We start from the raw sequence: 57,671 nt of genomic DNA, 5'->3' as shown, positions 1-57,671 counted from the left end.
AAGGAAAATAACTCGTCCGATAATTCATAAACAACTCGTTCATCCATCATGCCACCTTCAATATTGACGATATAATACTGATTATTATGTTTCCAAACTTCTTTTCCGTATCCTTTGACTTCTTCGAACTGAATAACGTCTTCCCAGCCTAGTTTTGTTGGTTTCATTTCAAACCTCTTTTACTTAAGTGGTGATACATAATCGTCTGGAAGTTCACCCATTGATTCTATCCATTGTTGTTCGGCTTGAGGAATAAGTATTTCAAGTTCTTTATTACTAAAAAGCAACTGATTTTTACGGTTTGATATCAGCACAATTGGCTTTTCTCTAGCTCTTTTTTTTCTTATTTCGTTCTTTTCTTCTTCCGTCGGTGGCCAACAATTGTTCTTTACTCTATAAGATACTTCTCGTATCGTTCTCTCCCCACTCTCTAGTAAGGCAAATAACTCATTTGGTAATTCATAAACCACACGCTGAGGGGCAATTCCTCCCTCCTCAGTAACGTAATAAAGAGTATTACCATCTCTCCATATATGCTGACCGTAGCCTATTACCTCTTCAAACTGGATAACATCTTCCCAGCCTAATTTACTATGTTCCATGTATGTTCTCCTCTCTTGGTACTAATATCTTCCATGACACCTTCTGGAATATCTCCTGGGAAAGTTCGTCCAGCTGGTCTCCACCAGTCATTGGCTCCAACTTCATTTCCACTTGGTATGGAAATCCCTTTTTCCGCTACTACTTCTGGAGTAACATCCAAACGATAAAGTGGACCATCTCCTAAATAACCTTCATCAAGTCCTAATATGATTTCATAAAGACGATTATCTCCATTGGCAACCTTTTCAATGATATCTGCATGTTCTTTGCTCAGCCAGAAACTTGTTCCATCACCACTCCCAACAATACCCTCATTCCAATTCTCGCTAGGCTGAAATTTTTGGAATCGGGATGCTCCATTTTTAAATAGTTGTCTGTGTGCTTCTATATACTTAGGGGTGAGATATTCCTCAACATCAGGGCGAAAGATTCCTTTCTGAGAATCGGGCTTGATATCAAGTATATCCTTCTTAGTATATGCACCTCTAATATACTTCACTTTAGGTGAGTCCTTAGAAATATTAAAAATTAATTCCCTTTCTTCAGGAGTTAATTTGTTAAAGACCTTCTCTAGATATCTTTCGCGAGTTGAAAAGTCTTTAAACCCTGAACTCTCCCTCGCAAGTTTGCTTTCCTCTATATTCTTCAGGATTTGTTCTTTGTTATACTTCGGTGTTTCAACATCGTGCACCCCCTTCACCTTCGGAAGTTCCCGACTAACTAATGGGGATTTGTTTAAGTTTCGTTGGAGTTTCTCCTTCGCCAGATACTGGTCAAAGTTACTGGATTCCCTCGCAAGTTTACTTTCTTCCAGATTCTTCAGAATCTGTTCGCGGTTATACTTCGGTGCTTCGACATCGTGCACCCCCTTCACCTTCGGAAGTTCCCGACTAACTAATGGGGATTTGTTTAAGCCTCGTTGGAGTTTCTCCTTCGCCAGATACTGGTCAAAGTTACTGGATTCCCTCGCAAGTTTACTTTCTTTCAGATTCTTCAGAATCTGCTCGCGGTTATACTTCGGTGCTTCGACATCTACTTTCACCTTATTGAGACTAAACTTGCTGGCTGCTGAGGAGGTCACATAGCCTCCTACCAGGTTTCCGATAAAGTTTGCGGTTTGAGCGTCTTCCTCACTTCCACCTAGGAGCTTAGTTCCATGATAGGCAACCTGACCCGCTGTATAGGCTCCTGCTTCCCCTATCGCAAACTGAGTCAAGCCCTTGACAACGCTCTGAGTCTGCCCTATGGGAATCATGATGGCACTCGCCGTCACAAAGACATTCCCAACATCATGATACAGCTTGTCATTCCCCATGAAAAGCGTATCTCGGATGAGATTATAGGATTTCGTATGGGCATCCCCTGCATTTCCAAGTTGGATGTTATGAATCCCTTCCGCTGCATTAGAGGCCCCATAAGCAAACGACCCCAGTCCTGCGGTTAAGCCAGCCCCAACAACCAAGGGTGTCGCAAAACCCATGCTTCCTACAATCGCAAGAATACTAAACGCAACGGTCACCACACCAATTGCCAGGTCTTTCCAACCGTTCTTGGCTCGATCCTCCGCAGCCAAGGCCTCAAAACGAGCCTTGTCTCTCTCCTGAGCAGCTTGTACGCGTTCAACACGACTCTCCATCTGCTTGGTCGCCTGTTGGTAGGCCATCGCAAAGCGTTGGACAGACTGGAGTTTGGCGAAATCACCCGACTGATAAGTCCCTACAGTCCGTGTCTTCCCTGCATGCTCTGCGATCAAGGCCTTGGTCGCCGACAAGAGTTCCTTAAAGGCGACCAAATCCTGACTCGCATGATTACTTTCATACTGGATGATCGAGTTGTCCAAGTTCTTGACCTGATTCATGAGAAAGTTATAGTTCATGACCGTACTGGTATGACTGCTTCCTGAATAGCTCACCAAGTCTGAAACCTTGTCCTTGGTCGTGTTCAAGACCTCAATCTCACTCTTTAGATTGTCACGTGAACTCTTCAAATCACTATGTAATCGTGTAAACACCTGACCTGGTAACTTTGCATGATTGCTTGAATCAATTTGATAGTAGCCATCCTTGTACAGTAGGAGATTAGTTGAGTAGTCATTCATCAGGTTGACCAGAGTTTGAAGAAGAGTCCCATGCACCTCTACTAGGTAATTGCGCATACTCGAGATGGCCTGACCTTGGAGATTTTGATTGTTGATGAAGTCGCTCATAGCCTTATTTAGATTAGCGATGGCCTCTTCCCAAGCATTCATCGTCTTTTGACTTTCCACTTGAACAGAGGTAATATCATCAAATTTTATCTTGTAACTCATAGAACCTCCCTACTGCAAGCCAGACAACATTGTTTGTCCCAATACAGTATCTGTACGGGCCAACTCTTTTCCTGTAGCGGACATCAAGGCGATGTCTGTTCCCAATAAGGACGTATAGCTCGTCATCAACTGATAGAGCTCATTGAATTGTTCCTGATACAAATCGAGCACCTTGGATTCCGATGTCGTGTTAAAGTTTGGCTTACTCACTCCAACCAAACTAGCCTGAGCCTTGGTCAAACTACTGATGTGCGCGTTAAACAGAACCTCAGATAATTGAATCGTTCCATACATGACCTTACCCCTCCCTTGTATGTAGTAGCTTCTCGATGAAATTTCCCAGATTGTTCATCTGACTTTGGCACCAACCAATAATGCCATGTTCTTCGTTCTTTTGATTTTCCAACCTAGTGATTTCATCACAGATGGCATCATAGAAGGTATTCATCTCCGTTTGAAAACTCGTGTAGTCACTGGAGAAGGTCTCCCACTGCTTGGTGAAATCATCCTTTTGTTTGCCTTGCCATTCTGGCTGAATATTTCGGTGCATGATGGGATACTTGATATTGTGAACATTTTGTTGGATTTGAAGAGAATTCTATTTAAAGTAAGAGTTTACCAATAAAATATTAGTAAACTCTTGCTTCATTCAATTTTAACATCGATGGAAAGAGCTATTTTAATCTTTGCTCGCTAGAATTTCAGCCCCTTCAGGTAATATTTCTTCCAGTTCAGCCTTTGTGAATAAACCTTGCGCTTCAGGATTTCCTCTTAAAGCTTCAGGATATTGCCTCAAGAAATTTCTATCAGCTTCTTCTTGTGTCACGTTCGGTGGCCAACAATCATTCTGAGCTTTAAATAATAAATCATTTCCTGAGCGCTTCCCAGATAGATATACTTCAAAATCTGTAGCGTTTATCTCAAATACTCGTCTCACAGATGCAATACCAAGTTCAAAAAACGTATAGTATCTTCCATTGTGCTCCCGAATATACAGATTGTCTGGCGTATGAACCGCCTTAAACTTCTCATATTCTTCCCATGTTATTTTAGTCAAACTCATTTTAATCGCCTCCTAATTTTCTAATTGTAAATTCTCCCCACGGAACTTCGTCAATGACTGCTTCTGGCATATTTCCTGGATAAGTACGGCCACCTGGTTTCCAATATCCTTTAAAAGCTGAAGCTTCATTACCACTCGGAACTTTCAAATTTTTAATTGAATCATAAGGGATATCTATTGCCACAGGTGCATCACCGAAATCGCCAGGATGTAATCCTAGCAAATCCTCAAGAAGTCTAGGATTGCCTTTACTTATGTCAATTAATGTTTCGCCTACATCTTTAGGCATAACAAAAGCGACATGATCCTTAGGACTACCTATTGCACCATTATTAAAACCACCCTCTTGAGGCATGAATCTTTGAATTTTAATAGCTCCATTGTCAAATTGATGTTTATGTGCTTCTAGGTAGTCAGGGTGTAAGTATCTTTCTGGTTTAGGTCGAGGATTAATTTCCTTGTCAATTGCTTCAATATTTTTAAAAACAGACTGCTGATTCATGCCATCTATCATTTTTATTTTGGGCGCTGTTTCAGAAATTTCCAACACTCTTACGCGGTCTGAAGGACTGATACCTGCCTCCGCATATTTGTGCCATTGAAGATATCTCTGACGGTCCATCGGTTCCATACTCATCAAGGTTTTCTGGAATTTCTCCTTCGCCAGATATTGGTCAAAGTTACTGGATTCCCTCGCAAGCCTACTTTCTTCTATATTTTTTAGAATTTGTTCGCGGTTATACTTCGGTGTTTCGACATTGTGGACACCTTTCACCCTCGGAAGTTCCCGACTAACTAATGGGGATTTGTTTAAGCCTTGTTGGAGTTTCTCCTTCGCCAGATATTGGTCAAAGTTACTGGATTCCCTCGCAAGTTTACTTTCTTCCAGATTCTTCAGAATCTGCTCGCGGTTATACTTCGGTGCTTCGACATCGTGGACACCTTTCAACTTCGGAAGTTCCCGACTAACTAATGGGGATTTGTTTAAGTTTCGTTGGAGTTTCTCCTTCGCCAGATATTGGTCAAAGTTACTGGATTCCCTCGCAAGTTTACTTTCTTTCAGATTCTTCAGAATCTGCTCGCGGTTATACTTCGGTGCTTCGACATCTACTTTCACCTTATTGAGACTAAACTTGCTGGCTGCTGAGGAGACCACATAACCTCCTACGATATTCCCGATAAAGTTTGCGGTTTGGGCATCTTCCTCACTTCCACCTAGGAGCTTGGTCCCATGATAGGCTACCTGACCCGCTGTATAGGCTCCTGCTTCCCCTATCGCAAACTGGGTCAAGCCCTTGACAACGCTCTGAGTCTGCCCTATGGGAATCATGATGGCACTCGCTGTCACAAAGACATTCCCAACATCATGATACAGCTTGTCATTCCCCATGAAAAGCGTATCTCGGATGAGATTATAGGATTTCGTATGGGCATCCCCTGCATTTCCAAGTTGGATGTTATGAATCCCTTCCACTGCATTAGACGCCCCATAAGCAAACGACCCCAGTCCTGCGGTTAAGCCAGCCCCAACAACCAAGGGTGTCGCAAAACCCATGCTTCCTACAATCGCAAGAATACTAAACGCAACAGTCACCACACCAATTGCCAGGTCTTTCCAACCGTTCTTGGCTCGATCCTCTGCAGCCAAGGCTTCAAAACGAGCCTTGTCTCTCTCCTGGGCAGCTTGTACGCGTTCAACACGACTCTCCATCTGCTTGGTTGCCTGTTGGTAGGCTATCGCAAAGCGTTGGACAGACTGGAGTTTAGCGAAATCACCCGACTGATAAGTCCCTACAGTCCGTGTCTTCCCTGCATGCTCTGCGATCAAGGCCTTGGTCGCCGACAAGAGTTCCTTAAAGGCAACCAAATCCTGACTCGCATGATTACTTTCATACTGGATGATCGAGTTGTCCAAGTTCTTGACCTGATTCATGAGAAAGTTATAGTTCATGACCGTACTGGTATGACTGCTTCCTGAATAGCTCACCAAGTCTGAAATCTTGTCCTTGGTCGTGTTCAAGAGCTCAATCTCACTCTTTAGATTGTCACGTGAACTCTTTAAATCACTATGAAGGGTTGTAAACACCTGACCCGGTAACTTTGCATGATTGCTTGAATCAATCTGGTAGTAACCATCCTTGTACAGTAGGAGGTTAGTTGAGTAGTCATTCATCAGGTTGACCAGAGTTTGAAGAAGAGTCCCATGCACCTCTACTAGGTAATTGCGCATACTCGAGATGGCCTGACCTTGGAGATTTTGATTGTTGATGAAGTCGCTCATAGCCTTATTTAGATTAGCGATGGCCTCTTCCCAAGCATTCATCGTCTTTTGACTTTCCACTTGAACAGAGGTAATATCATCAAATTTTATCTTGTAACTCATAGAACCTCCCTACTGCAAGCCAGAAAACATTGTTTGTCCCAACACAGTATCTGTACGGGCCAATTCTTTTCCTGTAGCGGACATCAAGGCGATGTCTGTTCCCAATAAGGACGTATAGCTCGTCATCAACTGATAGAGCTCATTGAATTGTTCCTGATACAAATCGAGCACCTTGGATTCCGATGTCGTGTTAAAGTTTGGCTTACTCACTCCAGCCAAACTAGCCTGAGCCTTGGTCAAACTACTGATGTGCGCGTTAAACAGAACCTCAGATAATTGAATCGTTCCATACATGACCTTACCCCTCCTTCGTATGTAGTAGCTTCTCGATGAAATTCCCCAGATTGTTAATCTGACTTTGGCACCAACCAATAATGCCATGTTCTTCGTTCTTTTGATTTTCCAACCTAGTGATTTCATCACAGATGGCATCATAGAAGGTATTCATCTCCGTTTGAAAACTCGTGTAGTCACTGGAGAAGGTTTCCCACTGCTTGGTGAAATCATCCTTTTGTTTGCCTTGCCATTCTGGCTGAATATTTCGGTGCATGATGGGATACTTGATATTGTGAACATTTTGTTGGATTTTCCCTACAGACTTCTTGGCCGTACGAAGACGTTCCAATTTTTCATCGATGGAAGTAATCCGTGATTGGGCAGAGGAGATGCTGGCGGAGTAGGCATTCACTCTACCTTGAAGATAATTCTATTTAAAGCAAGAGCTTACCAATGGTTTATCGATAAACTCTTGCTTCATTTATTCTATCATAAAAGGGGGAGTTATTTATTATTCTGTGATATCATCCCAGAGGGGGGATAGATAGTTAACGGGCATTCCTTCCTTGACATAGTATCGATTAATAATAACTATGTCTGCTAAAAAATCTAAAAATTTTGTTTTTGCTTCTTGGAATGTATTATAAACATGTTTTCCATTAAAACTTCCTCTATCCATTGTTCCGTATACAAAATATAAATTTTCTACTTGATTATATTCAATGACGACTTCCCATTCTCCAGGTTTTTCCTCTGAAAATATTGAATATCTTAAACTTGAGTAACCTAATTTCTCAATTTCCTTTAGAAGATCCTTTTTATGTAATTCTAATTTACTCATTATTTCACCTCTCTTATAAGACCAAGTTTCTCATACCAACTGATGGATGTACCAAATTTCAATTGAGTTCCACCACCTTGACCGAAAACAATATCTATCATTCCTTCTTTAGGTTCTGCTATATCTTTTAGTGAGAATTTATACTCTCCCATCAATTTATCAAGTATCATTTTATCAGATTTAGATAATCCTTCGTAACCCATTGTTACATTTTTTAAATTAATTTCCTTCACAATTTCATACTGATGATATGTTTGATATCCCTCTGGATATGGTAGACCCCGTTTATTAAAAGGTATTATCTTCCCTTCTTTCACTGGACTTGTGAATGTACCTCCAGATTCACCAAATCTATCTATGATATCTCCAACTTTTAAATTAGCTGGTTTTGTAATAGCGTTACCAGCACTATCTAAAACAAAGCCATCTTTAAGAGGCCAATCGATAGAACCGTCAGCTTTTAGATAAGAACGATATCTGACTGGTGTTGGTTTTCCTGTTGCCTTATCAATATCCTTAGAGAGGTACGCATATTTGCCATCTCCCCATGAAATCCTTTCTGCAAAGTATTTTCCTTGTTGTGCGTACTCTTTGCGAAGGTAGTTATCAAACTTCGAACTCTCCCTCGCAAGCCTGCTTTCTTCCAGATTCCTTAGAATCTGTTCGCGGTTATACTTCGGTGTTTCGACATTGTGGACACCCTTCACCTTCGGAAGTTCCCGACTAACTAATGGGGATTTGTTTAAGCCTCGTTGGAGTTTCTCCTTCGCCAGATACTGGTCAAAGTTACTGGATTCCCTCGCAAGTTTGCTTTCCTCTATATTCTTCAGAATCTGCTCTCGGTTATACTTCGGTGCTTCGACATTGTGGACACCCTTCACCTTCGGAAGTTCCCGACTAACTAATGGGGATTTGTTTAAGTTTCGTTGGAGTTTCTCCTTCGCCAGATACTGGTCAAAGTTACTGGATTCCCTCGCAAGTTTACTTTCTTTCAGATTCTTCAGAATCTGCTCGCGGTTATACTTCGGTGCTTCGACATCTACTTTCACCTTATTGAGACTAAACTTGCTGGCTGCTGAGGAGACCACATAACCTCCTACGATATTCCCGATAAAGTTTGCGGTTTGGGCGTCTTCCTCACTACCACCTAGGAGCTTGGTCCCATGATAGGCAACCTGACCTGCTGTATAGGCACCGGCTTCCCCTATCGCAAACTGGGTCAAGCCCTTGACAGCGCTCTGAGTCTGCCCTATGGGAATCATGATGGCACTCGCTGTCACAAAGACATTCCCAACATCATGATACAGCTTGTCATTCCCCATGAAAAGCGTATCTCGGATGAGATTATAGGATTTCGTATGGGCATCCCCTGCATTCCCAAGTTGGATGTTATGAATCCCTTCCGCTGCATTAGACGCCCCATAAGCCGCTGTTCCAATTCCTGCGGTTAAGCCAGCCCCAACAACCAAGGGTGTCGCTGCCCCCATAGTTGCCCAAATCGCTAAAGCACCAATCGCAACGGTCACCACACCAATAGCTAGGTCTTTCCAACCGTTCTTGGCTCGATCCTCTGCAGCCAAGGCTTCAAAACGGACCTTGTCTCTCTCCTGGGCAGCTTGTACACGCTCAACACGACTCTCCATCTGCTTGGTCGCCTGTTGGTAGGCCATCGCAAAGCGTTGGACAGACTGGAGTTTAGCGAAATCACCCGACTGATAAGTCCCTACAGTCCGTGTCTTCCCTGCATGTTCTGCGATCAAGGCCTTGGTCGCAGACAAGAGTTCCTTAAAGGCAACCAAATCCTGACTCGCATGATTACTTTCATACTGGATGATCGAGTTGTCCAAGTTCTTGACCTGATTCATGAGAAAGTTATAGTTCATGACCGTACTGGTATGACTGCTTCCTGAATAGCTCACCAAGTCTGAAATCTTGTCCTTGGTCGTGTTCAAGAGCTCAATCTCACTCTTTAGATTGTCACGTGAACTCTTTAAATCACTATGAAGGGTTGTAAACACCTGACCCGGTAACTTTGCATGATTGCTTGAATCAATCTGGTAGTAACCATCCTTGTACAGTAGGAGGTTAGTTGAGTAGTCATTCATCAGGTTGACCAGAGTTTGAAGAAGAGTCCCATGCACCTCTACTAGGTAATTGCGCATACTCGAGATGGCCTGACCTTGGAGATTTTGATTGTTGATGAAGTCGCTCATAGCCTTATTTAGATTAGCGATGGCCTCTTCCCAAGCATTCATCGTCTTTTGACTTTCCACTTGAACAGAGGTAATATCATCAAATTTTATCTTGTAACTCATAGAACCTCCCTACTGCAAGCCAGAAAACATTGTTTGTCCCAATACAGTATCTGTACGGGCCAACTCTTTTCCTGTAGCGGACATCAAGGCGACGTCTGTTCCCAATAAGGACGTATAGCTCGTCATCAACTGATAGAGCTCATTGAATTGTTCCTGATACAAATCGAGCACCTTGGATTCCGATGTCGTGTTAAAGTTTGGCTTACTCACTCCAGCCAAACTAGCCTGAGCCTTGGTCAAACTACTGATGTGCGCGTTAAACAGAACCTCAGATAATTGAATCGTTCCATACATGACCTTACCCCTCCTTCGTATGTAGTAGCTTCTCGATGAAATTCCCCAGATTGTTAATCTGACTTTGGCACCAACCAATAATGCCATGTTCTTCGTTCTTTTGATTTTCCAACCTAGTGATTTCATCACAGATGGCATCATAGAAGGTATTCATCTCCGTTTGAAAACTCGTGTAGTCACTGGAGAAGGTTTCCCACTGCTTGGTGAAATCATCCTTTTGTTTGCCTTGCCATTCAGGCTGAATATTTCGGTGCATGATGGGATACTTGATATTGTGAACATTTTGTTGGATTTCCCCTACAGACTTCTTGGCCGTACGAAGACGTTCCAATTTTTCATCAATGGAAGTAATCCGTGATTGGGCGGAGGAGATGCTGGCGGAGTAGGCATTCACTCTACCTTGAAGATAATAGATTTGATCATAGTCTATTTGCCCCATGTATTAGCCTCCTAGTTCATTTACTTCATTCAACTCAGCAACATTCCCTTTAGGAATATCTGTTGTAGAGACAACCGAAGCAATATGTTCTAACATAAGCTCATTATCATCATCGCTATAGCCCTCTTGAACAACCTTAAAAACATCTTCATGATTAAAGTAGATAAGGCTATCTCCTACCATTCCTTCTGGATAGAGACAGGCTCCGTAATCAAAACGGTAGAGATCTCCTTTGACGGGTGCTGCAATCACACGAGCAATGATGAGCATCTTTTTAGTACTTCCCTTTAAAACAATAACACTGCCTAGTGGTAATAATTTAGTATCTGACATAAATAACCTCTCTAAATTTCTAATAATTGAACGGATTCATAATGATCTGGATAAAGAATGTAACCTTGGTTCGGTTTCAGTGCCGGCTCATTTGTGATGTAAGGATAGCGAGTATGATCTTGATCACTGATACGTACACCAAGAAAGACTTGATCCACTAACTGATTCGCCAATTTTACAAAAGTGTCGTAATTGTTCGCTACTAGATCTTGGTAGGCGCCTATAAAGAGCAAGGTTACTCCATACTGAGCTCCTTCACTAAGGAGTTGCTTGAAGTCCAGTTCACTCACTCCAGCCGCCATAGCCGTCGCAGCAATGTCAGGTATCAAAATTAACCATTTTGGATAGTCCTGATTTGGAGACGCAACCCGTTTCTTAAAGTCTTCTAATATCGTCTTCATGACATTATCAACCTCTAAAGAAGTATCAAATCGTTGAATACCATCAAAGAACTGACTGTTAATACGCTGACTAGGATCTAAAATAACAGTATTATACACTCCTGATAAACGGTTTAGGTGATATTCTAGTAATTTATAGTAATTCGTTACAAAAGCAGGACTGTCTGAGGCTATAAGCATAGGTCGCTCGAAACTAAAGGATGCTGGAACAACGGCTTCTCTTTCGAGTCCCAAGATAAAGTCTTGACTGCTTTCTAAGATTTCTGACATCACCTCTTTGGTTACCTTTTCTGGTAACATTGGGATACCTGCAGGAAGTGGGCCATCGTATGCCATAGCCATTGCTTCTTGTTCTGCACGAACTTCCTTTATGTAGTCCGTATAATGTTCACTGCTATATGGCAACATCACTTGGAATTGGACGATATCATCCAATTTAGCTATGGCACGGCCTTTGATTTCATCGAGTGGAATATTTGAACGTCCTACTACACCTGATAAGTCACTGGTATCAAACAAGAAGAGAGAAATCTTGGTCTTAAAGTTCGATTGTAGCTGTAGACGCATCGCATTGAGACGAGAAAGTGTCACAACCAGATAGATTCCTAGAGAGGCACCATCTCGAGAAATGACATTTAAAGTATCATAAAAAGCATCGACAAATGGGGCATCCATTACACTATCAAAACCATCTATCTCTATGAAAATAGTTGGAAAACTCTCATCTGACAACTGATTGTATTGCCTTAGATTTGTGGCTCTTGCTTGCGAAAGAGCATGTTTCCGAGTTTTTATCTCTCTATTCAAGAATCGAAGAGATTTCATGATTTTCTCAGTTTCATCCAAGGTGAAATAATCTGCAACATGAGGAAAATCTGAAATAGAGATTAAGCCACTGGTACCAAAATCATAGAGGTAGAAATGGACCTGGTCTGGTGTGTGCTTACGAATCACATCCATCGCAAAGTTCTGTAGAAAAGTGGACTTACCGAATCCCGGACTCGAAACCAATAAAATATGACCTCTTTGTTCCATATTGAAGTAAAGAGGAGATTGTTCCTGTCTTTCTGGAATATCTTGATACCCAATTAAAATAGGTTGCAACGCCTCTGAACGTCCCCAATAATCCTTGTAGTTAGTCGATTGTGTATCTTTAGCATATATCTTCTCTTCAAGTGGTGGCAACCAAGGACTGGCTACCTGATGAATACGAAGACCATCAAAGACTTCACGGGCTTTTTCTACAATGGCGTCTAATTCTGTTGGAACAGCCTTTGCTTCTTTTTTATTGACTAAACCACTCAAATCTTTATTAATGGCATTGTATTGACCATTACTTGTAATCTCATACACAGTTGTGTTTTTTTGAACATGATTTCGTCCTTCTGGATTATAATCCGCACCTGACCAAGCGCTTTGGAATAACTCATAGATTTCATTGTTTCCGACTTGAAGATAGGCTCTACCTGTCTGGGTAATTTCTGCGGCATCAGGTGTTTTGATTACTTCTCTAGAATCTGCAGCATCCTGTACTTTAAGAGCTATTTTAAACTTAGAGTTCGACCAAATTTGATCGTTGACAACCCCACTAGGTTTTTGGGTTGCTAAAATTAATTTAACCCCCAATGATCGACCAATACGAGCTGTAGAGACTAATTCATCCATGAAATCAGGTTGATTCGCCTTCAACTCTGCAAACTCATCACTAATGATTAATAGATGTGGTAATGGTTCTTTGACCTTCCCTTCCTTGAAGAGTTTCATATACTGGTTGATATGATTAACATCATTTTCTGCAAAAATACGCTGACGCTTCTTAAGTTCAGCTTTGATAGATACCAGAGCTCGATTGGCCTGGTTGCCATCCAAGTTTGTAATCGTACCAACAACATGAGGTAGGTCTGCAAAGAGATTAGCCATCCCTCCACCTTTATAGTCAATCAAGAGGAAAGCAACCTCATACGGATGGTAGTTCACAGCTAAAGATAGAATGTAGGACTGAATAAGCTCAGACTTCCCTGACCCCGTAGTACCAGCAATCAATCCATGAGGCCCATGCGCCTTCTCATGGATGTTTAGATAAAGAATATCATCTCTACCTCGAACTCCTAGAGGAACAGCCATTGTTTGGAAAGTTTCATTGTCTTGCCATCGTTTTAAAAGTTCTAGTTCCTCTACCTTATTGACTCCATACATCTCTAGGAAGGTAATACTATTCGGAATCGAATTACGCAAAGTCTGAACATGATGAATACCCGCAAGATTTCTCGCAAAATTTTCCTTTTCCGATAAACTTACAGGAGGAAGAGGCGTAATTTCTTTATTTGTATAATTGCCATCCTGAAGTAATACTGTACCTTTTTTATCTCCTCGATAGTCAACAACTGTCTTAACGTGTTCTGGTAGACTCTCAAGTACTTCTTCTACGAAAACATAATGAATCCCTAAATGGGATAAATCTTCATTGATGTACTCCATAATGTTGTGATCCAACATCAGGCTTAAATCTGTAAGAAAGAGAATATAATGAGGGCTGTATTGCTTTTCTTTCCCTTTATCCTGCTCACTATCTAACTTTCTATCTTTAATAACTTGATAGAGCGACGTTAATAGTTGATCTCGAGTACGTTGATTGTAAACAAAACCACGGCTATTTAGTGCTTTTATTTTCGTATGAGGTAGCCATCGGCTCCAATTCCATAACTCAAACTCTTCCTCTCGGAAAATTGGAATAAACTGTAAATCATGGTAACTTTGAAAAGTCGCTAATTGCATCATCATCTGTTGAACTTGTTCAATCACTATTTGCCGTGTTCCGATATAGCCCGTAGGATTTGTTAATGTATGTGTAATAGGTACCTGCTTAGTCACACGATAGTAGGAAAGTAGTTCTTGAATTTTTTGGTTAGCAGCTACATTATATTTTGTTAATTCAGAATCTGAATACTCAATAGAAAAACTAGAATTAACTTCACCCAAACCCAAACGATAAGACAGAAAATCAAAATGATAAAGTGTCTTTTCGTAAATACGTCTATCCGTTTTTTCTACCATTTCTAAAATCTGATCCATGCCAGGGAAATGATACACCAAAGCCTTAACTTGTTCTTTACGTAGGTTAGCTAATTGTGAATACTTGGTTTCCAAGTATTTCATATACTCAACAATTTTCTGTTCTTGAAGTTCCTTATGTGATTTTTTATCAGAAAAATAAGTATGAATGGAAGTCCCAATAGTAATGACAGACATCCCCATCATCATGAACATCATGCCACCACTACGTGTGAAGTAAACCGTTAGCATCGTAAAGACAATCATCGCCAAAGGGGTAATAATCAATCTTAGTAACGATTGTTTGTTGCCTTCATCATCTGTTGGTGCCGAAGCAATCGTTACTTTATCCTCGGGTTCTCTCAGAATAATCCGTGGAGAGCGATGAAATTCTTTTGAACGATCTTCGACCATTACTTCAGAAAAAGGCAGTAAGCTCGTCTCAATAGAAAATAGTGAATGAATCGATAAGATTTGTTTTTGAACGGATAAAGCTAGACCTTGTTCAAAAACAAGTTGGTCCATATCTTGAATATTTTGCGTCCCTGTTCTTCTTTCACCATTAAGATAATATGGACTAGCACTATAAATCGTCTTATTTGTCCCATCAAAGCTCAAAATGATTTCTATAGGAAAATCAACTAAGCGAATAGTCGCTTCTTTCTTATCTGATAAATATAGTATTTTTTCGGGAAGAAGGTAATACTCGGTGTTTTTAATAATCAATAAGGATACACTTATATCTTCAGCTATAGAAACCAAATGATACCCATAAGAATAAGTCTCTCCGAGCAGTTCAACTCCCGTTTCCTTGACTTCCAACACCACATTTTCAAGAATAGGAAGATAGATATTAGAAGCTATAGAAGGCCCCAGTTGATAGGTATTCCCTGTATAGAGTGGATAAACATTGTCTTCAAAAAATAAATAATTCATAGACCACTCCTATCTTGACTCTGTTGAAGTTGAAGTCGTATTCGACTTATTCGTCTCTGGTGTTAGGTAGTTTTTCTTCAATTCTTCCAATTTACTCTTATAATTGTTTAGTTGCTCAGTACGTTGTTCAGATGTGAGGTTAGGGTTTCTCTGAACTTCATCAACCTTTTTGGTAAGACCATACATCAATAATTGTGGGTCATCTAAGTAACTTGCAATATCTATTGCTTCATCAACTTTCGACTGTCCAATTAAAACCCAGTAACGAAGATAGTCTGTACTTGATTGAGTTGATATTTTGGATAGCTCTGTCTTTTGCGTTTCTGTTAAAGGCTCTGTTTTAATGACGGAATAAGCCACCATATAAGCATCATCTTGACTAAGTGATTTAGAATCTGTATTTTTAACAGTAGATACAACCGAAGAATAATCTTGGTTTACAAAAGCCAAACGTAAACCTGAAATCATTTGTTGATTAGGCATAGCGAACAATGCAAAGTAAAACACTCCAACAATTGATAGCACTCCAATAAATGATGCAATAATGGTAGTCCACTTCAACCGCGAAACAAGTTTATTAGGAACACGTGAAAATTTTTCTTTATTTTGTTCCTTTTCTTCTAAGTATTTTTCTAGTAGTAAGGCTAAGATTTCATCCAAATTTTCAGACTTCATGATGGTCTCACAAAACAGTTTTCCTTTATAAAATGGCGACTGTCCCTCCACTAATTTTTCATAACTTACCTTTTTATCTAATAGAGATACTATCATAGCTTTAAAGTTAACTGTAAACGCCTCTAGCTTCAATGCATCATAGGGAGGCACTTGCCCTTTAACACCACGAAAAATGAATAGAGGGTTCCCATTTCGTGAAAACACTAAATTACTAGGTGATAATTCATAAGTATAAATTGAATCCTTCAGCGAGTTAAATAATTGACCAACATTGATCAGATGACGTAATTTTTCTTCCTCAATCATCGTAGTCAGCTTATCCCAAGAATAATATTCATCAGTCAATAGACTTTCAATCGTTAGTTTACCTTCTTCCTCAATAACATTTTGATTCACAAAATAAGGTTGTATTGCTGTTAATAAAGCATAAGCTATTTCACGATTTCCCTTGATATCTCCAACTACTAATTCAATTTTTTGAACTTCCATACCTGACTCCCTTACTATATTCTTTCCAGGTTTAATAAAACTCCGTCTTTCACTAATACTAGACTGCTCGTACTAGCAAGAATTTCTCCTGACTGTTGATTTCTTACACTTGGATTCATTACCTTAATTCCAATACCATAAGCATCTGAGACGATTTGTATCAATTCTTTAATCGTTAACTCAGTAGGGACCCTTAAATCTAATATTTTAGATAAAAAAGGCGAACAATCCAGACTAATATTAATGTACTCTTCCATATAAAACTCCTAAATCTATTATGCTATGCCTATTATATCACGCAAAACATGAATATTAAAGAACTTTCTATTTATAAAAAGAGATACATTTTGTATCTCCCTTTATGTATTTTTCTATCGACTTTATTGTTTAGCTATATGTAACTTTTTATAAAAGAGCGAGTAAATTGTGACAATCATCCCTAGTATAAACAATAAAATTGCAGTCCAAGAAACAGGAGACTTTACATTTTTAAGTGAAACAGTCTTTTTATCACTGTGGTTGATTTGAATCTGATTGGTAAATAAAGCAGACTGATACTCATTAACGATATTCTCCGATTCCACTTTAGTGCTAAATAAGTTTGTTTTAACTAATTGATACTTTTCTTTATCCAATTTTTTAGTTGTATCAATCAATTTATATGTCTCAGGATGAAATAACTTTGTCAAATTACTCTCCTGTTCAAAGTACTGAATCTCTGTTTTCTTGGTATTCTTATCTAAAGACGTATCTATTTGCAAAGATCCATCGTTTGCAAAAGCAACACTACCTTTTGTAAAAATTGAAAACAATAGAAAGATAAAGACAATATTTTTTTTCATATTACTTGCTATCCTTAACTTGGCGATACAAGAAAATATTTACAAGTCCCAAAGCAATTGTTAGAACAACAATTACCATTACTGACTGAACAACTCCGTTTTGCTGATTAATGAATAATCTCACTACACCTTCAAGATATGTTAACGGAGAAAGAGTTGTTAAAATAGGAGCTGGATTCACATAATATTCATCAAATAATTGAGTTGCTGAAATGATATAAAGCAGTAATAGACTTATGCTTATCAAAAATCCAAGACTTTTTAGTTTATCAAGAAGGATATTCAGACTATATGTCATCATTAGACTCACCAAGACAAGAAGCATTACAAACCAGCTCAATTGACCTACAGAGAAAGCAAGTTTAACTCCAGAAACAATCGCAATTATAGAACCAACAGCTACTGAAATCACACTTAGGAAGAACATTGGTCCAGAAGAATTTCTCCATGACAAACGGTCCTTCAAACTGATTAATCTTTGCAATTCTTCTTTATCTGCATGTTGGAAAAGATAGGCAACAACCAAGCTAACAAGATAGCTGATTAAGATAACAAGGAGTCCTGATCTCTCATCTTGACGATTCGTCTGTGACGGTCTATTGGTCGCAGCTGATACAACATTCCCAATTTTAGAAGCATCAACAGGATTTGACAAATATTCATAGACTGCATCATTTTTCGTATTACCCGTTCTAGTATTGCTCAAAACAGTAGAAAAGTTTTTAAGGAATTCTTCGTTTGAACCATATTCACTAGACATGATATTTTTCAATTCAGAAACGCGTGCACTTAATGATTTTCCGTCTTTTTCCAATGTATTAACATCATTCGTCAACTGAGTCATAGTAGCTTGTATCGTCTCAGAAACAGCTTGGTTTGCTTTTGTATTGTCCATCAAGGTTTTACTAGCTGAAATCAGTGTACCTAGGTCCCTGTTCATATCCATACTAACATTAACCATACTAGTATTATCTACTTTTTCTGTTGCAACAAAACTAGGTTTACCTTTAATCGTTGTATCCACTAATTTGGTCTGTTCAATTAACTGTCTTAACTGAGTTATTAGATCATTGGTTGTTGTTCTCAGCTGTTCGATGTTAGATGTTAATTTCTCAGCATTGGCTAATCGTGACTGAATATCCGTCAATTTTTTATCAGAAATCTTCAAATCTGATTTTAGAGCTTCTACTGTAGTTGCTTTGATTAGATTGGTCACAATGGTCTTGAGGTCATCATTATTTGCTAAGGCAGCAAGAGAACCTTCTGCTGGAACAAACGTAGTGTCTGTGTACGTATTTTTAGATAAATCTAAGCCGTAATACGCAGTAACAAGTCCTGATAACTGTAGATACGCCTCAACATCTTTATAAACCGCTTGAGTTAGCTTGGTAGGATTGTACTCCCAGTTAGAAATAATGTCTTGCATCTCATAATGACGATTCAAAACTTTTTTTTCTGTTTGATTTATCTTAGTAGTCGTGATGGTCTTCGTAATTGTAATAATTTCTGTTGGTTTCTGCACATCAGGCGTAGAGGAACCTGAAGCTACAGAAGTAGCTGGACTAACAGGCGCAGCATGAACTGTCTCATTCTCTATTTTATCTTTTTCTACATAAGGGGCATCTTCCTTTATAACTTTTACATCTTCTGTCGTATCTAATTGATACTTAACAAGCACAGGTGACAAGACATTGAGATCATTTTCATTCTTGATTCCTAGTGTGTATGAAATAGTCATACCTGGAGATACTTCACCAGGGAAAGATACCTGATAACTACCTCCTCCAAGATCAGAAAATCCAAAATTTGATTCTTTAAGATAGTATCCGCTTGGTACTGTTATCTTTAATTTTGAAATTTTTCCTTCAAACGAAGGTAAAGTTAGCTCACGTTTTGTTGTGCTCTTAGACTTAATGTCATTCTTTAACTGAGAGAATTCTTCATTTTCAAGTGTTGTAGATTGCAAAGTTGGCAAATCTTTCCCTATCTTCTTACTATACCACCGTATAAAAGCACTAATATTTTTCAAATGTTGTTTATCAGTATCTGACAAAGAGAGATTATTTATAGTTGTATCATCGTAGTATACACTTGGCCATTTACTAGTAATTTGATTTTGCATACTAGTATTTAACGACTTGATATAACTTCCAAGAGTTTTATTAGCTCCATCTACCGCTGATGGGTTTTTAGCCAAGGAAGACTCTACTGCTTCTCTAATCTTTGTATCATAATTTGATAAGGTATCATCAATTTCCTTATTATTCTTCTTCAAACTTTCTAGAAGTTTTGCGATATCTTTGTTATAGGAAGAAGCCTTATCAGTGGTTTCTTTCCAAATAGCTGGCTCTGAAAAATTATTATTAAATTGAGTGTTTATAGCAGCCAATTGAGATAATTGTTTCTCAACTGATAATTTGGAAAAGTCTTTATCATAGTTGGACAAAGCCTGTTCTCTAGTATTCAAGGAATTATCCCATTTTTTTTGTTGCTTATCTATTCCATTTATTGTTTCCTCATATGTCTTATTAACAGAATCAATTGATTTAAAGGCATCATTTGTATTTAACAGGGTCTTGTTAAATGACGAATACGATGATAAGAGATTATTCGGTGATGAACCCAACCCATTAAACTGTTGACCATATTGAGCAAGAGGATCCACTAACTTATTATTAAAAGAAGTCAGTGACTCATGTTCATTTGTAACTACATCTGCAACCTGGCCTTGTGCTGTTTTCAAATTCCCGATAATACTAGTGAAATAAATATTAATCAAATCCTTATTAAAGAGCTCTTTGAAAGCTACTACAGCTTGTTCAGCCTGTTTGACAGTCAGTTGGTCACTTGATTGAATTTGATATTGAAACTTCGCCTGAACAGGGGAAGTTGATTCGATTGCTAAAGCTTCTTCTGAAAATTTACTTGGCAAGACTATCATCAACTGATAAGTCTCATTTTTTAGACCGCTTTCAGCGATTGACCTAGAAACAACTTCCACTTTGTAATTATTTTTAGCTATGAACGAATTTACTAAAGTATTCGCAATGTTAATCGGTTGTCCATTATATACCTTACCCGTATCTTCATTAACAATAGCTACTTTAATAGGGGCTTGTTGCACCGAGGAATCTGAGTTCGTTCGGCTGATAGGTGTTGGTTTTACAATTGCAAAGAAGGATACTATCATTGTCACAAATAACAGTAGCATCCCTAAGCTAAATAAAACTTTCTTTCTCACATTTTCTCCTTAATTAAATATAGTAAAAAAGTTGAGGATTTCTCCTCAACCTCAACTTTAGATTATTGAAGACCAAAGTTTCTAGATAAGTCTTGGTCATTTTGTTGCATCGCTTGAGCAGTCTTATCAAGTTGTGTATTGATTTGTTGCATTAAATCAGCAAAGTTTTCAACCTTTGGTTTCAATTCAGAGAATTGTTGATCAAAGCCTTGGAACGCAGCACCTTCCCATTCCGAACGCAAGGTATCTTGCAAGCGTTGAAGATTGCTCAAAATAACTCTGATATCGTTTGCAGCTTTTCCATATTCACGTGCACGTGATTGGAGGGTTTCTGGAGATACACGAATTTGTCCTGACATATTTTTACTCCTATGTTTTTTGTTTTATTATAACATTATTTCATATATGAATCAAGGATTTTTGGAAAAAAATTTATAGTATTAATCCATAATTAAAGTCATATAGAATACAATAAATAGTTACTTATAAAATACAGCATAATTTTTTCGATTTATTACTTCTGTCAATATTTAGAAAATTTAAAAATCTTTAAATTTTAAATTACCTTTACTCTAAATCAAAAGGTAATATTTCAGATTTTCATTCATTTCTTTCCATCTTTTGCTCTAATCCCTTATTACACGTAAAAAGAAGCCTTTCGGCTTCCTTTCTTACAAGACTTTTGCTGAAGTACGAGTAATTTCTTCTACTTGAATATTCTCTGATTCAAATTTTTCTTTCAAGGCTGGTAAATCAATTGATCCATCGATTTGAACTTCTATAATCACCTTACCATCTTTACGCGGAATATTGACTGTATGCGAGATATTCAACTTTTCTTCTACAATCAAAGAAATAATTTTTCCAAGAACGCCAATTTCGTTTTCCGTAACAAAGCGCACACGAATTCCTTCCTCACCATAACCAGCAATTTCAAGAAAGGCTTGGAAAACATCACGGTCCGTAATAACCCCATAGACTTGATGGTTATCTACTACAGGAAGAATACCAATCTTATTTTTCAACATCAGATAAGTTGCATCCTCTAGACTCGCATAGCCTGAAACAGTGACAACTTCGCGAATCATCACATCTTTTACTTTTGTCTTATTTAGAAGATAGTTCATCTCATAGATAGAAAGACTGGTTGCTTTGGATGGACTAGCTTGCGCAATGGTTCCTTCAGTTACCAAACCAACTAATTGATCATTTTCGATAACAGGCAAGCGATGCAACCCTTGCTCTCTCATCAAATCTGCTGCATGAGATACTGTTGTATCTGGACTAATATACACTACCTTACGGGTCATAAAATCTTTAACTGCCATGAGACTTCTCCTTTTCTGTTCTTATCCCTATTATACAATCTTTTTGTAAATCTATCAAACGCTTACATTTCTTTTTCAAAATTCAGAAAAGTATGAATAAGCTAGCAAAAAGAGCTCTGAAATCGAACTCTGTGAATGAAGAGTAGGTGTACGCTTCATTCGATTTTATTTTAATTATCAGAAGCTAACCTTCCAGTGCAGATGAAAATTGCTTCTCAATCTCTATTCACCGACTAAAAAGGTCCCCCGGACCTTTTTAGTCACCTAGATATGCTTTTCTGACTTCTTCTGATGAGGCGAGTTCTTTTCCTGTTCCTGATAGGACGATTTTCCCTGTTTCCAATACATATCCTCGGTCAGAGATTACGAGTGCTTTATTGGCATTTTGTTCAATCAAGAGGACGGTTGTTCCTTGTTTCTGGATATCTTGAATGATATCAAAAATCTCTTGGATAAAGATTGGTGCAAGTCCCATTGATGGTTCATCTAAAAGAAGAAGTTTTGGTGTTGACATAAGAGCGCATCCCATGGCAAGCATTTGTTGTTCCCCCCCCTGAAAGAGTGGCTGCATCCTGGTTCTTCCGTTCTTCAAGACGTGGGAAACGTGAGAAAACCTTCTTCAAGTTAGCTTGATTTTCTTCATGGTTTTTCTTTAAGAAAGCTCCCATTTCAAGGTTTTCCATAACAGTCAAGCCAGGAAAGACGTGGCTTCCTTCTTCGGCATTTTGAAATCGGAAATATTTTATGGCTATAAGAAGACGTTTACGTCTCTTAAGCAATTAGAACAAGCTATTGTAGACTACATTGATTCCTACAATAATAAACGAATTAATGTAAAACTAAAAGGACTTAGTCCTGTGCAATACAGAACTAAATCCTTTCAATAATTATTTTTCCAACTTTTTGGGGTAGTACACAACGTTCTCTCTTAACCTTAAATCTTAACGGAATCTTTATCCTTGAGCATATAGCGTTTTAAACGAGTTAAGCTAGCTAACCAGTACAATAGACCTCCAAAAATTGCAGTGAAGCCACTACCAGTTGTGAGCAGGAACATAGGACTCTGGATGTGCTTTGTTACAGGGTTATAAACAAATAGTACCGCAACTAACAAGGAAATGATTACACAAGATAATCCTACCAGATTAAAGCCATTTGTAAACTCATAAGCTTTATGTCTCTCAAGGAAATAGGCTGAACGCAAATCGAGTTTTCGTTTTCTCAAGATAAAGTAGTCGACAACGATCATTCCGATAATGGGTCCTTGAATATAAGCGGCTAGTGAGATGAAGGAACCGAAGTACTCTTCCACTCCTCCCCAAATTGTAAGTAGGCTCACGTATACCATGGCAATCCAAACCATTAGTTTATAGCTTACTTTGGGCATCCCACTTTTTACAATCATACAGTTCACGTATGATCCTGTCCCTTGGGTTCCAATATTTGCAAAGGCTACTAGTAGTAAACTTAAAAGGGCAAAGGTAGGTGTGCTTAGAGTTGATAGCATGGTTGTTGGATCACTTTCATAAACACCTGTTTTGACAAACATGGCTAGAGCCATGACTCCACCTGTCGCAGCAAAGAATGGAGCAACAACCCCATATGACAAGGCTGTAGCCCAATAGCCACTGCGTTCTGATTTTGCCAAACGTGGTAAGACAAAGGCTTGTGTAGACCAAGAAAAGGCTACGGCCACATTTCCTTCCCCTGACATCATAAAACGTTCAATCGGTGTCAAATTTTCTTGGATGGCAGGTTGGACATTCATAATATCGCTAATCGGAACCGCAACAAAACAGATTCCAACGATGATTAGCCCAACAAATAACAAGGCAACCACCAGAAAGCGATTAGTACCTTTAATCACATCTGGGCCCCCAAGAGCAATCAGCGTTCCAAGGAGAACACAGAGGGTGCCTAGAATCGGTGCCCATACTCCCTTGTCTAAACCAAGCCCAAAATTATTTGCCAAATGAATCATGGAGCTGGCAAAAAGATCAGCGGTAACGGCGTACCAACCAAAATTCGCCAGACTAATCACGGTTGATAGAATGGCCACCCCTTTTTTACCTAGAACGGCTCTCAACCAAATCCATAAATCAATTCCATATTTAACAGCAAACAAAATAGGGAGACATTCAATAAAGACCCAGATAATGTTAAAACTAAAAATATTAATCAACATTTGATTAAAGGTTAAATATTGAGCCACATAGGCTCCTTGGGTATAACACCAGGTTGCGATGGCAAAACCACTTGTCGATAGGAAGAGATCCCAGAAAGAATACTGACGATCCTTGTTGGTCATGGGAACGATTCCCGTTATGGTCTCCTGTTGAATGAAGTCATTCATCTTGGACATTTTATTGAATACCTCCTGTCATGGCTAAGATAATCAGAATATGATTGACTATCATATCAATTACTTATGTAAAATAAACTTTTAAGAAAGGGGAGATAAATACACATAGATTAAGGCTTTCATTTTTATAGTCATTTTTTAGTTTCTCCTACAACTAATTGTTCAAGTTCAATACCAATTCTTATTTTGTCATTCCTCCGACTAAAAATTAATTTTAGTTGACCATACTGCCCACTATAATGGTACCAAATACAGAGAAACTTTCCTAATGGATTCACTTAAAATAATCCTCACAAAAGAGTGATAGTATGATGTTCCAAACACCTGAGCTAGATAGCTGTATTTCGTTTTCACGTTTGGAATTTCTTCTACAGAAATTTCAAATACCTGTTCAGCCTATTCTACCGTATCAATAAAGATTTTCTAAATTCTCTAGTAAGAGGGACGTTTCTAATCAATCCTCTATTCTTAAATCGTAACGGAATCTCGATCCTTGATCATATAGCGTTTTAAAGGAGTTAAGCTAGCTAACCAGTACAATAGACCTCCAAAAATCGCAGTAAAGCCACTACCCGTTGTGATTAAAAAGATTGGGCTTTGAATCTGTGCTGTTACAGGGTTATAAACAAATAGTACTGCAACCAACAAGGAGATAAATACGCAAGATAAGCCAACTAAGTTAAATCCTTTGGTAAACTCGTAAGCATCGTGTCCCTCAAGGAAATAAGCTGAACGCAAGTCAAGTTTTCGTTTTCTTAAGATAAAGTAGTCGACAACAATCATACCAATAATTGGCCCCTGAATATAGGCGGCTAGGGAGATGAAGGAACCGAAGTACTCTTCTACTCCTCCCCAGATGGTGAGTAGGCTCACGTAAACCATGGCAATCCAAACCATTAGTTTATAGCTTACTTTGGGCATCCCACTTTTTACAATCATACAGTTCACATAAGATCCTGTACCTTGGGTTCCAATATTGGCAAAGGCTACTAATAGTAAACTTAAAAGGGCAAAAGCAGGTGTGCTTAGAGTGGAAAGCATCGTCGTTGGATCACTTTCATAAACACCTGTTTTGACAAACATGGCTAGAGCCATGACTCCACCTGTCGCAACGAAGAATGGAGCGACAACCCCGTATGATAAAGCTGTAGCCCAATAGCCACTACGTTCTGATTTTGCCAAACGTGGCAAGACCAATGCTTGTGTAGACCAAGAGAAGGCAAAAGCAACATTTCCTTCCCCAGAAAGCATGAAGCGTTCTAATGGCGTTAAATCTCCTTGGGTAGCTGGTTGAATATTCATAATGTCAGTGATAGGCACAGCTACAAAACAGATTCCAACGATAATGAGACCGACAATCAACAAGGCAATGACCAAGAATCTATTGGTCCATTTGATCACTTCTGGACCTCCAAGGGCAATCAGCGTTCCAAGGAGAACACAGAGAGTACCTAAAATCGGTGCCCATACTCCCTTGTCTAAACCAAGGCCAAAATTATTTCCCAAGTGGATCATAGAATTGGCAAAAAGATTAGCCGCAACGGCGTACCAGCCAAAGTTAGCTAAGCTAATAATGGTTGATAGCAAGGCTACCCCTTTTTTTCCTAAGACAGCCCTCAACCAAATCCACAAATCAATTCCATATTTAACCGCAAACAAGATTGGGAGACATTCGATAAAAACCCAAATAATGTTAAAGCTAAAAATATTAATCAACATTTGATTAAAGGTCAAATATTGAGCCACATAAGCTCCTTGGGTATAACACCAAGTTGCAATAGCAAAACCACTTGTCGATAAGAAGAGATCCCAGAAAGAATACTGACGATCCTTGTTGGTCATGGGAACAATTCCCGTTATCGTCTCCTGTTGAATAAAGTCATTCATCCTAGACATTTTATTGAATACCTCCTGTCATGGCTAGGATAATCAAAATGAGGTTGACTATGACTAGGGCGATGACTATAGTAAAATCACTTTTTAAAAATGGCTGAGCAAACACATAGTTTGGTGATTCCATTTCTTCTAGCCTTCTTTTCGTTTCATTTGCTACTAATTCTTCAATTTCAGATGTCGGTTTCATCTCAATTCTCCTCTAAGTATAAATCTAATGCAAGTTTTCCATACTGCTTGGTATAACGATACCAGATATAAAGAAATTCACCTACTGGTTTTCCAACGCTTTCTTGGAACAGGGCCCACAAAAACCAATAATATGAAGTCACTGATACATAGGCAAAATAGTGTCGTTTGGTTCTCTTGTCTGGAACTTCTTTTAAATAGATTTCAAGTACCTTTTCAGCTTCTTCTACTGTATAATTTGAACACCCGATAAAGGTTCCTAAATCTCCTGCTGGATCTCCCATACCAGAATATTCCCAATCAATCAAGCTCATTTCGCCAGCTTCATTCAACAAGAAATTCGGGCTATAAGAATCTCCGTGGCAGAGAACCTTTTTCGCTTGATCTTCTTGTAAAAGCTTCTCGAGAACTGAGACATTCTTATCCAACTCTTCAAGTCCATCAAATTCAAAACGATTGCTAGCTTTTAATTTTTGTCTAAAATCATCAATTCCCTCAAATTGATCAAAAGAATGATCTGTTTTTTCTCCAGATTGGTGCAAGCGTCTCAAGAGCTCCATTGCTTTTGCTACATCATCCCAATTATCATAATCTAGTTGCTTGGCATTAGGGATAAATTCTGAAATTTTCCAGCCCTCATTCTTGTTCATGGCAACAAAAGTACGGTCAATCTTTAATTTTGCAGCAATTTCCATGGAAGCCGCTTCACTAGCACGATCGATATAATTCTCCGTTCCTCTACCCGGATGACGGTAAACATATTTCTTCTCTAGGCAGTCAAATGAAAACGAAGTGTTGGTTAGACCATCTTTTAGAGGTTTGATATTGACAATATCTGAAGCTATACATCCTAATGTCTTACAGATGTTATCAATGATTTCCGAATTCGTATTCACCAAATAGTGTTCATCAAACTGACGCAACTCATCTAGTGAATCAAACTCCTTAACAATTTCTGCTGAATAATGCCGAGCTTCTAAAGGAAGCTCCTTGACGTGACGACTATAATAATCTTCCCAGAGTTGTTCGCGATATGGTTCGTGCTTAAATTCAGTTTCTAAAATATCTACAAACTTTTCACTAAATGCACGATCAAAATAAACGTGCCCCACCATAGCCCAAGTATTCGTCCCACCGATTTGAATATCGATAATCGTGTGATTGGAGTCTTCCTTAGAGCAGTATTCGTCTGTGTCTCCTTCTGCAAATATAGTCGAATAATAACCCCTGTAAATGTATCGTTCAAACGGATTTTCTACAAAATAATTATCCGATGAACAGATATAAGTGTTGGAAAGTTGATCTCTGACTAGCATGAGAGAAGAACAGTTATTGTATTTGTAGTAATCATTATTCACAACGATTTTAACGCCAAACTTTTCTGCCAGATAGAACATTTTTTCTTGCAGATAACCTACAATGACTGTAATATCCTCTATCCCAGCTTCTTGCAATTGCTTGATTTCTCTCTCAATCAAACGCTCACCTTTGACTTGAAGCAATCCTTTAGGTAGCTCATAAGACAAAGGGGCAAAGCGGCTACTCATACCTGCAGCCATGATAATGGCATTCTTCACCTGATACGGAGCCAAAGCATCCTCACCTAAGTCAGTTAAGTGATTTTCCTCACTGATCCACTTCTCTTCTTTACATTCCTTGAGAAGATTATTTACCGTCCCCAAAGCGATATCTAGCTGTTCAGCCAATTGTCTCTGCGTAAAGTTTTCGTCTTTGTGAGTCAACAAAAAATGTAAAAGTTTAAATTGTTTTTTTGATAGCATATCCTCAACCTCTTTTGTTCAATGTTTTTATCTATTCGATTATACAATGAACATTTGCTTTTGTCAAGTTAGATTCTATAGTAAGAAAACAGGGAACTATAATATTTGTAGTGGGTAAATTCCCTATAGATATTATGAAGCCTATTTTGTTGTAGAAAAAGTTCCGTAATATCTAGAATGAAAAATGACCAAACCATCATTAGAAAGAATCGTATGGAACAATTAAATTAACAGGAATATCCACAGGAAATCATCGCTAAACTGGATTATGATGCTCTATCTCGTCCTGATTACGCTAGCCAAATGAAGAAATATGATTTTCAAAAATTGTCTAAAATTCCTTACCTTGAAACAATTGGTATCCCCAATAGAACCCCTTCTTAGAAAAGCTGTTTCAAGTGCTATCATTTCTCGAAAATGACTCTCTCCAAAACTTCTCTCATCAATAAAAATTGAGCAAAAGTTGATTGAAAAGACTTCTATGACCGATATTGCCCACCAGCAGGCCATTTCAACTTCAACTGTCATTCGCAAGCTCAATGACTTTCACTTTAAGCATGATTTTTCTCGGCTTCCAAAGACTATGTCTTGGGATGAGTACTCCTTTACCAAGGGAAAGATGAGTTTCATTACGCAAGATTTTGACAATCTCAATATCATAACTGTTCTTGAGGGAAGAACACAGCCTATCATCCGAAATCATTTTCTGCGCTACGATAGAGCAGTCCTATGTCAGGTAAAAATCATTACTATGGATATGTTTAGTCCCTACTATGCCTTAGCTAAACAGATTCGATTTCTAATTTCTAGGCTCAGGCTGAAACAGTCTCCCAGACTGTTTCACTCCCAAACGCTAAAATCGTGTTGGATCGCTTTCAAATTGTACAACATCTTAGCCGTGCTATGAGTCGTGTCCGTGTTCAAATCATGAATCAGTTTCATCAAAAATCTCATGAATACAAGGTTATCAAGCGTTACTGGAAACTCATTCAACAAGATAGTCGAAAACTCAGCGATAAACGTTTTTATCGCCCTACTTTTCGTATGTACTTGACCAATAAAGAGATTCTAGATAAGCTTTTGAGCTATTCGGAAGACTTGAAACACCACTATCATCTCTACCAACTCCTGCTTTTTCACTTTCAGAACAAGGAGGCAGACAAATTTTTCGGACTCATTGAGGACAATCTAAAGCAGGTTCATCCTCTTTTTCAGACTGTCTTTAAAACCTTCCTCAAGGATAAAGAGAAAATTGCCAACGCCCTTCAACTACCCTATTCCAACGCCAAACTGGAAGCAACGAATAATCTCATCAAACTTATCAAGCGCAATGCCTTTGGTTTTCGGAACTTTGAAAACTTCAAAAAAAGGATTTTTATCGCTCTGAACATCAAAAAAGAAAGGACGAAACGTGTCCTTTCTAGATCTTAGCTTTTCTTCAAACCACTACAGTTGACAATGAGCTCTGAAATCGAGCTCTGTGAATGAAGGGTAGACACACTTCATTCTGTTCCATTTCAATGATTAGAAGCTAACCTTCCAGTGCAGATGAGAATTGCTTTGCAATCTCAATATGCAGACTAAAATAATCCCCTGGATTTGATGACTGCTTCGCAATCTCTATTCACCGACTAAAAAGGTCCCCCGGACTATAATGATGATTGCTTCGCAATCTTCATTTGCAACCTAAACTAGTCTCCCAGACTAGTTTAGCCACCCAGATATGCTTTTCTGACTTCTTCTGATGAAGCAAGTTCTTTTCCTGTTCCTGATAGGACGATTTTTCCTGTTTCCAGTACATAGCCTCGGTCAGAGATAGCGAGTGCTTTATTAGCATTTTGTTCAATCAAGAGGACGGTTGTTCCTTGCTTCTGGATATCTTGAATGATATCAAAAATCTCTTGGATAAAGATTGGGGCAAGTCCCATTGATGGTTCATCTAAAAGAAGAAGTTTTGGTGTTGACATAAGAGCGCGTCCCATGGCAAGCATTTGTTGTTCTCCTCCTGAAAGAGTGGCTGCGTCCTGGTTCTTGCGTTCTTCAAGACGTGGGAAGCGTGAAAAGACCTTCTTCAAGTTAGCTTGATTTTCTTCACGATTTTTCTTTAAGAAAGCTCCCATTTCAAGATTTTCTATAACAGTCAAGCCAGGGAAGACGTGGCGTCCTTCTGGTACTTGTGAAAGACCACCTGCCACGATTTTCTGAGCTGGCATTTTTTGGATTTCTTGACCTAAAAATTCAATTTTTCCTGAGCTTGGTCTAACTAGACCAGACAAGGTACGAAGAATGGTTGTCTTACCTGCACCATTAGCACCGATAAGGGAAACTACTTCTCCTTCATTTACTTCAAAGCTTACATCACGGACTGCTTGGATCATACCGTAATGCACAGAAAGATTATCAACTTTTAACATAGACATTAGGCTTCACCTCCTAGATAAGCTTCGATAACACGTTTATTGGTCTTAATTTCGTCTGGAGTTCCCTGAGCAATCAAACGACCATATTCAAGTACGTAGATACGTTCTGTCACTTCCATGACCAGATTCATATCGTGTTCAATCAGCATGATCGTAATCTTAAATTCATCTTTGATGCGACGAATTAACTCAGTCAATTCGACTGTTTCCTGTGGGTTCATACCTGCAGCTGGTTCATCTAAAAATAGAATTTTAGGTTCCGTAGCAAGGGCACGAACAATTTCCAAACGACGTTGTTGTCCGTAGGCGAGGTTTTTAGCAAGAGTCTCTGCATCACCATCTAAATCAAAGATTTTCAGCAATTCCAAAGCTTTAGCCTTTAATTCTTTTTCACTCTTGTAAAAAGCTGGTAGGCGTAAGAAACTAGCAAAAACATGTTGTTTGTGATGGTTGCCAAAGGCAATCAAAACATTGTCCAAAACTGTTAAATCTTTAAAGAGACGAATATTTTGGAAAGTACGTCCAAGTCCTAAAGAAGCAATCTTATAAGGTGCCTTTCCATTCAAAAGGTGACCATCAAGGGTAACTGTTCCCTCGCTTGGTTCATAAACACCAGTCAAGAGGTTGAAAAGGGTGGTTTTACCAGCTCCATTTGGACCGATTAGTCCAACCAGTTCCCCTTCGTTCAATTCAAGAGTCACATCTCCAACAGCTGTTAGACCGCCAAAATGTTTGGTTAACTGTTTTACTTCAAGTAATGCCATTAGTTTTGTTCCTCCTTTTTAGATTTTTTAAAGAAACGTGATAGGCTTAATTCCCATGTTCCAAGGAGTCCACCTGGTCTGAAAATCATTACCAATACCAAGGCCAAAGCGTAAATAATCATACGTACACTAGCAACATCTTGGAGAAGCATATTCAAAATTCCCAGAACAATAGCTGAAACAATCGCACCTGTAATGGAACCAAGGCCACCAAATACAACAATGATCAAAACGTTGATTGAGTTAATGAAAGTGTAATCTTTCGGTACAACTGAACCGATAAATCCTGCCTGAAGTGACCCTGCAATACTTGCAGTAATAGCACCAAAGACGAAGGCGATGATTTTAATTTTAGTCGTATTAACCCCAACTGACTCAGCAGCGATTTCATCCTCACGAACAGAGAGCGTTGAACGACCAATTGGACTACGCAAGAAGTTCAAGGTTGCAATGGTTGTAATCACGACAAAGAAGTATACCATTTGCCAAGTTGTAAAGTTAGGAATTCCCAAGATACCTGCCGCACCATTTGTAAGACTTCCACCATTGATGATAAAGATACGGATAATTTCAGATACCCCGAGAGTTGCTACCGCAAGATAGTCTCCCTTCAAACGCAAGGTTGGAATTCCGACAAGTAAAGCAACTGCTCCTGAAAGCAAAGCACCTATAAGCATAGCTCCAAAGAAGGCACCGTAGGTTGGTGATTTAGAACCAATAATAGCAGCGGCATAGGCACCAATCGCCATGAAACCTGCATGCCCAAGTGAAAATTGTCCTGAAAAACCAACGATTAGGTTGAGACCAACAGCCAGAATAATATTAATTCCAATTTGTTGTAAAATCTGTACATAGAATAGATTGAGTACACCGACTGAGACCAGTATACTAATCAAGCCATAGCCAGCTAACAAAAGGAGTAACCATAGAATATTAACTTTTAAATTTTCCTTCATCGTTTACACCTTCTCTTTCACATTCTTACCAAGGATACCAGCTGGGCGGACAATCAAGATCAACAACAAGATTCCATAAACAATGGCATCACGGAAGTCTGACATCCCAAAGGCTGTCGCAAAGGTTTCCAATAGACCAATCACAAATCCACCAAGAGCCGCACCAGGAATGATTCCGATACCACCAAGTACCGCGGCAACGAAAGATTTAAGACCTGGAGTAACCCCCATCAAAGGCTCAAGAGAGTTATAATAGAGGGCAATCAAAACACCAGCCGCCCCCGCAAGAGCAGAACCCAAAGCAAAGGTAAAGCTGATAGTACGGTTTACATTGATCCCCATCAATTGCGCTGCATCGCTATCTACGGATACTGCACGCATGGCTTTCCCCATCTTAGTCTTTTGGACAATGACTTGTAACAAAATCATCAAAATCAAGGAAATGGCCAAAATCATTAACTGCACGTTTGTTAGGCTAACTGGTCCCAAATCATAGCGAACTGTTTTAATCGCTTGAGGGAAGGCACGGGTATTGGCACCAACCAGATAGACCATGCCATACTCCAATAGGAAAGACACCCCAATAGCCGTAATCAAAACAGCAATACGAGTAGAGTGGCGCAAAGGTCGGTAAGCAAGAAACTCAATCACGACACCAAGGATGGCTGTCGCTATCATAGCTACAATAAGCGCTACAAAGAAATTCATTTGGAAAGAATTAATCAAGAAATAACCGATAAAGGCTCCCATCATATAAATATCACCGTGTGCGAAGTTGATGAGCTTGATAATTCCGTAAACCATGGTATATCCTAGGGCTAACAGCGCATAAACACTACCTAGAATCAAACCATTTACTAGTTGTTGGAGCATAAAATTCACTCTTTCTATATATAATTTCGAGGGTTTCCCCTCACTTTTTGATAGGTTCTTAAACATCGAAACAGGGAGTGAGTCAGAGGCTCATTCCCTATTTCAACATTTTTCTATTATGGTTTTACAACTTCTGCTGCTTCAACTTTACCATTATTCATGGTCATCATGTAAGCTGTTTTGACTGTGTTGTGGTCCGCATCGAAGCTTGTTTGACCAGTTACACCTTCAAAGTCTTTTGTTTTAGCAAGGTTGTCCTTAATCTCACCTGAGTTTTTAGCACCTTTTGCTGCGTTTGCTACAAGGTGAACTGAATCATAAGCCAAGGCTGCAAATGTTGAAGGCTCTTCATTGTACTTAGCACGGTAAGCTTCCAGGAAGGCTTTTGCTTTAGCTGAAACTTCTACAGTAGTTGAGAAGCCTGAGATAAAGTAGATGTTTGATGCTTTTTCAGGGGTTGCTTGTTGCACAAACTCTTCACCGTTGAATCCATCACCACCAACGATTGGTTTGTCAATTCCCATACCACGCGCTTGGTTTACAATTTTACCAGCTTCAGTGTAGTAACCAGGGACGATGATAGCATCAAAGTCTTTCCCTTTCATTTTTGTAAGGGCTGCTTGGAAGTCTGTGTCACCTGCTACGAAAGTTTCATCTGCAACGATTTCACCTTTGTATGCTTCACGGAAGGCTTTGGCAATCCCTTTAGCATAGTCGCTGGCGTTGTCAGTGTATAGAACAACTTTCTTAGCGTTTAATTTTTCAGTAACATAGTTTGAGATAATTTTTCCTTGGAAGCTATCTTGGAATGTTCCGATAAAGAGGTAATCTTGACCTTTAGTCAATCCATCTTGAGTCGCACTTGGCGAAATCAATGGAACACCTGCTTTTGTAGCGTTCGCTACCGCAGCTGCAGTCGCACCAGATGTCGCAGGTCCTACGATTGCTGATACTTTAGATTGAGTTACAAGGTTAGTTGTTACTGAAGCCGCCTCAGCTGTTTCAGACTTATTATCTTTATCGACTACTTCGATTTGTTTTCCATCGATACCACCTGCTGCATTGATTTCATCAACGGCCAATTGGGCACCTTTTTGTTCAGATGTACCGTAAGCTGCTACGGCACCAGTTTCCTCGAAGTTAAATCCGATTTTGATTGTCTTTTCATCTACTGAGTTACCAGCAGCGTTTGACGCTCCAGACTTCACTTCTCCACAGGCTGCAAGAAGTGCTACACTTGCAAGCGCCACAAACGATAGGGCAAATTTTTTCTTCATCTTTTTTGTCTCCTTATTCTTAAATAGCATGTTAAGAATATACCGAATTATCAGAAAATTGTCAACACTTTTCTTGAACTTTTTCGATGATAACGTTTTCCCTTCGATAAAGATTGCCCACAAAGGGTGTTTCCAACTCTTGGATATGACAAACTCTGACTTTTTTTATAAACTTTTCCTTGCCCAAGCGCCCGACCAATTGCTCCACTTCTTGAGTTGGAACATAAAGCTGTAAGTAACGATGTTTCTTGGAATGATAGGTAATATCTCCATAATCCTGCAGTTTTTTTGCATCACGATTATAGTAAAGATAGATAATCAAGCCAGATCGATTGACTTTTTCAAACATGATAAATCCTCTTTCTAAGAAATCTCCCCCCTATTATACCAAAAAAAGCAAACCCAGTCGAGTTTGCCTTCTTTGATCATTAATTCAATGAATTGTTGGCCATGATTTCATCAATAAAGCCATATTCAAGTGTTTCTTGAGCACTCATCCAGTTATCACGCTCTGCATCTGCGTGAACTTTTTCGATTGACTGACCTGAATTTTCAGCCAAGATTTTTTCCAAGGTTTTACGAGTTTTAAGCAAATGTTCTGCAGCAATCGCCATATCGGTTTGTTGAGTACCACCGCCTGTACCACCCATTGGTTGGTGGATCATGTATTCAGCATTTGGAAGCATGAAACGTTTGCCTTTTGCTCCACTTGATGCAATGACCGTCCCCATAGATGCAGCCATTCCCATAACGATGGTTTGGACATCTGCCTTGATAAAGTTCATGGTATCAACGATTGCCAAACCAGCTGAAACAGAACCACCAGGTGTATTGACATAAATGTAAATATCTTTTGTACTATCTTGGGCATCCAAGAAAAGCAACTGGGCAATAACTGAGTTAGCCATATTGTCTTCAACTGGGCCTGTCAGCATAATGATGCGGTCTTTGAGAAGACGTGAGTAAATATCGTAGGAACGTTCTCCACGGCTTGTTTGTTCAATAACTACTGGAATCATTCATTTCTCCTTTTGAGTTTTATTTTTGTTGGTCAAATGACTGAAGATAAGACTATTATAATATCTTGGTCAAAAAAGGTCAAATTTTTGCTCTGCTTTCATTAAACAGAAACAAAAATTCAACCTCCTTTCACGACTGGAAATTCTTTTCCAAGTCAATCTCTTTTTAATTTTATTTCGTACCGAACAAGCGGTCTCCAGCATCTCCAAGACCTGGAACGATATAACCGTGTTCGTTCAAACGTTCATCCAAGGCTGCTGTAAAGATTTCTACATCTGGATGAGCTTCTTGAAGGGCTTTAACACCTTCTGGTGCAGATACGAGGCAGACAAATTTGATATTTGATGCGCCACGTTTTTTAAGAGAATCAACAGCCAAGATTGCTGAGCCACCTGTTGCTAACATTGGGTCTACGACAAAAATTTGACGTTGGTCAATGTCCTCAGGCAATTTCACCAAGTACTCAACTGGTTGAAGCGTTTCTTCATCACGGTACATACCGATGTGGCCAACTTTAGCTGCTGGAACCAAGCTCAAGAGCCCATCAACCATCCCGATACCTGCACGCAAGATTGGAACGATAGCCAATTTCTTACCTGCCAATTGTTTTTGAACTGTTTTTGTGATTGGTGTTTCAATTTCCACATCTTCTAGTGGAAGATCACGAAGTACTTCATACCCCATCAACATTGCAATCTCATCTACTAGCTCACGGAAAGCTTTTGTAGAAGTATCTGTACGACGCAAGATTGACAATTTGTGTTGAATCAGTGGATGATTAATAACTTCAATTTTTCCCATTTTTGGAATTCCTTCTTTCAATTTATTCTTCTTATTATACCAAATTATACCAAAAAATGGTTTAAAAATCTTTCTAAACCATTTATTTTTGATAATTTTTACATTAGATCAGCCTCTTTAAGAGCGGCCTGTACTGTCTCAAGTGGTAAATGAGTCAATTCTGTTCCCTTTTCTTGATAGAGGTATTGGGCGTAGTCGTCCATTCGGTACTGGTTGATATAAACCACGCGCTTGCAGCCGACCTGAAGCAATTGTTTTGTACAGTTTAGACATGGAAAGTGGGTCACATAAGCTGTAAAGCCTTTGGGGACACCACGCTCAGCCCCTTGGAGAATGGCATTAACCTCTGCGTGAAGGGTGCGAACACAGTGGCCTTCGATGACCAGACATTCGTGATCAATACAATGCTCGGTTCCTGACACCGAACCATTGTAACCAGTGGAAATAACCTTATTATCTTTTACCAGAATCGCGCCCACTTTGGCACGTTTACAAGTGGAACGATTGGCAATTAGTAAGGCTTGGGCTGCAAAATACTCATCCCATGCTAGTCTTTTTTCAGTCATATCTCTTCTCCTTTTGCTCTATTTTTTAAAAAATGGTAACCGTAAATCCGCTATCTTTTCAGCAGGTACCTTCATGCCATCCTTGATCCATTTTAGAAGGACAGAGACGATGGCTGAGCTCCAGAAGGAATGAAGATAAGAGCTGACACCTTTTGATTTTCCATGGTATTTTTCTAGAAATTCCTGCATGGCTTGGACAAAGATTTTTTCCAGATGGTAATCCAAGGCCAGTTGAATCACTCTGGCTTCCTTTCTGGCCTCTCGGAAAAGGTGAACCCAGACCAGATAAAGGTCTGTCTTTAAATCATAATGATGCAACTGTTCCATGATGTTGTGGACACTCCGTTTAAAAACGCTCTCTAAAATTTCCTCTTTAGAATCATAATTGCGGTAAAAGGCTGCACGCGAAACGCCTGCACGCTTGACTAATTCAGAAATACTAATCTTGGTCAAGTCCTTTTTTTCCAAGAGCTGCAAGAGGGCTGTTTCAAGGGCTTCTCTAGTTAATAAATTGGATTCTTGGTTTGATTTTCTGAGATTTTCAAGAGACTTTTCAGAGATTCTACGTTCAGACATAACATTTTCTTTCTACTTGTCACAACAGACGGATGAGGCTTTTGTTTCAAGGGCTTTCATGATATAATTGTAAAAAAAGACAGAACCTTTGTCAATGTATAACTGACAAAGATGGAGAATTTCTATGACTTGGAAGATTATTGCTGACTCTGGTTGTGATTATCGTCAGCTGGCAACACCAGCTATTGACACGACCTTTGTGAGTGTTCCCTTAACCATTCAAGTAGCTGATCAGGTCTTTGTTGATGATGCCAGTCTTGACATTGATCAAATGATGGAAACCATATATGCAACTGCAGAAGCTTCAAAATCAGCTTGTCCAAGCCCAGATGATTATTTGCGAGCGTTTGAAGGAGCCAAAAACATTTTCCTAATAACCATCACAGGTACTCTCTCTGGCAGTCACAATAGTGCTCAACTGGCCAAGAATATTTATCTAGAAGACCATCCTGATACTAAGATTCATGTGATTGATAGTTTGTCTGCTGGTGGGGAAGTTGACTTGCTCATAGAAAAATTAAATGACTTTATTGACCAGGGCTTGTCTTTTGAAGAAGTGGTTGAAGCTATCACTGCCTATCAAGAAAAAACCAAGTTGCTCTTTGTTCTGGCCAAGGTCGATAACTTGGTGAAAAACGGCCGTTTGAGCAAGCTTATCGGTACGGTCGTTGGCCTTCTAAATATCCGTATGGTCGGAGAAGCTAGTGAAACTGGAACCCTTGAATTGCTACAAAAAGCACGAGGTTCAAAGAAATCAGTTCAAGCTGCCTATGATGAAATCATTAAAGCTGGATATGCTGGTGGCCGTATTGTCATGGCCCAACGCAATAACGAGAAATGTTGCCAACAGCTTTCAGAGCGAATTCGTGAAAATTTCCCACAGGCGGATATTAAAATTCTCCCAACCTCTGGTCTCTGCAGTTTCTATGCAGAAGATGGCGGTTTGCTGATGGGATATGAAATTGATTAATTGCATTCTTGACAAGAGGTGACCATCATCTCTTGTTTTTTTGTGGTACAATAGAGCTATGAAACATTTTGATACTATCGTCATCGGTGGAGGTCCTGCTGGCATGATGGCTACGATTTCCAGTAGCTTTTATGGTCAGAAAACCCTCCTCATCGAAAAAAATCGGAAACTTGGAAAAAAATTAGCTGGTACTGGTGGGGGACGTTGCAATGTCACCAACAATGGAACTCTAGATGACCTACTAGCTGAAATCCCTGGAAATGGGCGCTTTCTCTACAGTGTCTTCTCCCAGTTTGATAACCATGATATCATCAACTTTTTTACAGAAAATGGTGTTAAACTTAAGGTCGAAGACCACGGCCGCGTCTTTCCTACTAGTGACAAGTCTCGTACCATTATCGAAGCCTTGGAAAAGAAAATCACTGAGCTCGGTGGTCAAGTTGCTACTCAAACAGAAATTGTTTCGGTTAAAAAGATAGACGACCAGTTTATCCTTAAATCAGCTGACCAAACCTTCACTTGTGATAAACTCATTGTCACAACTGGTGGGAAATCCTATCCTTCAACTGGTTCAACTGGTTTTGGTCACGAGATTGCCCGTCATTTTAAGCATACCATTACCGAGCTTGAGGCAGCTGAAAGTCCCTTGTTGACAGATTTTCCACACAAGGCTTTGCAAGGAATTTCATTGGATGATGTGATCCTAAGTTATGGCAAACATATCATCACGCACGATCTGCTTTTTACCCACTTTGGTTTGTCTGGCCCTGCTGCTCTGCGTATGTCTAGCTTTGTCAAGGGTGGGGAGGTTCTCTCACTGGATGTTTTCCCTCAACTTTCTGAGAAGGACTTGGCTGCATTCCTAGAAAAAAATCGTGAAAAATCCTTGAAAAACGCTTTAAAAACTTTGCTTCCAGAACGCTTGGCAGAATTTTTTGTGCAAGGCTATCCAGAAAAAGTCAAACAACTGACTGAAAAGGAACGCGAACAACTTCTCCAGTCTATCAAAGCACTCAAAATCCCTGTGACCGGAAAAATGTCCCTTGCCAAGTCCTTTGTTACCAAAGGGGGCGTCAGTCTCAAGGAAATCAATCCCAAAACTCTAGAAAGTAAGCTGGTACCTGGACTCCACTTTGCTGGCGAGGTACTGGATATCAATGCCCACACGGGTGGGTTTAACATCACTTCTGCCCTCTGTACTGGTTGGGTGGCGGGATCAAACCCAATCTAAATCTGAATTATTTAATGGCTAAATCAGCCCCAAAAGAAAGGAAGTCCTTTGGAACATATTATCTTGTTAAGGGGAGTTACTCCTAATGGAAAAAATGCTATCCCTAAAATGTCTTATCTAGTAGATATCTTAACAGAAGCCGGTTTTCAACAAGTTCGAACCTATATTCAAAGTGGGAATATCATTCTTGAAAGTGACTTAGATTTAGAAAAAATACGAGAACGTGTTCATACTCTAATAAATGAAAATATTGGTGCTGACTTAAAAATGGTAATCAAGAACAAAAGTGATTTTAAAAAAATTGTCCAAGAAAACCCTTTTGGAGAACACTATCTTTATGACCGTATACACGTGATTTTTTATCAAGAATCTATTCAAAGCCTCCCTTTAGACAAATTGAAAATTGATTACGGTGAAGAAGAAATTTGTATCGGTAACCACTGCCTTTACCTCTATCTCCCTAGAACTGCTAAACAAAAGAAACTCCATACCAACTATCTTGAAAAGCTTTTTAATATAGATTTGACCATGCGAAAACTAAATGTGGTAGAAAAATTATTAAGCAAATAGTGCTTGAATTTAGTAAAAATCGGAAGAATGCTCCTCCGATTTTATTTTGTCTGAGTTTGGACATAATAGGCAATGACATCTGATGTGTACTGGGCTGTTCCAATTCCAAATTTGTCAATGTTTTCCTTAAATTCTGGGTTGTAGACGTAGCCTTTACCGATATGACCGAATACCTCAATAGAGCAGTCAAATCCATAAGTTCGGATGGCTTTCAAGAGTTTGCCTGCTTCTTCTTGGTTTTCTGTTGCTGTTACAGGCAGTCCAGCTTGAAAATTTTGTGACAAGGCTCGAAAAACCTGGTTAAAGGCAGCCGTAGCTTCGTCTTCGTGACCTTTTTGGCGCTCGAGCGCTTGGTCCATGACTTCTTGTCCATATTTCTCTACCGCCTCTTGGTGGTATTTTTGATGGTCTTGGTAGTTAAATCCAGCAAATTTCTCTTGAATGCTCATTTCTCTTTCTCCTTTTTGTTCTTGAATGGTTTTTTGCAAGGTTGAAATCAAGGTATCCAGATGTTCCCTTTCTCGAGTCAAATAGTCCAACTGCCTAGTCAAATGAGGCAATAAATCTGTCCTTTCTTCCTTTAATAGCTCTGCTATTTTTTCTAAAGAAAAGCCTAGATATTTATAGTAAAGAATGACCTGAAGGCGTTCCAAATCCTCCTGACTGTAGGTTCGATAGCCATTTTCTGACTTTAAAGGAACCAAAAGTCCTATCTTATCGTAGTGGTGGAGGGTCTTGACAGAGACGCCCGAAAGCTGCGCAGCTTCTTTTATATGGTACATGATTTCCTCCTTACATTGATAGTATAACCCCTCCCCTTAGGTCAGAGTCAAGCGTTTTTATGAATTTTTTTAAACTTTTTGAGAAAGGTGTAAAAGCTTGAAAATGGTTTTCTTGACAGACCTTAGAAAACATGATAGGATAGTCAAGTCTATCAATCAAAAGAAAGGCTCATTTTGAGTACTTATGAGGCTATTTGCCAAGGGCAGTAGCTTTTTCTTTTGTAATACTAATTTTAGGAGTTTAACTATGTCTGAAAAATCGCAATGGGGTTCTAAACTGGGCTTTATCCTAGCATCTGCTGGTTCAGCCATCGGACTTGGTGCTGTTTGGAAGTTTCCCTATATGACTGCTGCTAACGGTGGAGGAGGCTTTTTACTGGTCTTTCTCATTTCCACTATTCTAATTGGTTTCCCTCTTTTGCTAGCTGAATTTGCCCTCGGCAGAAGTGCTGGTGTCTCTGGGATTAAAACCTTTGGAAAATTAGGCAAGAATAGCAAGTACAATTTTATCGGTTGGATTGGTGCCTTTGCCCTCTTTATCCTCTTATCTTTCTACAGTGTTATCGGGGGATGGATTCTGGTTTATCTAGGCATCGAGTTTGGAAAATTGTTCCAACTTGGCGGAACGGGTGATTATGCTCAGTTATTTACTTCAATCATTTCAAATCCAGCCATTGCCCTAGGAGCTCAAGCAGCCTTTATCCTATTGAATATCTTCATTGTATCACGTGGGGTTCAAAAAGGGATTGAAAGAGCTTCGAAAGTCATGATGCCTCTGCTCTTTATCATCTTTGTCGTCATCATCGGGCGCTCTCTCAGTTTGCCAAATTCCATGGAAGGCGTTCTTTACTTCCTCAAACCAGACTTTTCAAAACTGACCAGCGCTGGTCTCCTCTATGCTCTGGGACAATCTTTCTTTGCCCTCTCACTAGGGGTTACAGCCATGCTGACCTATGCTTCTTACTTGGACAAGAAAACCAATCTGGTCCAGTCAGGGATTTCCATCGTTGCCATGAATATCTCAGTATCCATCATGGCAGGACTAGCCATTTTCCCAGCCATGTCAGCCTTCAATATCCAGTCTGAAGGGGGACCGAGCTTGCTCTTTATCGTCTTGCCTCAACTCTTTGACAAGATGCCTTTTGGAACCATTTTCTACATCCTCTTCCTCTTGCTCTTCCTCTTTGCGACAGTCACTTCTTCTGTCGTTATGCTGGAAATCAATGTGGGTAATATCACCAATCAGGACAACAGCAAACGTGCCAAATGGAGTGCTATTTTAGGAATCTTGACCTTTGTCTTTGGAATTCCTTCAGCCCTATCTTACGGTGTTATGGCGGATGTTCACATTTTTGGGAAGACCTTCTTTGACGCTATGGACTTCTTGGTCTCCAATCTCCTCATGCCATTTGGAGCTCTCTGCCTTTCACTTTTTACAGGCTATATCTTTAAAAAGGCTCTTGCAATGGAGGAACTCCATCTCGATGAAACAGCATGGAAACAGGGACTGTTCCAAGTCTGGCTCTTCCTTCTTCGTTTCATCATTCCAATCATCATCATCGTGGTCTTCATCGCCCAATTTATGTAATCAAAAAGGACTTGAGTAGTAAACTCAGGCCCTTTCTTTTTTATGGATGACTAACAATCAATTCTAAATCTTGCCCTTCCAAGGTCCAAGCTTCAACATCACTTGGTAGGATAAAGTGGCTACCTTTTTGAATTGGATAATTTTTCCCGTCAACAGTTAGTTGACCTTGACCAGCCAAGACACTGAACAAGCTGTAGTCAGCTGTCTTTTCAAAGTCAACTTTCCCATTAATTTCCCACTTGTAAACTGCAAAGAAATCATTAGAGACAAGCAAAGTTGAACGCAAATCATCTGCTTGGATAGTCACAGGACGGCTATTGGCAGGCTCGCCAATGTTCAAAACATCGATTGATTTTTCAAGATGAAGTTCACGCAAGTTGCCCTTGTCGTCCTTACGGTCAAAGTCATAGACACGGTAAGTTGTATCGCTAGACTGCTGGGTTTCAAGAATCAAGATACCAGCACCGATGGCGTGCATGGTTCCACTTGGTACATAGAAGAAATCTCCAGCCTTAACAGGCACTTTTGTCAGCAAGGCATCCCAGTTCTTGTCCTCGATTTGCTGGCGGAGTTCTTCTTTTGACTTGGCATTGTGACCGTAGATAATCTCTGAACCTTCGTCTGCAGCGATAATATACCAGCATTCTGTTTTTCCAAGCTCGCCTTCATGCTCTAGTCCATAGGCATCGTCTGGGTGAACTTGGACACTGAGCCAGTCGTTGGCATCCAGAATCTTGGTCAACAGTGGAAATACAGGTTCTGGACGATTGCCAAACAACTCACGGCGTTCCGCATACAAAGTAGCTAGGTCTGTTCCCTCGTAGCGACCATTGGCAACTTTAGAGACACCATTTGGGTGGGCTGAGATGGCCCAATATTCTCCGATTTTTTCACTTGGGATGTCGTAGCCAAACTCATCACGTAGCTTGGTTCCACCCCAGATTTTTTCTTGCATAACTGATTGTAAAAATAATGGTTCTGACATCTTATTCTCCTGTCTGATTTTTCTCCCCTCATTATAGCAAAAAGCTAGGTCTTATTAAACTCTTTTTCCTATTATATAAAGTAGAGAGAAGATTTTATAAAAATAGTGAACAAATGTGCTCTACTTAATACTTGCACTATTGCTGGCAATGACATCCTTGTACCAGTAGAAGGATTTCTTCTTGCTCCGTTTGAGACTTCCATGACCATCATTATCACGATCCACATAGATAAAGCCATAGCGCTTGTTCATTTCGCCTGTTCCAGCTGAAACCAGATCGATACAACCCCAAGTCGTATAACCAAGCAAGTCAACTCCATCTTGGTAAATGGCATCTCGCATAGCCTGGATGTGGGCCTCTAGATAAGCAATCCGATAGTCATCTGCTACATAGCCATTTTCATCTGGCGTGTCCATAGCGCCAAGTCCATTTTCTACGATGAACATAGGCTTTTGATAACGATCCCAGATGGCATTGAGGGTGATTCGAAGTCCCAGTGGGTCAATCTGCCAACCCCATTCAGAAGATTTCAGATAGGGATTTTTGATAGAGGTAAAGACATTTCCAGCGGTCAGATCCCTCACTTCTGGATCTCCTGTGGCCACTCGGCTCGCATAGTAAGAGAAGGAAACAAAGTCAACAGTGTAATTCTTTAACAAATCTAAATCTTCTGCCGTCATTTCAATCTCAATTCCCTTACGCTCCCACTGCTTCTTAGCGTAATTTGGGTATTTCCCACGCGCTTGGACATCAATGAAGAAGTAACTCTTGCGGTCTTCCTCCATGGCTACCCAGTAGTCTCTCGGATGGGCAGTATTGGGATAGTACTGCCCTGCTGCCAACATACATCCCACCTTGTTTTCTGGATCAATTTCGTGGGCAATTTTAGTCGCCATAGCCGAGGCTACCAACTCATGGTGGGCAGCTTGGTATTTGACCTGTTCTTGATTTTCTCCCTCTTCAAAACAAATCCCAGCTCCTAAAAAGGGTGCATGCAGAATCATGTTGATTTCGTTGAAGGTTAGCCAGTACTTGACCAAGCCCTTGTAACGGGTAAAGAGGGTGCGACAGAGATTTACATAAAAGTCCAACATGTGACGATTGCGCCAACCACCATACTCCCTAATTAAGTGCATGGGGCAATCAAAATGCGTGATAGTCACCAGAGGCTCAATCCCATACTTGTGGCATTCCTTAAACAAATCCTCATAAAAGGCTAAACCAGCTTCATTTGGCTCTGCCTCATCTCCCTTAGGAAAAATCCGAGTCCAAGCAATGGACAGACGATAGGTCTTAAAGCCCATTTCTGCAAAAAGGGCGATATCTTCCTTGTAATGATGGTACATATCAATAGCTTCTTTTGCTGGGTAAAAATAGCCCTCCTCAAATGAAAACATCTTTTTCTGACCTGTGATTATGGCTTCACGGTCAGGTCCAATGGGTACCACATCAACGTTAGCAAGACCACGACCATCTAGATTATAAGCTCCCTCACATTGATTAGCTGCAGTAGCACCACCCCAGAGGAAACCCTCTGGAAATTGACCTCTTTCTGTCATCATTTTACCTCACTTGATTTGATAGTTCTATTATACTAAAAAGGAGACAAAAAGTTTGAAACTATCTAGGTAATGATGGGGCTGAACTTGCTTATATGTTTGATGCAAAAACAAGCAAGACTCTGAGAATTTTGTTATAAAAATGTAAACTATCACAATCTTGTGATAAGAAAAAGACCGGATTCGTCCGATCTTTTCAATAGTTCATATTCTCACATTCTGTTTTAAGAATAGTTAAGGTTATCTTCAAATGACTAAGCGCCTTATTTCATACGATAAAAATCAAGCACTAGACCAGCAGGACCTTTAACTAATAAGGACTCTGTTCCCCAATCGGTTACAGTTGGACCGTTTAAAACCTGTATACCAAGCTCGTTCAACCGTTTGTAGTTCTGGTCTACATCCTCAACCTCGATATGAAGAATGATTCCTGACTGAAAAACTTCCAAAGGAATCAAATGATTTTGGGACAACATCAGACAGTGATTGCCAATCGTAAACTGAGCAAAACTGTCATCAACATAATCGGACTTTTTATCCAAAATACGCTCCAAGTCAGCACAGACTTGGGGAACATCTGAAACGATAATATCTAATTGATTTAAATTCATTTACTATCCTCCAGAAAAAGACCGGATTGCTCCGATCTTTTTAAGTTTCGCTCTAAGAAAATCAAAGAATAAACAAGGCATCGAACCGCAGGCAGTACTGAAGTACGGCAAGGTGAAGATAACACAGTTTAAATTTGATTTTCGACGAGAGGAATTATTTAATTGCGCGTGATTGCAAACCTTCTTCTTCCAAGAAGAGGCGGAATGGTACGAGTTCTTCTGCTTCGTATTTTTCCTTGAAGGCTTTGATTGCTTCTTCTGAGTGAAGTTTTGGATCCAATTCAAGTACTTCTACTGGAAGTGGACGGTGTGGAGTGATGCGAGCATCGATAACAACAGTTTTACCTTCTTTGCTCAATTTAACAGCTTCTGCAACAACTGCATCGATGTCTTCGATACGGTCAACTGTAAATCCAACAGCTCCTTGAGCTTCAGCGATTTTCGCATAGTCAGCATTAGGGAAGTCACAACCAAACAAGTGTTTGTTTGTGTCTTCGTATTTGTCCTTGATGAAGGCATATTTACCATTTGAGAAGACAACGTTGATAACTGGAAGGTCGTATTGAACGTTTGTGATAACGTCTGGGTAGCACATGTTGAATGCACCGTCACCCATGATGTTCCATACTTGGCGATCTGGATTGTCTTTCTTAGCAGCGATACCACCAGGAAGGGCAATACCCATTGTCGCAAAGAGTGGAGATGTACGCCACATGTTCTTAGGTGTCATGTGAAGGTGACGAGTAGATGTTTGAGTAGTGTCACCTACGTCGATTGAGTAGATAGCGTCTTGATCAGCATGTTTGTTGATTGCATTGTAAACTTGATACAATTGCAATTCACCCTCAGTTTTACCTTCGAGTTTGTTCATGTAATCACGCCAGTTTTGGTTGTTCTTAACGTTTGCACGCCACCATGGAGTAGATTCAACTGGGTTCACTTTGTCAAGGATAGCTTTAGCTGCTTGACCTGCGTCACCAAGGATTGAAGCGTCAAGGGCGTGACGTTTACCAAGTTTGTAAGGGTCGATATCGACTTGGATGAATTTTTCAGTGTTCTTGAATGCTTCGTAAACTTCAGCAAATGGGAAGTTTGAACCAAGGAAAAGAACTGTGTCTGCTTCAAAGACCACTTCGTTGGCTGGTTTCCAACCAACACGGTAAGCAGAACCTGTCAAACCTTCATAGTTCCATTCGAAAGCTTCAAAGTTTTTACCAGTTGTGATGATTGGTGCTTTGATTTTACGTGACAATTCAGTGATCACTTCACCAGCTTTCACACCACCGTAACCAGCATAGATAACTGGACGTTCAGCATTGTTCAAGATTTCAACAGCTTTGTCGATTTCAACTTCGTTCAAAGCAGGAGCGATGAATGAACGCTCGTATGAACCTGATCCATAGTATGAGTTTTCGTCGATTTCTTGGAAACCGAAGTTTACTGGGATTTCAACAACAGCTGGACCTTTTTTAGAAACTGCAGCACGGCAAGCTTCGTCAATAACTTTTGGCAATTGCTCAGCGTAAGCTACACGTTTGTTATATACAGCGATACCGTTGTACATTGGGTTTTGGTTCAATTCTTGGAAAGCATCCATGTTGAGTTCGTTAACTGGACGTGATCCAAGGATTGCTAGGAATGGAGTGTTATCCATAGCTGCATCGTAAACACCGTTAATCAAGTGAGTCGCACCTGGACCACCTGAACCAACTGCAACCCCGATTGAGCCGCCGAATTTAGCTTGCATAACCGCTGCAAGAGCACCTGTTTCTTCGTGGCGAACTTGCAAGAAGCGGATGTCTTTGTCTTCAGCCAAAGCATCCATCAATGAGCTGAGTGTTCCTGATGGGATACCGTAGATAGTGTCTACGCCCCATGTTTTCAATACATTAAGCATTGCTGCAGATGCAGTAATTTTCCCTTGAGTCATAATGATAACTCTCCTTCAAATATTTTTAAATCTACTAAAAAAGGTTTCATATAGTTTTTGAAAACGTTTCAGTAAATTTTTACAATACTAATTTATCACATTTATTTTGACTTTACTAAGAATCTGCTCAGAAGTTTTTATTCTCTATTACAGTACAGTTTGAAAACGTTTTTAAATTCTGTTTTATAATACTCAATGAAAATCACAGAGCAAACTAGAAAGCTAGCCGCAGGTTGCTCAAAACACAGCTTTGAGGTTGCAGACAAAACTGACGTGGTTTGAAGAGATTTTTGAAGAGTATAAAAAGCGAGCAAGCCCGCTTTTAATCTATTTTACTAAAGTTTAAGAGAAGGGAACTAGTCAGAACAGATACAGAACTAAAGGCCATGGCTAGACCTGCCAGTTCTGGGTTGAGAGCCAGTCCAACACCTGAAAAGACTCCTGCTGCAATCGGAATTCCGGCGACATTGTAGATAAAGGCCCAGAAAAGATTGAGCAGAATTCGATTAAAGGTTTTCTTACTCATGTCAAAGGCACGAACCACTCCTAGGAGGTTATTAGTTGTCAACACCAAATCTGCTGACTCGATGGCAATATCTGTTCCAGCTCCCATAGCAATCCCCACATCTGCTACACTGAGGGCAGGAGCGTCATTGATACCGTCCCCAACAAAGGCTACTTTTCCAACTGATTGCAGTTTATGGATTTCATGGGCTTTTTCTTCTGGTAAGACACCTGCAATAACCTCTTCGATTCCGATCTGATCGGCAATTGCACGCGCCACACCAGCATTGTCTCCTGTCAGCATGACTGTTTTAAGACCTCGTTTTTTCAACTGACTGATGGCAAGCTTAGCGTTTTCCTTAGGAATATCTTGCAAAGCAAGCAAGCCTTTGATTTCATTCTCAACAGCTAAGAACACAACTGTCTTAGCTTCTTTTTCCAATTCTTCTAGTTTTTCTTGATAAATGCTAGAAATATCCATGCCATCCAGCATTTTAGCATTTCCAAGCAAAACTTGTTTTCCATTGATTTGCCCTGAAACACCTTTTCCGTGCAAGGCTTGGAAATTTTCCACAGTGTGAAACTCAAGTCCAGCTTCACTCGCTCGTTTCACAACGGCTTCAGCCAGTGGGTGTTGAGAAGCTTCTTCCAAGGAAGCTGCCAATCCAAGCACTTCTACTTCGTCGCCGATGATATCTGTGACCACAGGTTTCCCTTCAGTCAAAGTTCCTGTTTTATCAAAGACAATAGTTTGGACTTTCTGGATTTCCTGTAGAACCGTTCCATTTTTGAGGAGAACTCCCATCTTGGCACTGCGACCTGTCCCCACCATAAGGGCTGTCGGTGTTGCAAGTCCCAAGGCACAAGGGCAGGCAATAATCAGAACTGCTACTCCATAGAGAAGCGAAGACACAAAGCTCGCTCCAAGCACAACTACACTATCCCTGAGCAAGACGAACCAAACCCAAAAGGTCACAATCCCTAAAATGACAACGGCTGGGACAAAAATGCCTGAAATTTTATCCGTCAAGTCCTGAATCGGCGCACGACTTGTCTGAGCTTTCTTCACAAAATCCACAATCTGAGCCAAAACAGTCTCTGAACCAACTTTTTCTGCTCTAAAAACAAGTGTTCCACTATTATTGATGGTTGAACCAATGACGGTATCTCCAACTGTCTTGTCCACAGGCAGACTCTCACCAGTCACCATGGATTCATCAATGCTAGACACACCTTCCACTACAATACCATCAACCGCAATCTTTTCACCGGGACGCACTCGAATCAAGTCACCTACCTTGACTTGCTCCAAAGGGACTTGAACATAGTTATCCTCACGCAAGACTTCTGCAGTTTTAGCCTGCAAGTCAAGTAATTTCTCCACAGCTTGGGAAGTATTTTTCCGCATTTTCTCCTCAAAAACGGCTCCCATAAGAACGAAGAAGAAGATAAAGGCAGCACTTTCAAAGTAAACGGGGAGGCCAGCGAAGAGGGCAACTAAGCTATAGAAATAGGCCACTAGGGTTCCCAGAGCAACCAAGGTATCCATGTTGGCATTGTGCTTTTTAAAACTAGCCCAAGCACTTTGGATATAAGGACCACCTGCTACTAGCATAATCGGTGTTGTGGCTAAAAAGGTGCCCCAACGCATGACTTGGTGACTAATTCCTCCTGTCGACATCCCAATCATGAGAATCACAAGAGGCACAGTAAAGATACTAGTAACCCAAAAACGCTGTAAAAGTGATAAAGATTTTCGAGTCTTCTCAATAACTGTATAACTTCCCTTTTGCATCTTCATACCACAAGAAAATTCATGTTGACCTAATTCTTGAGGTGTAAATCGAATTGTTTTCTCTTCGTCTACGCCGATTGGTTCCAAGATGCCTTCTTCTTCAAACAGAATTTCCTTATAACAGTTTGAAGGTGTTACACGGTGAAAGGTGATCTCAGCAGGAACTCCTTTTTGCAGTTGAATGTGGGCTGGATGGTAGCCTTTGTCTGCCGTGATACGGATTTTTTGAACACCATTTTCAAGACTTGCTTTTACAATTTCAGTCATATCATTCTCCTATTCTACAATCATCTTGCCGTGCATCATATTCATGCCACAAGAGAAACCATACTCTCCAGCCTGCTCAGGCGTGATTTCCACTACATACTCTTCACCCATTGGCAGGTCCGCATGTACACCAAAATCTGGAAAAACAATTTGGTCCAGACAGGGTGAAGAGTCCTTACGGTCAAAGACAATGCGGGCTGGCACTGATTTCTTGAGGATAATCAACTCAGGCGTATAGCCCCCCATGACCTCCACTCGAATCTCTTGGTAGCCGTTTTTTTGCTGGGCCTTTTGTCCAGATTTTTCAGGCTTTTTGAAAAACCAGAACAAGATAAACGCGATAAGGGCAATACAAATAATGGTTACAATAATATTCAACATGACGTCTCCTTTACATACAATTACATTTTACTTCTGTTACAGCGCTTGATTTCTTCTCAGAAATCACAGCTTCCAAGTCTTCCAAGTCAGCCTGAGTAAAATCACATTCAGCAATCAAATCAGCCAACAAGTTCTTAATCCTACGAGAACAAACCTTGTCCTTGATATCTTGGACAAGCAAATCTCGACTTTGGTCCAAAGTTAAAAGTGCTGAATAGACAAAAGACTTGCCTTCTTTTTTCCGAGTCAAACACTCTTTCTCAACCAAACGAGCCAAAAGAGTTTGAATGGTTGACTTGGACCAGTCGAACCGCTCCGCCAGAACCCTGATCAAATCCATACTGGTCTGCTCTCCTTGCATCCAAATAATTTTCATGACCTGCCATTCTGCATCTGAAATCTGCATCATCACACCTCCTAAATCTACATTTGTCGATTACAATTATTAGTATACTTCAAAAATCTACATTTGTCAACTATGAAATTTATCTTTTCTTTAAAAAATTGAATTTTAACAATATGATAAATGATTTGCAGTCAAATTTTACTATATAAACTATAAAAATATGCTATACTAAAGAAAAAAGAAAACAACCACTAGGGGTGCGTAAAGCTGAGATTAACGACTGTTAGACCCTTTGACTCAATCTAGGTAATGCTAGCTGATGGAAGTGGAAATGATAATGGGGACTACTTGCCTTCTATTGCTTTCCTGAAACAGACTAGCTTGTTCTTAAGAATACAAACTTCAGTTGGTTGGGAGGTTTTAGATGACTTATTTACCCGTTGCTTTGACCATTGCAGGGACTGACCCAAGTGGTGGTGCTGGCATTATGGCTGATTTGAAATCATTCCAAGCTAGAGATGTCTATGGAATGGCCGTTGTGACCAGCCTTGTCGCTCAAAATACCAGAGGTGTTCAGCTAATCGAGCACGTTTCTCCTCAAATGTTGAAAGCCCAATTGGAGAGTGTCTTTTCTGATATCAAGCCTCAGGCTGTAAAAACTGGGATGTTGGCAACTACTGAAATCATGGAAATCATCCAGCCCTATCTTAAAAAGCTGGATTGTCCCTACGTCCTTGACCCTGTTATGGTCGCTACGAGTGGAGACACCCTGATTGATACCAGTGCCAGAACCTACCTAAAAACAAACCTGCTTCCCCTTGCAACCATTATCACACCCAATCTTCCTGAGGCAGAAGAGATTGTTGGTTTCTCAATCCATAATCCCGAAGACATGCAACGTGCCGGTCGCCTGATTTTAAAAGAATTTGGTCCTCAGTCTGTTGTTATTAAAGGTGGGCATCTCGAAGGCGGTGCCAAGGATTTCCTCTTTACCAAGGATGAACAATTTGTCTGGGAAAGCCCACGAATTCAAACCTGTCACACCCATGGTACTGGGTGTACCTTTGCTGCAGTGATTACTGCTGAACTAGCCAAGGGCAAAAGTCTTTATCAAGCAGTTGATAAGGCCAAGGCCTTTATCACAAAAGCTATTCAAGACGCCCCTCAACTCGGTCATGGTTCTGGCCCAGTCAACCATACAAGTTTTAAAGATTAAAAAAACTCTCTAGTTCCTACTTTAAGGGAATTAGAGAGTTTTTATACTCTTCAAACTACGTCAGCTTTATCTACAACCTCAAAGCTGTGCTTTGAGCAAGCTGCGGCGAGCTTCCTAGTTTGCTCTTTAATTTTCATTGAATATTAATTAGGAAATAATGTCATCTAGCTTTGTTAAAAAGGCTTGCGTTTTTGCCTCTATATCTTCTGCCTGCATTAGATCACGCACTACAGCTACACCAGCTATACCAGTGCCAACAAGCTGGTCAATGTTCTCTGACGTCAAGCCTCCGATAGCAACTACTGGAATGACGACCCTTTGACAAATTGTTTTTAAGGTTGAAATCAGGGTGATAGGCGCATTTTCCTTGGTGGTTGTCGGGAAAATGGCTCCTGTCCCCAAGTAATTCGCCCCTCCTTCTTCTGCCTCGATGGCTCTTTTTACAGTTTTAGCTGTGACACCAAGTATTTTGTCAGGACCCAAGACTTGTCGGGCAACCGAAACTGGTAGCTCATCGTCTCCGATATGCAGACCAGCAGCATCAACCGCGAGACAGACATCCAAGCGATCATCGATTATCAGGGGTACCTGATAGGCATCTGTTATTTCCTTGACTTGCTTTGCCAGTTGATAATATTGATTGGTTGTAAGATTTTTTTCTCGTAATTGGACTATGGTAACCCCTGCACGGCAGGCCGTCTCAACCTTTTCAAGAAAACTTTCCACTGAATCTTGGTAGCGATTGGTTACCAGATACAATCTAAGTGCTTCTCTATTCATAAACATCTCCTTTGATATCATCTAGCCAGTTTTCATCTCTTTTGAGGAGCGAAAGCTGATTGAGTACTTGGTAACGAAAATCTTCCAATCCCATTCCTTGAACAACGATTTTCTCAGCAGAGATATTGAGATAAGAGACTGCCAAGCAAGAAGCTTCAAAACCAGTCATTCCTTTGCTGAGAAAAACAGCTGTTAAGGATCCAACCAAGTCTCCTGTCCCTGTTATCCAGTCTAATTCTGCACAGCCATTCTCCAGTAAAGCGACTTGATTCTCTGAAACGATGAGGTCCTTGTGGCCTGTGACTAAGAATGACATACCAGGATAGGTCTGACACCAGTCTTTCAAGACTTGAAGTAAATCCTCAGTTTCTTGATCTTTAGCACTGGCATCGACCCCAACGCCATGGTGTTTTAAGCCAACAAGACTTCGAATTTCTGACATATTTCCCTTAAGGACCGTAGGGCTATAGTCTAAAAGGTCTCTGACTAAGGTCTTACGAATGGATGAAGCCGTTACGCCAACCGCATCTACTACCATTGGGAGAGAAACTTGATCTGCATAAGAAGCTGCCATACGGATTGCTTTTTCCTTCTCAGCTGACAAATGCCCCAAATTGATGAAGAGTGCCTGGCTTTGCTTAGTAAAATCAAGAACCTCACGGGGATCATCTGCCATGACAGGTTTGCATCCCAGAGCCAAAATCCCATTTGCCAGCATCTCACAAGAAATTTCATTGGTAATGCAGTGAATGAGGGAAGTCGTTTCCAAAGAAAAGGATTTGATAATTCCAGCATCAGTCTATCCTTTCAGCAAAGAAATATCCCTGCACTTTTTTAAAGAATTCCTGCTTGATTAAAAATCGAAAGGCAATAAAGGAAATTGCTGTACCAATCAAGGTTGCTCCGAAAAATCGAGGAGTATAGATAAACCAGCTAAGCTTAGCTGCTGATCCTGTAAAGAGTACCATAACAGGATAGGACACAATAGAACCAATAATACCTGTTCCCAAAATTTCTCCCAAGGCAGAAAAGTAAAATTTTCGACCATACTTATAAAAGAGACCTGCTAGAAGGGCTCCAAAAGTCGCTCCTGTGAGGGCTAAAGGCGGAATCCCTTGAGTCGTCATACGGATAAAGGCTGTCACTGTAGCCATAGCCAAGGCATAAACAGGCCCCATCATGATTCCCGCTAGAATATTGACTACACTGGACATCGGTGCCATTCCCTCAATCCGAAAGATAGGTGTAAGGACTACATCAAGGGCAATCATCATGGATAAAATGGTTAATTTGTGAACTTGTAATTGGTGCTTTCTCATGTTTCTATTCTTCCCCTTTTTCTAAAGACTGTAAATCACTCTTCCATGTCTGGTGTTGGTAGGCCATTTCCCAAAACTTAGCTTCCATATGAACACTAATATGAAAGGCATCTAGCATTTTTTTCTTGTCTGTCTCGTCACTTTCTCGATAAAGTCGATTGACTAGCTCAGACTCTTCTTTTATTTGCTGTTCGAGTTCATCCGTAATATAAGTTTCAATCCATTGTTGGTAGAGATGATTTGGTGATGGTTTAAGATTAAGGGATTTGCCTATATCATGGTATAACCAAGGACAAGGAAGTAAACTTGCAAAAGCGATGGCTAGATTTGCTTCTTCAAATTGCCGATAAATATGAGATATATAATGATAGCAGGTTGGAGCGATTGGATGTTGCTCCATTTCCTGGTCGCTGATTTCCAATTCCTTGAAAAATTGTTGGCGGATAAATAACTCACCCTCCACTAGACTCTGAGCATTTTGTTCCAATAGTCTCTTCATCTCTTGGTTGGAAGTTTTTTCAGCCAAGAGGTGATAGGCTTCTGAGAAGGCCTTCAGATAGTAGGCATCCTGAATCAGGTAATAGCGGAAAATGGCAGGTTCTAAATTCCCCTCTTGCAACTGTAAAACAAAGGGATGATGAAAGGATGCCTGCCAAGCTTCCTTGGATAATTCCATCGCAATATCTGTAAATTCCATAATAACTCCTTTATAAAAATAGACTGGTTTGAAGTAATAAAAAGAACAGCAGGTAGATGAATATTGTCCTTTGAGGAATATAAAAAGTCCGATAGCGATTCTCCACCTGTGCATGTTCGTCATATCCATGCGCCGACAGGGCTCTCAGGTAAAGATGGCGCCACCTAAAGACTGTCATCAGAACCTTGCTATAAATCAAGGGCGACCAAAAATGTAGTTCTTGACCGCGTAATAAGCAAGCTTCCTTGAGGGACTTGATTTCTTGCTGAATAAGGGGGGAGGAATTGAATACCACAATCAAGGCATAAGCCCAAGACCGTGATAACCCCTTTTGAGCCAAGTACAAAAGAAGCTCTTTTAGGGAAATAGAGGAAACAAAGACAAGACCAATACAAACGGTCACAAAGGCCCTCGTTCCAAGCATCACTGCCTGCGAAGCATCTCCGTGTAACTGAACTGCCCAGTAGTTGGCCAAAGATGGCAAAATGGCGAGCAGAATCATCCAAGCCAATACTTTAAATCGCCGGTAATAGAGCATAAAGAGAATGCAAAATGCGACTACTGAAAGATTCAGAGCAATCGAAGGAATGAAAGATGTTTCCAGTGATAAAACCAGCAAAAAGAGACTGATAATCGGTGTCTGGGTTGCTACTTTGACCATACTATCTCACCTCCCCTTGAGTATTGCTACTCTGAGATGTGAGTGGTTTGGTAATTGTCACTTCTTTCACATGACTGAGCCCCTGACTAGACATCTCAATCCAATAATCAACCACAGAGATCAAGGGATCTAAACGATGGCTAATGATCAGAAAACTTCTTCCTTGATTTCTCTCCTCCACAATCCACTGACAAAAATAATGGCAAGCTCTATCATCCAAACCTGCAAAAGGTTCATCTAGCAAGATCACAGAAGCCTTGATAGTCAAGATGGTCAAGAGCTGAAGAATCTTTTGCTGACCACCACTTAATTGATAGGGACTCTTATCGAGTGCCTGCTCCAGATTAAAATACCGTAAAGCTTGAAGAATTCGCTGATTTCTTTCAGAATCAGGTCCATCTAATTGAAGCTCTTCTCGCAGACCGACTCTGATAAACTGCTTCTCAGCTTCCTGAACAACACCCGTCAGGTCACGATACAAACTCTTTTTCTTTTTCAGGACCGAACTCTTCCAGCTAATGCGTCCCTTATACTTTTGAAATTGAAGAATGGAGCGAAAGAGGGTGGATTTCCCGACACCATTATCACCCAAGATACAGGAAATCCCTTGGTAAAATGTAAAATCAGCAATCGAAAAGAGGGAGCGCTTATCCAGCTCACAAGTCATTCGATCCATATGGAATAGTTCTGGGCTAGAAGCAACTTCCTTTGAAGCAACCTGTGTCATCTCAGAGGAAGGGATTTGAAACACTTCCCTTAGTTGGCCATCTCTTAGCTCCACCATATGGTCGATATAGGCTTCATAGTCCGTTAAATCATGGTCGCACAGGATGACTGTCTTCCCACTAAAGACCAATTCTTTTAGAATCTCCAAGATCTCTATCCTGCTCTTGCGGTCAATGGAAGCGAAGGGCTCATCCAAGAGATAGACCCTAGGATTCATAGCAAAGAGAACAGCCAAAGCAGCCTTTTGCTTTTCCCCACCTGATAAGTGATGAATGGGACGGTGCAAAATCGCCTTGCAGCGACATTGCTGGACAACCTCTGTTATTTTAGAATCAATTTCCTGAACGGGATGCCCAATATTTTCCAAGGTAAAAATGAGCTCCTCAAACAAGTTCTCCATAGTAAATTGATGATTGGGATTTTGAAAGAGAATACCAACCGTCTGGACACGTTCGATGATAGAAAGCTGACTGACCTCGCTCCCATTTATCAGGACTTGACCCCTATAGGGAAGAGAACTGACTTGGGCAATCATTTGAAAGAGACTGGATTTTCCTGAACCACTGCTCCCAACTAACAAGGTAAAGGCTTGCGCATGAAAAGTAAAATCAAGCGGCTCAGAGAAGATTGGGGACTGAATCGCTCGTAGTTCCAGCCCCATCTATGCCTTGCCCCCAGCTACAAACTGATGATAAAGTTTGACAATGGCACGAACCAAGATAGTACAGAAGAAAAAGACGGAAATAAAACGTACTACAAGCAAGGAAAGAACAAAAGGAAGTGAAAAGGCGTAGTAACCTAACTTAATGTATTCATAGACAAAGCTAACAAGCGTAATCCCAATACTATTAGCAGTTAGAGAGAGCCAACTTTCATAGCGATTCTTGGTTACGATAAAACCAAGTTCACTTCCCAAACCTTGAACCAAGCCAGACAAAAGGGCACCTAGACCGAATTGGCTACCATAAAGGACTTCAGCAAGCGCAGCTAGCACTTCACCAATCGTTGCGCTTCCCACTCTTGGAACAAAGATTGCAGCAATAGGGGCAGCCATACACCAGAGACCAAAGAGGATTTCATTGGCAAAGGCCTGTAAACCAAGAGGTGCTAAAATCAGAGTGAGGATATCAAACAGATAGCCAGATCCTACAAAAACGCCACCAAAAAAGATAGACAAGAAAGCAAGTAAGATAACATCTTTTAATTGCCATTTTTTCAACATAAAAAACTCCTTTTTTTAAAGAAAAGTGGGGTATTCAAGGTGAGCTACCTAAATGCTTTGTATCATCTTCATCCAGTTTCGTAAAAGAAAAAACTCTAATTACAGATAGGAATTAGAGTTCAGCTTACAAGATTAGATGGTTAGTTTCTATAAATACAAAACCATTTCACATTTCCCTTCGCCAGTCTTAACTGTATCAGGTTCAATGGGTATCATCTCAGCCTAAAGCACCCC

General features: G+C 40.1%; 54 protein-coding genes, 6 pseudogenes and 2 riboswitches (2 of these 62 cut by a window edge). Of the genes and pseudogenes, 7 read left to right on the top strand and 53 right to left on the bottom strand.

The genetic code is table 11. From position 1 onward, the window contains the following. The 24 genes and pseudogenes from D7D53_RS02195 to D7D53_RS02050 form a co-directional block, all read right to left on the bottom strand. Positions 1-167, bottom strand: partial view of a hypothetical protein gene (locus D7D53_RS02195; RefSeq protein ID WP_120769983.1) — the 5' portion only. The gene continues 256 nt to the left of window position 1, outside the view; only the first 167 of its 423 coding nucleotides appear in the window; the start codon lies at positions 165-167; its stop codon lies beyond the left edge, outside the window. A gap of 12 nt (positions 168-179) precedes the next feature. Beyond that, positions 180-602 (bottom strand): hypothetical protein, encoded by a 423-nt coding sequence (locus tag D7D53_RS02190; protein WP_120770849.1) that lies wholly within the window; start codon positions 600-602, stop codon positions 180-182. Then, complete coding sequence (locus tag D7D53_RS10150) at positions 584-2,911, bottom strand: T7SS effector LXG polymorphic toxin (protein ID WP_245941806.1); 2,328 nt, start codon at positions 2,909-2,911, stop codon at positions 584-586. Before D7D53_RS10150 ends, D7D53_RS02190 begins: the two co-directional genes overlap by 19 nt. Before the next feature lie 9 nt (positions 2,912-2,920). Next, the gene (locus D7D53_RS02165; protein WP_120769982.1) at positions 2,921-3,205 is read right to left on the bottom strand and encodes a TIGR04197 family type VII secretion effector; all 285 of its coding nucleotides are present in this window, start codon (positions 3,203-3,205) and stop codon (positions 2,921-2,923) included. 4 nt (positions 3,206-3,209) lie between these two features. Next, entirely contained in the window at positions 3,210-3,461 is a 252-nt protein-coding gene (locus D7D53_RS02160) for a YwqH-like family protein (protein WP_245941805.1), read from the bottom strand. A 129-nt stretch (positions 3,462-3,590) separates the two neighbouring features. Next, positions 3,591-3,974 carry a hypothetical protein gene (locus D7D53_RS02155; protein ID WP_120769980.1) on the bottom strand — a complete coding sequence of 128 codons (384 nt, stop codon included), beginning with the start codon at positions 3,972-3,974 and terminating at the stop codon, positions 3,591-3,593. A gap of 1 nt (position 3,975) precedes the next feature. Then, positions 3,976-6,357: a T7SS effector LXG polymorphic toxin gene (locus tag D7D53_RS10145; RefSeq protein WP_245941804.1), complete on the bottom strand. Its 2,382-nt coding sequence runs from the start codon at positions 6,355-6,357 to the stop codon at positions 3,976-3,978. A gap of 9 nt (positions 6,358-6,366) precedes the next feature. Further along, on the bottom strand, positions 6,367-6,651 hold the full coding sequence (locus D7D53_RS02130; RefSeq protein ID WP_120769979.1) for a TIGR04197 family type VII secretion effector: 285 nt from the start codon (positions 6,649-6,651) through the stop codon (positions 6,367-6,369). Positions 6,652-6,655: 4 nt separating this feature from the next. After that, positions 6,656-7,045, bottom strand: a complete 390-nt coding sequence (locus tag D7D53_RS02125) for a YwqH-like family protein (RefSeq protein WP_120769978.1) — start codon at positions 7,043-7,045, stop codon at positions 6,656-6,658. Positions 7,046-7,144: 99 nt separating this feature from the next. Then, positions 7,145-7,474: an Imm59 family immunity protein gene (locus D7D53_RS02120; protein ID WP_120769977.1), complete on the bottom strand. Its 330-nt coding sequence runs from the start codon at positions 7,472-7,474 to the stop codon at positions 7,145-7,147. Beyond that, positions 7,474-7,791, bottom strand: a complete 318-nt coding sequence (locus D7D53_RS10335; RefSeq protein ID WP_245941812.1) for a hypothetical protein — start codon at positions 7,789-7,791, stop codon at positions 7,474-7,476. The genes D7D53_RS02120 and D7D53_RS10335 overlap by 1 nt, the downstream gene beginning before the upstream one ends. A 600-nt stretch (positions 7,792-8,391) precedes the next feature. Then, a pseudogene (locus D7D53_RS10330) lies at positions 8,392-9,117 on the bottom strand (TNT domain-containing protein); the annotation flags it as partial. A 165-nt stretch (positions 9,118-9,282) separates the two neighbouring features. Continuing rightward, positions 9,283-9,687: pseudogene (locus D7D53_RS10325) on the bottom strand (T7SS effector LXG polymorphic toxin); the annotation flags it as partial. 111 nt (positions 9,688-9,798) lie between these two features. Beyond that, a complete protein-coding gene (locus tag D7D53_RS02100; protein WP_120769976.1) occupies positions 9,799-10,083 on the bottom strand; it encodes a TIGR04197 family type VII secretion effector in 285 nt (94 codons plus the stop codon). Positions 10,084-10,087: 4 nt separating this feature from the next. Beyond that, positions 10,088-10,522: a YwqH-like family protein gene (locus D7D53_RS02095; RefSeq protein WP_120769975.1), complete on the bottom strand. Its 435-nt coding sequence runs from the start codon at positions 10,520-10,522 to the stop codon at positions 10,088-10,090. Positions 10,523-10,525: 3 nt separating this feature from the next. After that, positions 10,526-10,855 (bottom strand): DUF4176 domain-containing protein, encoded by a 330-nt coding sequence (locus tag D7D53_RS02090; protein WP_049486988.1) that lies wholly within the window; start codon positions 10,853-10,855, stop codon positions 10,526-10,528. An 11-nt stretch (positions 10,856-10,866) separates the two neighbouring features. After that, the gene (gene essC, locus D7D53_RS02085) at positions 10,867-15,243 is read right to left on the bottom strand and encodes a type VII secretion protein EssC (RefSeq protein ID WP_120769974.1); all 4,377 of its coding nucleotides are present in this window, start codon (positions 15,241-15,243) and stop codon (positions 10,867-10,869) included. Positions 15,244-15,252: 9 nt separating this feature from the next. Then, the gene (gene essB / locus D7D53_RS02080) at positions 15,253-16,407 is read right to left on the bottom strand and encodes a type VII secretion protein EssB (protein ID WP_042750269.1); all 1,155 of its coding nucleotides are present in this window, start codon (positions 16,405-16,407) and stop codon (positions 15,253-15,255) included. Between the two features lie 14 nt (positions 16,408-16,421). Continuing rightward, a complete protein-coding gene (locus D7D53_RS02075; RefSeq protein ID WP_042750271.1) occupies positions 16,422-16,664 on the bottom strand; it encodes a type VII secretion protein in 243 nt (80 codons plus the stop codon). A 123-nt stretch (positions 16,665-16,787) separates the two neighbouring features. Further along, positions 16,788-17,249, bottom strand: coding sequence for a type VII secretion protein EssA (essA, locus tag D7D53_RS02070; RefSeq protein ID WP_004261567.1), 462 nt, complete (start codon positions 17,247-17,249; stop codon positions 16,788-16,790). A gap of 1 nt (position 17,250) precedes the next feature. After that, positions 17,251-20,490, bottom strand: coding sequence for a type VII secretion protein EsaA (esaA, locus tag D7D53_RS02065; RefSeq protein WP_042750274.1), 3,240 nt, complete (start codon positions 20,488-20,490; stop codon positions 17,251-17,253). A gap of 62 nt (positions 20,491-20,552) precedes the next feature. Beyond that, positions 20,553-20,849, bottom strand: a complete 297-nt coding sequence (locus D7D53_RS02060; RefSeq protein ID WP_004261570.1) for a WXG100 family type VII secretion target — start codon at positions 20,847-20,849, stop codon at positions 20,553-20,555. A 312-nt stretch (positions 20,850-21,161) separates the two neighbouring features. Then, positions 21,162-21,818, bottom strand: coding sequence for a CBS domain-containing protein (locus D7D53_RS02055; RefSeq protein WP_042750276.1), 657 nt, complete (start codon positions 21,816-21,818; stop codon positions 21,162-21,164). Between the two features lie 256 nt (positions 21,819-22,074). Continuing rightward, positions 22,075-22,534 (bottom strand): annotated as a pseudogene (locus D7D53_RS02050) (ABC transporter ATP-binding protein); the annotation flags it as partial. Here D7D53_RS02050 and D7D53_RS02045 point away from each other — a divergent pair. Next, positions 22,526-22,705: pseudogene (locus tag D7D53_RS02045) on the top strand (IS3 family transposase); the annotation flags it as partial. The pseudogenes D7D53_RS02050 and D7D53_RS02045 sit on opposite strands and share 9 nt — an antisense overlap. A gap of 47 nt (positions 22,706-22,752) precedes the next feature. On the opposite strand, the gene D7D53_RS02040 reads toward D7D53_RS02045, so the two are convergent. The 4 genes from D7D53_RS02040 to D7D53_RS02025 form a co-directional block, all read right to left on the bottom strand. After that, the gene (locus D7D53_RS02040) at positions 22,753-24,180 is read right to left on the bottom strand and encodes a cytosine permease (RefSeq protein WP_120769973.1); all 1,428 of its coding nucleotides are present in this window, start codon (positions 24,178-24,180) and stop codon (positions 22,753-22,755) included. A 468-nt stretch (positions 24,181-24,648) separates the two neighbouring features. Then, complete coding sequence (locus D7D53_RS02035; protein WP_120769972.1) at positions 24,649-26,076, bottom strand: cytosine permease; 1,428 nt, start codon at positions 26,074-26,076, stop codon at positions 24,649-24,651. Position 26,077: 1 nt separating this feature from the next. Further along, positions 26,078-26,263 (bottom strand): hypothetical protein, encoded by a 186-nt coding sequence (locus D7D53_RS02030; protein ID WP_004261584.1) that lies wholly within the window; start codon positions 26,261-26,263, stop codon positions 26,078-26,080. Between the two features lies 1 nt (position 26,264). After that, the gene (locus tag D7D53_RS02025) at positions 26,265-28,043 is read right to left on the bottom strand and encodes a phosphotransferase (RefSeq protein WP_120769971.1); all 1,779 of its coding nucleotides are present in this window, start codon (positions 28,041-28,043) and stop codon (positions 26,265-26,267) included. Between the two features lie 243 nt (positions 28,044-28,286). On the opposite strand from D7D53_RS02025, the pseudogene D7D53_RS02020 reads away from it, so the two are divergent. Continuing rightward, positions 28,287-29,474, top strand: a pseudogene (locus tag D7D53_RS02020) (transposase); the annotation flags it as partial. A 278-nt stretch (positions 29,475-29,752) separates the two neighbouring features. On the opposite strand, the gene D7D53_RS02015 reads toward D7D53_RS02020, so the two are convergent. The 10 genes from D7D53_RS02015 to D7D53_RS01965 form a co-directional block, all read right to left on the bottom strand. Then, complete coding sequence (locus tag D7D53_RS02015) at positions 29,753-30,463, bottom strand: ABC transporter ATP-binding protein (protein WP_120769970.1); 711 nt, start codon at positions 30,461-30,463, stop codon at positions 29,753-29,755. Further along, a complete protein-coding gene (locus D7D53_RS02010; RefSeq protein ID WP_120769969.1) occupies positions 30,463-31,227 on the bottom strand; it encodes an ABC transporter ATP-binding protein in 765 nt (254 codons plus the stop codon). Before D7D53_RS02010 ends, D7D53_RS02015 begins: the two co-directional genes overlap by 1 nt. Beyond that, entirely contained in the window at positions 31,227-32,183 is a 957-nt protein-coding gene (locus tag D7D53_RS02005) for a branched-chain amino acid ABC transporter permease (RefSeq protein ID WP_120769968.1), read from the bottom strand. The genes D7D53_RS02010 and D7D53_RS02005 overlap by 1 nt, the downstream gene beginning before the upstream one ends. 3 nt (positions 32,184-32,186) lie before the next feature. Then, complete coding sequence (locus D7D53_RS02000; RefSeq protein WP_120769967.1) at positions 32,187-33,056, bottom strand: branched-chain amino acid ABC transporter permease; 870 nt, start codon at positions 33,054-33,056, stop codon at positions 32,187-32,189. Between the two features lie 116 nt (positions 33,057-33,172). Then, entirely contained in the window at positions 33,173-34,333 is a 1,161-nt protein-coding gene (locus D7D53_RS01995) for an ABC transporter substrate-binding protein (RefSeq protein ID WP_042750282.1), read from the bottom strand. A gap of 61 nt (positions 34,334-34,394) precedes the next feature. Continuing rightward, a complete protein-coding gene (locus D7D53_RS01990) occupies positions 34,395-34,682 on the bottom strand; it encodes a YlbG family protein (RefSeq protein WP_120769966.1) in 288 nt (95 codons plus the stop codon). A gap of 79 nt (positions 34,683-34,761) precedes the next feature. Further along, positions 34,762-35,352 carry an ATP-dependent Clp protease proteolytic subunit ClpP gene (gene clpP / locus D7D53_RS01980; RefSeq protein WP_120769965.1) on the bottom strand — a complete coding sequence of 197 codons (591 nt, stop codon included), beginning with the start codon at positions 35,350-35,352 and terminating at the stop codon, positions 34,762-34,764. A 172-nt stretch (positions 35,353-35,524) separates the two neighbouring features. Continuing rightward, the gene (gene upp, locus D7D53_RS01975) at positions 35,525-36,154 is read right to left on the bottom strand and encodes a uracil phosphoribosyltransferase (RefSeq protein WP_000515974.1); all 630 of its coding nucleotides are present in this window, start codon (positions 36,152-36,154) and stop codon (positions 35,525-35,527) included. A 98-nt stretch (positions 36,155-36,252) separates the two neighbouring features. Then, positions 36,253-36,720, bottom strand: a complete 468-nt coding sequence (locus D7D53_RS01970) for a deoxycytidylate deaminase (RefSeq protein ID WP_000136973.1) — start codon at positions 36,718-36,720, stop codon at positions 36,253-36,255. Positions 36,721-36,738: 18 nt separating this feature from the next. Continuing rightward, positions 36,739-37,296: a TetR/AcrR family transcriptional regulator gene (locus D7D53_RS01965; RefSeq protein WP_000004150.1), complete on the bottom strand. Its 558-nt coding sequence runs from the start codon at positions 37,294-37,296 to the stop codon at positions 36,739-36,741. 124 nt (positions 37,297-37,420) lie between these two features. On the opposite strand from D7D53_RS01965, the gene D7D53_RS01960 reads away from it, so the two are divergent. Genes D7D53_RS01960 through D7D53_RS01950 form a run of 3 tightly spaced genes read left to right on the top strand, consistent with a single transcriptional unit; the run spans position 37,421 to position 40,067 of the window. Further along, positions 37,421-38,266: a DegV family protein gene (locus tag D7D53_RS01960; RefSeq protein WP_120769964.1), complete on the top strand. Its 846-nt coding sequence runs from the start codon at positions 37,421-37,423 to the stop codon at positions 38,264-38,266. A gap of 58 nt (positions 38,267-38,324) precedes the next feature. Further along, on the top strand, positions 38,325-39,497 hold the full coding sequence (gene aao, locus D7D53_RS01955; RefSeq protein WP_120769963.1) for an aminoacetone oxidase: 1,173 nt from the start codon (positions 38,325-38,327) through the stop codon (positions 39,495-39,497). A gap of 48 nt (positions 39,498-39,545) precedes the next feature. Further along, complete coding sequence (locus D7D53_RS01950; protein ID WP_120769962.1) at positions 39,546-40,067, top strand: DUF1697 domain-containing protein; 522 nt, start codon at positions 39,546-39,548, stop codon at positions 40,065-40,067. Positions 40,068-40,108: 41 nt separating this feature from the next. On the opposite strand, the gene D7D53_RS01945 is transcribed toward D7D53_RS01950, so the two are convergent. After that, positions 40,109-40,849, bottom strand: coding sequence for a MerR family transcriptional regulator (locus tag D7D53_RS01945; protein WP_120769961.1), 741 nt, complete (start codon positions 40,847-40,849; stop codon positions 40,109-40,111). A gap of 247 nt (positions 40,850-41,096) precedes the next feature. Between D7D53_RS01945 and D7D53_RS01940 the strand changes: the two genes are divergently transcribed. Further along, positions 41,097-42,437 (top strand): sodium-dependent transporter, encoded by a 1,341-nt coding sequence (locus D7D53_RS01940; protein WP_120769960.1) that lies wholly within the window; start codon positions 41,097-41,099, stop codon positions 42,435-42,437. A 40-nt stretch (positions 42,438-42,477) separates the two neighbouring features. Here the strand turns inward: D7D53_RS01940 and manA are convergent, their stop codons facing one another. The 7 genes from manA to D7D53_RS01905 all read right to left on the bottom strand — a co-directional run bounded on the left by manA (position 42,478) and on the right by D7D53_RS01905 (position 50,876). Then, positions 42,478-43,422, bottom strand: coding sequence for a mannose-6-phosphate isomerase, class I (manA, locus tag D7D53_RS01935; RefSeq protein ID WP_120769959.1), 945 nt, complete (start codon positions 43,420-43,422; stop codon positions 42,478-42,480). A gap of 120 nt (positions 43,423-43,542) precedes the next feature. Then, entirely contained in the window at positions 43,543-44,982 is a 1,440-nt protein-coding gene (locus tag D7D53_RS01930) for a 6-phospho-beta-glucosidase (RefSeq protein WP_120770846.1), read from the bottom strand. A 263-nt stretch (positions 44,983-45,245) separates the two neighbouring features. Further along, complete coding sequence (locus D7D53_RS01925; RefSeq protein WP_120769958.1) at positions 45,246-45,593, bottom strand: VOC family protein; 348 nt, start codon at positions 45,591-45,593, stop codon at positions 45,246-45,248. Positions 45,594-45,747: 154 nt separating this feature from the next. After that, complete coding sequence (spxB, locus tag D7D53_RS01920; RefSeq protein ID WP_004261620.1) at positions 45,748-47,523, bottom strand: pyruvate oxidase; 1,776 nt, start codon at positions 47,521-47,523, stop codon at positions 45,748-45,750. Between the two features lie 322 nt (positions 47,524-47,845). Beyond that, complete coding sequence (locus tag D7D53_RS01915; protein WP_120769957.1) at positions 47,846-50,089, bottom strand: heavy metal translocating P-type ATPase; 2,244 nt, start codon at positions 50,087-50,089, stop codon at positions 47,846-47,848. A gap of 9 nt (positions 50,090-50,098) precedes the next feature. Beyond that, complete coding sequence (locus D7D53_RS01910; protein WP_120769956.1) at positions 50,099-50,470, bottom strand: cupredoxin domain-containing protein; 372 nt, start codon at positions 50,468-50,470, stop codon at positions 50,099-50,101. 10 nt (positions 50,471-50,480) lie between these two features. Further along, positions 50,481-50,876 carry a CopY/TcrY family copper transport repressor gene (locus D7D53_RS01905; RefSeq protein WP_020903487.1) on the bottom strand — a complete coding sequence of 132 codons (396 nt, stop codon included), beginning with the start codon at positions 50,874-50,876 and terminating at the stop codon, positions 50,481-50,483. Between the two features lie 183 nt (positions 50,877-51,059). After that, a riboswitch (TPP riboswitch) is annotated at positions 51,060-51,157 on the top strand. A gap of 83 nt (positions 51,158-51,240) precedes the next feature. Between D7D53_RS01905 and thiD the strand changes: the two genes are divergently transcribed. Then, the gene (gene thiD / locus D7D53_RS01900; RefSeq protein ID WP_120769955.1) at positions 51,241-52,032 is read left to right on the top strand and encodes a bifunctional hydroxymethylpyrimidine kinase/phosphomethylpyrimidine kinase; all 792 of its coding nucleotides are present in this window, start codon (positions 51,241-51,243) and stop codon (positions 52,030-52,032) included. A 147-nt stretch (positions 52,033-52,179) separates the two neighbouring features. On the opposite strand, the gene thiE is transcribed toward thiD, so the two are convergent. From thiE to D7D53_RS01865, 7 genes and pseudogenes are all read right to left on the bottom strand, one after another. Then, positions 52,180-52,812 carry a thiamine phosphate synthase gene (gene thiE / locus D7D53_RS01895; protein WP_120769954.1) on the bottom strand — a complete coding sequence of 211 codons (633 nt, stop codon included), beginning with the start codon at positions 52,810-52,812 and terminating at the stop codon, positions 52,180-52,182. Then, positions 52,805-53,607, bottom strand: a pseudogene (thiM, locus tag D7D53_RS01890) (hydroxyethylthiazole kinase). Before thiM ends, thiE begins: the two are co-directional and overlap by 8 nt. Continuing rightward, a complete protein-coding gene (gene thiW / locus D7D53_RS01885; RefSeq protein WP_050236841.1) occupies positions 53,607-54,131 on the bottom strand; it encodes an energy coupling factor transporter S component ThiW in 525 nt (174 codons plus the stop codon). Before thiW ends, thiM begins: the two are co-directional and overlap by 1 nt. Positions 54,132-54,135: 4 nt before the next feature. Then, the gene (gene tenA / locus D7D53_RS01880; protein ID WP_120769952.1) at positions 54,136-54,828 is read right to left on the bottom strand and encodes a thiaminase II; all 693 of its coding nucleotides are present in this window, start codon (positions 54,826-54,828) and stop codon (positions 54,136-54,138) included. A 10-nt stretch (positions 54,829-54,838) separates the two neighbouring features. Continuing rightward, positions 54,839-55,489: an energy-coupling factor transporter transmembrane component T gene (locus D7D53_RS01875; protein ID WP_120769951.1), complete on the bottom strand. Its 651-nt coding sequence runs from the start codon at positions 55,487-55,489 to the stop codon at positions 54,839-54,841. A 1-nt stretch (position 55,490) separates the two neighbouring features. Then, positions 55,491-56,876, bottom strand: coding sequence for an ATP-binding cassette domain-containing protein (locus tag D7D53_RS01870; protein WP_120769950.1), 1,386 nt, complete (start codon positions 56,874-56,876; stop codon positions 55,491-55,493). After that, positions 56,877-57,437 (bottom strand): ECF transporter S component, encoded by a 561-nt coding sequence (locus D7D53_RS01865; RefSeq protein ID WP_120769949.1) that lies wholly within the window; start codon positions 57,435-57,437, stop codon positions 56,877-56,879. Between the two features lie 156 nt (positions 57,438-57,593). Beyond that, positions 57,594-57,671, bottom strand: a riboswitch (TPP riboswitch) (it continues 11 nt past the right edge of the window).

Origin of the sequence: Streptococcus gwangjuense (genome assembly GCF_003627155.1) — a bacterium.
In the GTDB taxonomy this organism is placed as follows: domain Bacteria; phylum Bacillota; class Bacilli; order Lactobacillales; family Streptococcaceae; genus Streptococcus; species Streptococcus gwangjuensis.
Note: the sequence above shows the minus strand (reverse complement) of the source record. Positions and strands in the feature narration are given on the sequence as shown.

What these genes read in the sequence shown, in the direction of transcription:
- D7D53_RS02060 (WP_004261570.1), bottom strand. Translation starts at nt 20,849, where the DNA reads ATGTCAGGACAAATTCGTGTATCTCCAGAAACCCTCCAATCACGTGCA.
- D7D53_RS02130 (WP_120769979.1), bottom strand. Translation starts at nt 6,651, where the DNA reads ATGTATGGAACGATTCAATTATCTGAGGTTCTGTTTAACGCGCACATC.
- D7D53_RS02095 (WP_120769975.1), bottom strand. Translation starts at nt 10,522, where the DNA reads ATGGGGCAAATAGACTATGATCAAATCTATTATCTTCAAGGTAGAGTG.
- D7D53_RS01995 (WP_042750282.1), bottom strand. Translation starts at nt 34,333, where the DNA reads ATGAAGAAAAAATTTGCCCTATCGTTTGTGGCGCTTGCAAGTGTAGCA.
- D7D53_RS02000 (WP_120769967.1), bottom strand. Translation starts at nt 33,056, where the DNA reads ATGCTCCAACAACTAGTAAATGGTTTGATTCTAGGTAGTGTTTATGCG.
- D7D53_RS02100 (WP_120769976.1), bottom strand. Translation starts at nt 10,083, where the DNA reads ATGTATGGAACGATTCAATTATCTGAGGTTCTGTTTAACGCGCACATC.
- D7D53_RS01870 (WP_120769950.1), bottom strand. Translation starts at nt 56,876, where the DNA reads ATGGGGCTGGAACTACGAGCGATTCAGTCCCCAATCTTCTCTGAGCCG.
- D7D53_RS01905 (WP_020903487.1), bottom strand. Translation starts at nt 50,876, where the DNA reads ATGCAGATTTCAGATGCAGAATGGCAGGTCATGAAAATTATTTGGATG.
- D7D53_RS10145 (WP_245941804.1), bottom strand. Translation starts at nt 6,357, where the DNA reads ATGAGTTACAAGATAAAATTTGATGATATTACCTCTGTTCAAGTGGAA.
- D7D53_RS02055 (WP_042750276.1), bottom strand. Translation starts at nt 21,818, where the DNA reads ATGGCAGTTAAAGATTTTATGACCCGTAAGGTAGTGTATATTAGTCCA.
- clpP (WP_120769965.1), bottom strand. Translation starts at nt 35,352, where the DNA reads ATGATTCCAGTAGTTATTGAACAAACAAGCCGTGGAGAACGTTCCTAC.
- D7D53_RS01945 (WP_120769961.1), bottom strand. Translation starts at nt 40,849, where the DNA reads ATGTACCATATAAAAGAAGCTGCGCAGCTTTCGGGCGTCTCTGTCAAG.
- thiD (WP_120769955.1), top strand. Translation starts at nt 51,241, where the DNA reads ATGACTTATTTACCCGTTGCTTTGACCATTGCAGGGACTGACCCAAGT.
- D7D53_RS02025 (WP_120769971.1), bottom strand. Translation starts at nt 28,043, where the DNA reads ATGCTATCAAAAAAACAATTTAAACTTTTACATTTTTTGTTGACTCAC.
- essA (WP_004261567.1), bottom strand. Translation starts at nt 17,249, where the DNA reads ATGAAAAAAAATATTGTCTTTATCTTTCTATTGTTTTCAATTTTTACA.
- aao (WP_120769963.1), top strand. Translation starts at nt 38,325, where the DNA reads ATGAAACATTTTGATACTATCGTCATCGGTGGAGGTCCTGCTGGCATG.
- manA (WP_120769959.1), bottom strand. Translation starts at nt 43,422, where the DNA reads ATGTCAGAACCATTATTTTTACAATCAGTTATGCAAGAAAAAATCTGG.
- D7D53_RS02040 (WP_120769973.1), bottom strand. Translation starts at nt 24,180, where the DNA reads ATGTCCAAGATGAATGACTTCATTCAACAGGAGACCATAACGGGAATC.
- D7D53_RS02160 (WP_245941805.1), bottom strand. Translation starts at nt 3,461, where the DNA reads ATGCACCGAAATATTCAGCCAGAATGGCAAGGCAAACAAAAGGATGAT.
- D7D53_RS02005 (WP_120769968.1), bottom strand. Translation starts at nt 32,183, where the DNA reads ATGAAGGAAAATTTAAAAGTTAATATTCTATGGTTACTCCTTTTGTTA.
- D7D53_RS02015 (WP_120769970.1), bottom strand. Translation starts at nt 30,463, where the DNA reads ATGTCTATGTTAAAAGTTGATAATCTTTCTGTGCATTACGGTATGATC.
- D7D53_RS01930 (WP_120770846.1), bottom strand. Translation starts at nt 44,982, where the DNA reads ATGACAGAAAGAGGTCAATTTCCAGAGGGTTTCCTCTGGGGTGGTGCT.
- spxB (WP_004261620.1), bottom strand. Translation starts at nt 47,523, where the DNA reads ATGACTCAAGGGAAAATTACTGCATCTGCAGCAATGCTTAATGTATTG.
- D7D53_RS02090 (WP_049486988.1), bottom strand. Translation starts at nt 10,855, where the DNA reads ATGTCAGATACTAAATTATTACCACTAGGCAGTGTTATTGTTTTAAAG.
- D7D53_RS01990 (WP_120769966.1), bottom strand. Translation starts at nt 34,682, where the DNA reads ATGTTTGAAAAAGTCAATCGATCTGGCTTGATTATCTATCTTTACTAT.
- D7D53_RS01970 (WP_000136973.1), bottom strand. Translation starts at nt 36,720, where the DNA reads ATGACTGAAAAAAGACTAGCATGGGATGAGTATTTTGCAGCCCAAGCC.
- D7D53_RS01865 (WP_120769949.1), bottom strand. Translation starts at nt 57,437, where the DNA reads ATGTTGAAAAAATGGCAATTAAAAGATGTTATCTTACTTGCTTTCTTG.
- D7D53_RS01940 (WP_120769960.1), top strand. Translation starts at nt 41,097, where the DNA reads ATGTCTGAAAAATCGCAATGGGGTTCTAAACTGGGCTTTATCCTAGCA.
- D7D53_RS02120 (WP_120769977.1), bottom strand. Translation starts at nt 7,474, where the DNA reads ATGAGTAAATTAGAATTACATAAAAAGGATCTTCTAAAGGAAATTGAG.
- D7D53_RS01910 (WP_120769956.1), bottom strand. Translation starts at nt 50,470, where the DNA reads ATGTTGAATATTATTGTAACCATTATTTGTATTGCCCTTATCGCGTTT.
- D7D53_RS02010 (WP_120769969.1), bottom strand. Translation starts at nt 31,227, where the DNA reads ATGGCATTACTTGAAGTAAAACAGTTAACCAAACATTTTGGCGGTCTA.
- D7D53_RS02075 (WP_042750271.1), bottom strand. Translation starts at nt 16,664, where the DNA reads ATGGAAGAGTACATTAATATTAGTCTGGATTGTTCGCCTTTTTTATCT.
- tenA (WP_120769952.1), bottom strand. Translation starts at nt 54,828, where the DNA reads ATGGAATTTACAGATATTGCGATGGAATTATCCAAGGAAGCTTGGCAG.
- D7D53_RS02155 (WP_120769980.1), bottom strand. Translation starts at nt 3,974, where the DNA reads ATGAGTTTGACTAAAATAACATGGGAAGAATATGAGAAGTTTAAGGCG.
- D7D53_RS01960 (WP_120769964.1), top strand. Translation starts at nt 37,421, where the DNA reads ATGACTTGGAAGATTATTGCTGACTCTGGTTGTGATTATCGTCAGCTG.
- thiE (WP_120769954.1), bottom strand. Translation starts at nt 52,812, where the DNA reads ATGAATAGAGAAGCACTTAGATTGTATCTGGTAACCAATCGCTACCAA.
- D7D53_RS01965 (WP_000004150.1), bottom strand. Translation starts at nt 37,296, where the DNA reads ATGTCTGAACGTAGAATCTCTGAAAAGTCTCTTGAAAATCTCAGAAAA.
- D7D53_RS02030 (WP_004261584.1), bottom strand. Translation starts at nt 26,263, where the DNA reads ATGAAACCGACATCTGAAATTGAAGAATTAGTAGCAAATGAAACGAAA.
- essC (WP_120769974.1), bottom strand. Translation starts at nt 15,243, where the DNA reads ATGAATTATTTATTTTTTGAAGACAATGTTTATCCACTCTATACAGGG.
- upp (WP_000515974.1), bottom strand. Translation starts at nt 36,154, where the DNA reads ATGGGAAAAATTGAAGTTATTAATCATCCACTGATTCAACACAAATTG.
- D7D53_RS02035 (WP_120769972.1), bottom strand. Translation starts at nt 26,076, where the DNA reads ATGTCTAGGATGAATGACTTTATTCAACAGGAGACGATAACGGGAATT.
- essB (WP_042750269.1), bottom strand. Translation starts at nt 16,407, where the DNA reads ATGGAAGTTCAAAAAATTGAATTAGTAGTTGGAGATATCAAGGGAAAT.
- D7D53_RS01915 (WP_120769957.1), bottom strand. Translation starts at nt 50,089, where the DNA reads ATGACTGAAATTGTAAAAGCAAGTCTTGAAAATGGTGTTCAAAAAATC.
- D7D53_RS02165 (WP_120769982.1), bottom strand. Translation starts at nt 3,205, where the DNA reads ATGTATGGAACGATTCAATTATCTGAGGTTCTGTTTAACGCGCACATC.
- D7D53_RS02190 (WP_120770849.1), bottom strand. Translation starts at nt 602, where the DNA reads ATGGAACATAGTAAATTAGGCTGGGAAGATGTTATCCAGTTTGAAGAG.
- thiW (WP_050236841.1), bottom strand. Translation starts at nt 54,131, where the DNA reads ATGAGAAAGCACCAATTACAAGTTCACAAATTAACCATTTTATCCATG.
- D7D53_RS01925 (WP_120769958.1), bottom strand. Translation starts at nt 45,593, where the DNA reads ATGAATTTAAATCAATTAGATATTATCGTTTCAGATGTTCCCCAAGTC.
- D7D53_RS10150 (WP_245941806.1), bottom strand. Translation starts at nt 2,911, where the DNA reads ATGAGTTACAAGATAAAATTTGATGATATTACCTCTGTTCAAGTGGAA.
- D7D53_RS01875 (WP_120769951.1), bottom strand. Translation starts at nt 55,489, where the DNA reads ATGGTCAAAGTAGCAACCCAGACACCGATTATCAGTCTCTTTTTGCTG.